We start from the raw sequence: 56373 nt of genomic DNA, 5'->3' as shown, positions 1-56373 counted from the left end.
TGTTCTCCATCGACACCATTCCCATCGAGGTCAGCTCGCTGGTGGTGGTGTGCTTGTTGGCGCTGACGGGAGTGCTGACGCCGGCGCAGGCGTTCGAGGGTTTCAGCAACGACACCGTCATCTTCATCTTCACGCTGCTGGCGATGACGCAGGGGCTCGCCTCCACGGGCGTGGTGCAGCTCGTCGGGCAGCGGCTGGCCTTCTTCGCGCGCTTCGGCCACCAGACCTTCGTCATGGCGATGATGACGGTGGTGGCGGTGTTCTCCTCCATCATCTCCAACACGGTGACGACGGCGGCGTTCCTGCCGGTGGCCATTGGCGCGGCGAACCGGGCCAAGGTGCCCAAGAGCAAGGTGCTGCTGCCGCTGGCGTACGCGTCGATGCTGGGCGGCATGGTGTTCCTCTACGGCACGTCCACCAACCTCGTGATGTCGGCGGCGTTGGAGCGCATGGGGATGCGCGGCATCGGCGTGGCGGAGCTGGCGCCGGTGGGCCTGCCGGTGGCCATCATCGGCATCCTCGTCGTGGTGGTGCTGGGGCCCCTGCTGCTGCCCTCGCGCGAGGGCAAGGCTGGCGAGGAGGAATGGGTGCTGCGCGACTACCTCACGGAGGCGGTGTTGCCGGAGGGCTCGCGCTACATCGACAAGCCGCTGGCGGAAATCACCGAGGGCCTGGGGCTGCGCGTCATCGGCATCGTCCGGGACGGGCGCGCGGCGTCGGCCGAGCCCACGCAGTTGTTGCGCGGCGACGAGCGGCTGCTGGTGGAGGGCAGTCGCGAGGACATCCTCCGGGTGAAGGACCTGCGGGGCATCGAAATCCGCCCGGACCTGCGGCTGGCGGATGAGGACCAGCTCGACAAGGACACCGCGCTGGTGGAGGCCACGGTGCCGCCGGGCAGCGCGCTGGTGGGCCGGAGCTTGAGGGAGTCGCTCTTCGTGGAGCGCTACGGGCTGGTGGCGCTGGCGCTGCACCGTCACCCGAGCATCCAGCGCGTCACCAAGCTCCAACTGCTGGGTCGCATCTTCGGCGAGCGGCGCATGTCGCTGCTGCCCCTGGCGGTGGGGGACGTGCTGCTCCTGCGCGGGCCCCGGCAGAAGGTGTCGGAGCTGGCGGAAGGGGGCCAGTTGGTGGTGCTCGGGGGCCATGACTACCAACCGCCGCGCTATGGCAAGGCGCTGCTCGCGGTGGTGCTCTTCCTGAGCGCGCTGGCCGCGGGCTCGCTGGATATCGTCCCGCTGTCGGTGGCGGGGCTCACCGGCATGCTGGCGATGATTGCCACCCGCTGCGTGGACGCGCGCAACGCCTTCCGCGTGGACTGGCGCGTGGTGTTGCTCATCGGGTCGATGATGGCGCTGGGGCTCGCCATGGAGGTGAGCGGCGCGGGGAAGTACCTGGGGCGGCACGTGGCGGAGCTGGGCGACTTCGGCGGGCCCCGCACGGTGCTGGTGGCGCTGATGCTGCTCACCATCCTCCTGTCCGCGCCCATGTCCAACCAGGCCGCGGCGCTGGTGGTGCTGCCAGTGGCCCTCAACGCGGCCACCCAGCTGGGCGTGGACGTGCGCCCCTTCGCCATGGGCGTGACGCTGGCGGCCAGTTGCTCGTTCATCACCCCGCTGGAGCCCAGCTGCGTGCTCGTCTACGGGCCGGGGCACTACCGCTTCACCGACTTCTTCCGGCTGGGCACGCCGCTCACCGCGCTCTTGCTCTGCGTGCTGACGGTGGCGGTGCCGTGGGTGTGGCCGTTCGAGGGGAAGGCCGCGAAGGCGTCAATGGATGGCGACGCGAAGGCCGACCTCGTCCAATACGCGCGCTTCGTGGCCGAGCATCCACTCCAGTCGCTCGCGCACGGCGGCCTCGTTGCCTCCGTTGGCGGTGACCGCCAGACGGAAGAAGAGCGACTGGTGCCCGTCCTCGGACTGGGCCAGCTCCCCGTAGAAGCGGGCGAGCGCCGGGTCCGTGAGTCCTTCGGCGAGCAGTGACAGCCGCTCGCAGGAGCGCGCCTCGATGACGGCGGCGACGAGCAGCCTGTCCAACCTGCGCTCCAGGGCCGGCGTGCGCACCAGCTTCTGGAGGCCCTGGGCGTAGGGGTCTCCCGAGTCCTTGGTGAGCGTCAGCCCCCGTGCTTCCATCAAATCCAGCACGCGGGCCAGGTGCGCGCTCTCCTCCCGCGCCAGCCGAGCCATCTGCGCCGGCAGGCCCGGCAGGTCCGGGTACGCCTGGAGCATGGAGAGGGCGTTGGCCGCGGCCTTCTTCTCGCAGTGGGCGTGGTCCACCAGCACCGCGTCGAAGTGCTCGAGCGCCAGCGGCAGCCAGCGGGGGTCCGTGGCGCGGTGGAGGATGACGGGGCCCTCTCCAGAGAGGGGACGGCGGGAAGGCGTGGGACGGCTCATGGAGGGCGCGGACCGTACCGCATCCGGAGCTGGGGCCGCGAGCTACTCCACCAGCACCAGGCGCCACGTGCGGCCGGCCAGGTAGCCGACCTTGCGGGCGATGCGCGCGGTGCTCTCGTCGCGCTCGTCGATTCGCATCGTCAGCCGGGGCAGCGAGGACAGCAGGTGCCGGGAAATCTGTCCCAGGCACAGCGTCGCGTGGCCCTTCTTTCGCTCGGCGGGCACGGTGTACAGGCCCTCCAGCTCCGCGCCGTACTGGGAGCGGCTGCCGATGTCGACCTTGAGCACCAGCGCGTTGTTCTCCTCCAGCACATACGTGCGGCGCTGGCGCACGCGCTGCTCGACGCGCGCCTCGTAGCCGCTCGGGTCCTCCGACAGCGGGTCTCTCTCCAGCGCCTCGCGCACGTAGCCCTGCGCGAGGGGGAGCAGGCGGGGCAGGTCCTCTTCGCGGGCCAGTCTCAAGAGGGGATTGGTGAAGGGCCCCAGGTCATCCGCGGACACGGAGAACAACCGCTGGGTGCGAGACAGCCTCGGCTTGCCGGGGGACAGGCTGCGCAACAGCGCGTCCACGGCGGACTTGTCGCCCACGGTGGCCCGCAGGCGCAGCGAGGAGGCCAACGCGTCCGCGATGACGCTGGTGGCGCCCGCGTCGCTGGCGCTGGGGACGACGAGGCCCCCTTCACCCCCCACGAAGACCGCGGCGGTGAGCGCCTGGTTGTCGAAGCGGCCGTAGAAGGCGAAGGGGATGCGGCCCCGCGCGGCGATGCCGAACTCCTCCAGCAACCCCAGCAGGTAGAGGTTGTGGACCGGGTCCTTCGAAAGCAGCGCCCGCAGGGCGTCCGCGTCCTGGGGGCCAAGCTGTTCGACGGAGACGGGCATTGAGGGGCGTGAGGGCCTCGGGACCATACGCAAAACCGGGGCTCACGGGCCAGCCTCCATGGGTACGCGGAATTCGAAGGGATACACCACCGTCGCTTTTCCACCCCGGGAAGGGGTGGGGAACCCGATGTCCAGGAGTGAATCCACGACGCACGCCTGCACCATCGGGTCCGGAATGGTGCTCACCAGCAGCTCGCCCCCCCTCATCTCCCCGGTGCCCCCACCCCGGGCCTCCACGATGAAGCGCAGCTTCACGGCCTGTGGGCCCCGGTTCCGCTGTGCGGAATCCTCGAAACATTGCTGCACGAGCGGAGTGACGGCCTTGATGGCGGCCTCGATGTCCTCCGGGCGGAGGTCACCGTCGACGGACTCGATGACGGGCTCGGTGGTGATGACGCGGCGCAGGTCCGGCTGGTCGGGGCCGGGGAGGACGGGCACGGCGGACTGAGGGGAGGGGAAGGCGGGGGGCGGCACCACCGGGGGCGGCCGGCGCGCGGGCGGAGTGGGCTCCGGGCGGACGGGGGCCTCGACGGGCGGGGGGGGCTCGTCCGGAGGCGGTGCGTCACCGGGCTGGGTGAGCCAGAAGGCCACGGCGGCCAGGAGGACGAGGATGCCCAGGCAGACCAGGGGGAGGACGACCCAGCGGGTGGCGGAACGCTGTTGGGACATACACGCTCTTGGGGTGCGGGAAGGGCGGGGGAGGATATGCCGGGGGTCGACGCCCGTGGGCGCTCAGTCGCAGGAGCGCTGGTCGGGCTTGCCGTCCGTGCATTGGCCCACGGGGGCGAAGCGGGACTCGGCCTCCGCGACGACTTCGTCCACGGGCCGGGCGCACTCGGCCTCCGCGAGCGTGCCGCGAATCTCGAACAGGCGCAGCACCTCCGCGCACCGCTGCTGGAAGGTCTTCACCCCGTCCTTGAAGAGCGGACGCATCACCCGCGGCGAGAAGGCATAGCCGCTCGCCGTCGCCAGCGACGACTCCGGACGGAACATCCACGAGGAGCGCCAGCTCGACGCCACCTGCTCGAAGCGCGCCGGCCCCATCCACATGCTCGTGGCGGCCTGGAGCGAGCGCGGCTCCGTTGGCACGAAGCCCGTGCCCGTGCGACGGCAGTAGGTGGGCACCGCGGTGGGGTCCTCCACGTTCGCCAGCCGCAGCGTGCAGACGTTGTACTCCGCGAAGCGCCGGCCCACGGCGGCCAGCTCCGCCTGCTGCACCTCGCCCACGCGCGGCTGCGCGACGAACAGGTCGATGGTCCGCAGCAGCGTGCTCACCGCGTTCTCCGGCGGAGGCTCGGGCGTCGGCTCCAGGCCGCCCGTCGAGACGACGAGCACCCGCTCCGCGCCGCGCTGCACGGCCTGGAGCAGCGGCAGCCCCGAGCGCACTCCGCCGTCCAGGAACGTGCCCTGGTAGCGCCCCGAGCGCGAGGGAATCCACGGCACCGGCTCCGCGAGCACCGGCTCGACGATGGACGCCACCACCGCGTTGATGAGGCCGTCCACGCGCTGCGCGTCCGTCGCCGTCGGCGGGAAGTCCGCCGGGTCCTGGTCGCTGACGCCGAAGACATCCCCGGTGTTGAAGTCCACCGAGACGGCCACCAGCTCCGTGCCGTTGGTGAGCTGCGCGGGGATGACGGCGGCGCGCAGCTTGTCCTGCACCCCGTCGAAGCGGACCAGCCCCTTCAGGTCCGAGGCAATCTTCCAAATCCAGGTCGAGTTGACGCAGTAGAGGTCCGACTCCACCGAGCACGTGTAGTTGCCGAGGAGCATGTCCCGCGCCTTCTGTTCCTGGCCGGGCGTGTGGAACAGGTCCACCATCGTGCTGATGAGCGCGCCGGTGCTGGTGCCCGCCGCCAGGTCGATGCGCGCGTCACCGCACCCCTCGGGCTCGGGCTTGCCCCGGCACTGCTCCATCACCCCGAGCAGCCGCCACATGATGCCGGCGCTGAAGGCCCCATTGGCTCCGCCGCCGCTGAGCACCACCGCGTTGGATGGACGCCCGAGCTTGCGACTCCAGCGGCGGGCGCTCACGTACTGGGCGGCGGACTCGGCGCCTTCACGCAGGCCCTGCTTGAGCAGGAACGGATTCATCGGGTCCTGGAGCGAGTCGCCCAGCGCGGCCAGCGACGCGGCGATGCCCATCGCGTTGCCGATGAAGCGCTGCGCGTCGACCTCGGCGGCCGTGGGACGGGTCGGGTCCACCGTGCCCGGCATCGCCGGCAGGCCCCACACTCCTCCCGCCACCGTCTTCTTCAAGAAGGTGTCGTAACAGGAGGAGTTGCTGCCTCCCGCATTCGCTCGCAGACACTCCACCTGCTCCGCGATGACCTCGGACGCGCCGCCCAGGGCGGACATCCACTTCGCTGCTTCCGCCGGGTCCGCGTAGGCGTCCACCAGGTGCGAGCGCGTCAGGCGCCCCACGCGCTCCCGGAGGGACACGGGCAGCGGCGGAGTCTTGGGCTCCGAGGGCGCGTTGAGCTCATCGAGGATGTAGCCGGTTCGCAGGAAACAGCCGCTCGACAGGGCGGCCATCGCCGCGAGGCACAGCAGGTACGTGCTACTTCGGTTCACGAGGTCCCCCGTCAAGGAGCGCATGGCGGGGGCCCGGGAAGCGGACGGCGGGGCACCCCTTCGTCACATCGCGAAGGGGACGTTAGCGCATGCGGCCCACGCGAGAGGGGCGACAAACGAAAGGCCCACCCCTGGGGAGAGGTGGGCCCGCTGCTCCTGGACTTCATGGCCCGGGAGGGCGAGGGGCCCTACGGGTACACCTCGCGGCGAGTCGTCGTGGTGCGCGGCGTGGGGGAGATGGCCCCTTCCGCGTGGACACGCTGGCGCTTGCTCACCCCCAGCCCCGCGCCGAGCACCGAGGCGACGAGCCCCAGGAGCAGCGCGCCGAAGACGCCCCAGAAGGCGCGCCCCGTCTTGTCGGCGGCCTGGAGCGCGCCCTGCTGCACCTGCTCACCCACCTGCCCCACCTTCGCCTTGGCGCCGTCAATCTGTATCTGGACGCGGTTGGCGACGTCCTCTGAGTCCTGCCGCGACAGCCGCGTGTTCTCCGCGATGGAGGTGACGAGCAGCTCGCGGTCCACGTTCCCCGTGCGCACCGCGGTGGTGACGATGTCCTTGGTGGCCGCCTCGAGCTGATTGGCGGTGATGGTCGGCTTGCCCTCGGCCTTGAGCCGCTCGTTCACCGGACCGAGCGCGTCGTTGGCATCCAGGCCGAACGCCTGGGCCGCGTTCCCACCCTGGGAGGCCGCGCCCGCCACGGCCGCGCCGGTGGCGCCCACGACTCCCGTGGTGGCCTTGAACGCCGTGCCGACGACGGTGGACACGACCATGCCCATGAGGACGACGCCGGCAATCGTCGTCAGGCCCCACATCACCGCGCCGTGCATCGCGCCGCCGGCCTTGTCCACCACGCCCGCGGTCCGCGCGGCCAGGAAGCCGCCGATGAAGAGGGCGATGAGCGGCGCGATGAGGCCCCAGATGCCGGTGCCGATGCCCGCGGAGCGCGCGCTGTCGGGGTTGCTCGGGTCCACGGAGGACAGGCCGAGCGCGAGGCCCAGCGAGTACAAGAGGATGAGCACGCCGAGCGCGACGACGGTGCCGCCGAGAATGGCGCCCCAGCTCAACTTGAAAGGCGTTCCCGCGCTGGCGCCGATGACGCCAGGTTTCTCGTTCTCCACGATGGTGGTTGCCATGGGCCGGGCCTCCTGCCGCGGTGAGCACCCAAGGGACGGGCGTGCTCGGGTCCGCGGCAAACATGGGCATCGTCGGGCAACGGACGATTCCTCACCCCAAGGACGCCCCCTCGGTGGGAGGGGGACGGCGAAGGCTCACCGCAGGCCGAGTGCCTCGATGAGCACCGCCTCTCGCGCCACCACGGGCGAGCGGGGAAGGGCTTCCAGCGAGAAGGCGCGCACCAGCGCGTCGAGTGTCCTGGGACTCCCATCGCCCAGGCCACTCCATGCGGCGAGCAGGCCGAGCACCCGCTCGGGAGCAAGTCCGCGCTCGCGCAGCTCCGCGAGCGCGAAGGCACCCTCGCGCTTGGCGAGGCGCTTGCCATCCTCTCCATTCACGAGCGGGACGTGGAGGAAGTCGGGCGCCTGCTCACCCAGTGCCGTGTAGAGCTGGAGCTGGCGGGGCGTGGACGACAGCAGGTCATCGCCGCGCAGCACGTGGGTGATGTTGGTGGCGGCATCGTCCACGACGACGGCGAGCTGGTAGCTGGCGACCCCGTCATTGCGGCGCACCACGAAGTCGCCCACCACCGCGTCCACGTCCTGCGAGTAGGGCCCCATGAGCGCGTCGACGAAGCGCACCTCTCCAGGCCGCGCGCGGAAGCGCCATGCCGGGGCTCGCGTCTTCGCGCGCTCGGCCCGCTGGTCGGCGGTGAGGTGGGCGCAGGTGCCCGGGTAGCGGGGGCCTTCCTCGGACAGGCCGTGGGGCGCGCTGGCGGCGCGAGCAATCTCGCCCCGGGTGCAGAAGCACGGATAGACGAGGCCCTCGTTCTCCAGCGTGGCGAGCGCATCGCGATAGATGTCATCGCGCTGACTCTGGACCAGGGGTGTCTCGTCCCAGTCGAGGCCGAGCCAGCGCAGGTCCGCCATCAAGTCCTCGACGTACTGGGGCTTGCAGCGCGCGCGGTCCAGGTCCTCGATGCGCAAGAGGAAGCGGCCCCCGGCGGCGCGAGCCTGGAGCCAGCCGAGCAGCGCGCTGCGGATGTTGCCCAGGTGCATGCGCCCGGTGGGGCTGGGGGCGAAGCGCCCGCGAAAGCCGCTCATGGCCGGACCAGCGGTCTGCGGATGGGGTCCACGGGCTTCCGGGTGGGCGCCGTGGGCTTCACCGGGTTCGACAAGGGGACGGCGTACACGCTCTGTGCGGCGCGAGTGACGCGCGAGGCACCCGGCGTGGGCGACAGGGGCGGTGTTTCGGTGAGCCCTGCCTCCACACCTCGCGAGGCCAGCTGGGCCGCGAGCGCGCGCAGGGGCTCACCAGCGTCGAGCAGCTCCAGGTCCATCGCGAGGCGAGGCAGCCTGCGCGGCGCCGCGTCCCCAGGCGCGAACACGAAGGCATCGAGCGCGAGCCCGGTGTCGGAGCGAGACAGGGTGCCGAACACGACGAGGTCCGCGCTCGCCTCGCGTCCCAGCGTCGATGCGGCCTGGAGCGCGGAGGTGTCGAGCCGATTGCCCGAGAGGGCGAGGGCCAGCGCGGCCGTGGCGCCGGTGCCAGTCGGCTGAATCGTGAAGGTGACTTCGCGCTCGGGGAGTGCCTCCACGACGCCGCCCACGGACTCACCGGAGGGAAGGGTGGCGCGCCACAGGTGCGCACCGGGAGGCACCTGCGTGACACGAACAGGCGTGGTGCCCGCGGAGGACCCATCGAGCGTGACTTCGAGGCCCTGTGGAAACGACTCGAAGCGGAGGACGCCGCGAGGCTGGGTGGCATGGGCCGCGCGGACGCGCTCGACGGTGTGGGCGAAGAGGGGCGAGGTGGCGGCGAGGGGCAGCGGACGACCTGGAGCGATTGCCAGCGCGTGGGTGAGGGCGCTCGCGGCTTCGTCATCGCGACCGATGGCGTAGCGCACGGCGGCGCGCAGGGCATACGTGTCCGCGAGCTCGGCGCCGTCCTGGAGGTGGGTGGCATTCGCGGCGTAGGCGTCCAGGGCGCGTCCGAGGGCACTCTCCGCGCGGGTGAAGTCGCGGGCCGCGCGCGCGGTGGTGGCCTCCTGCACGGCGGCCTGGGCGGCGGCGAGTGCGTCCGTCTTCACGTCGGTGGGAGACGGCACGGGAGGCTCCGCGAGGGCGAGCCCCGCCATGCCGTGGATTTCCGAGGCCAGTCGCGCGGCGAGTCGAGGACCTGCGCGCGCGGGCACGTCTCCGGAGACAGCCTGGAAGGGCAACACGGCCACCTTCGTCCGAGGCGCGCGTCGTGGCGCGGCGATGGAAGAGGCACCCAGGAGGAGGCAGAGCAGGAGCGCGAGTCGCGTCATGGTCGGAGCGGGGAGGAACCGACCGAATTCCTAGCACGGAGCCGCGTGCCGCGCTCCGCCCGGCCGATGTTCGGGCCGGGGGCTTCGTCTTGCCGCGATGATGTCAGGTCCTTCCGCTCATGGTCCTCCTGCCTGTCAGCGTGGTCGTCGTGGTGGTCGTGGTCGCCTCCATGCGACGCCATGGGAAGGTGAGCGCGAGCGCAAGGCCCGCCAGCCCCACGATGCAGTAGATGAGGCGCGAGAGGGCGCTCGCCTGCCCCTGCGTGTCGCCACCGAAGATGGCGTTCACGAGGTTCCAGTTGAAGAAGCCAATCAGGCCCCAGTTGATGGCGCCAATGATGGCGAGCACGGCCATCACCTTGGCGAGCACTGACTTCAGTCGGTCTGCTTCCAGTCGTTCCATGGCCTGTCTCCTCGTGTTGTCGAGAGTGTGAGCCGAAGGTGCTCGGTGCCTCTCATCGAGGGCGGGGACCGTCGGTATCCCTCGGTCTTCAATCTATGGAGCACCTGGAGCGCTCGACGCGATGGCCCGGCCGCCCTCGTGGTTCGCGGCGCTGCGGCCGAGGTGTCCCGTCCATGCTCAACGAGGACGGGAGCGTTCCACCGGAGGCACGAGTTCCCGAGGGGCGTCTCGAAGCCAGGGACTGCTCATCGTTGGGGCGATGAAACAGGATGCGAGGAACAGGAAAGACCCCTCCCGGCATCGCGCCTTGAAGGTCGCGCTCGGCGTCGTGGCCATGGCGTTGGTGCTGGTCGTCGGCGTGTTGGCGCTCAACCCTTCCTGGCTCGCGCAGCGTCTGCGCGGACAGGTCGAGACGGCCGCCACCCGGGCCCTTGGCCACAAGGTGACTCTGGAGAAGCTGGATGCGCAGTGGTTCCCGAAGCCTGGCGCCACGATGACGAATTTCCGGGCCGAGGGTGAAGGCGACGAGCCGCCCTTCCTGGAGGCCTCGCGTGCGACGGCCACCGTGCGGTTGTGGCCGTTCATCCGGAGCCTCGGCAAGGACGTGCGCGTGGGGGCGGTGAAGCTGGAGGAGCCTCGGGTGAACCTGGTCCGGCGCGCTGACGGGACGTGGAACTACGAGTCCGTCGGGAGTGCTCCGGGCAGCTCCAGCGGTGAGTCTGGAACAGGGGCCTCCACGGAGGCCTCCATCGAGAGCCTTCGGATTCAGGATGGCGTCGTGCAGGTGACGGACAGGCAGGCGGCAGGGGGCACGGCCGTGGCCGCGCTCCGGGACCTCGATGTGGACTTGAAGCACGTGGGGCCGGGCCTGCCGCTCGAGGGCTCGATGAAAGCGGCGGTCGCGGCCTCGAAGCAGAACGTGGAGGCGGACTTCAAGGTGGACCCACTTCCCACCGGCAAGCCCGCGCCCGGTCAGCCCTGGCCCACGGTGACGATGAAGCTGCGCGGAAGGGATTTCTCCGTGAGCGAGATTCGCGACTTCCTTCCGCCCTCGGCGACCGCCTACTTCACGGGAGGGCTGGTGGATGTCGACGCGGAGGTGAAGACGGACCAGGGACAGTACGTGCTCACGGGCCATGGAGCGGCGAAGGGGCTGAAGCTGAGAGGGGACCCGGCGAGCGGCTCGTTCGACTTCAACTCACGCATCGACCCCGCCAACGCGAAGGCTGCGAAGGTGAACTTCACGCGCCTCGCGCTCGCGGGTCCAGGTGTCGATTTGGGCGGGACGGCTTCGGTGCAGATGGCGCCTCCGCGCGTGCGGTTCGCGTTGGAGGGGAAGGAACTCGATTTGCAGCACCTGTTGGGGGCGCTTCCCAACGAGCCGAAGAAGCAGGAGGCCTCCAGTACGGCCACCGCGCTTCCCGCCACTGTGCGCGCGAGGCTCGGGAAGGTGGAGGTGGATGGGACGCTCAAGCTCGCGAGCCTTCGTCACGGGACGCTGCAGGCGACGAACGTGGACGCGGAGGCGAAGCTGGATGACGGGGTGCTCCTCATCGAGCGAGGAGGGGCGACAGTCTACGGCGGGCGCGCGGACCTCACGGGGACGAAGGTGGACCTCACGAAGTCGCAGCCCGCGTGGACGCTGAAGGCGAACCTGGACGGGATGAACACCGCGCAGGCCTTCCAGGCGCTGTCCGGACAGTCGTCGCTGCAAGGTCTCGCCAGTGGGGAGCTGCAGCTCAACGGAAGTGGCCTGGACTGGACGCAGGTGCGTGACCGCGTCACGGGGGGAGGGAGCGTGCGTCTTCGCGACGGCGCGCTCACGACGGCGGACCTGGGGGGCGCGTTGGCTCCGGCCCTTTCGCAAGGACTCTCGGCGCTGGGGCAGAAGGGGGCGGCGGGGACCGTGGAGAAGGCGGGGAAGGGTACGCAGTTGAAGGACTTGAACGCACGGTTCAGCGTCAGGAACGGCTGGGTTTCTTTCACAAAGCCCATGGCGTTCCAGACCGACCTGGGAAACGGAACGCTGGATGGCAGGGTGGGGTTGGATCAACGGTTGGCGCTCAAGGGCACGATTGAGGCGTCCAAGGATTTTGTCTCGGGACTCACCCGTGGCGCTGTTCCGGTGAAAGAGCCGGTGTCCATTCCGCTCACCATCACCGGAACGTTGAAGTCGCCCAAGGTGAACGCGGGGAGCCCGACGGATATCGCGAAGGGATTGTTGCCGGCGCTGCCCGTGCCCAAGAGCATCCAGGACCCGGTGAACCAGGCACGCAAGAGCCTGGGCGACCTCCTGAAGCGACCCGGCAAGAAGTAGGGGCCGGGTTACTTCGCGGGAGGCTGGATGGGCTGGGGCTTCAGGCCGTGGCGTTGCTTGAAGTCCGGCCACTCGCGCACGAAGTCCTGGGCGTTCCCGGCTTCGATTTCGGAGAAGCTCTTCTCCGACGAGTAGCTCCAACGGGGACGTGGCGAAGGGTGCTCACCCATTCGTTCGCGCAGCAGGTCGAAGGCGAAGATGGCCCAGTGAGGTGGAGGGTTCTCGGTGACGACCGTCTCGAGGACATTCGCCACCGTCCGGTCGACGTCCTTGCTGGGAAAGCCGCGAAGGAGCTTGAGCAACAGCGCGAAGGTGTTGTCGAAGGAGGGATAGGCGACGACGTCGCGAGCCAGTTCCTCGCGATAGCCTTGGACCCGCGACCTGTCCGGAGGCGCTCGTGGGTCGTAGAATGAATGGACCGCATCGAACTCTTCGGACCCCAGGTCGGACACGCCATCCCAGCGTGTCACGGGATGGATGGCGGCGAGCACCCTCCAGTCCGAGTGCGCCTCCTCGAAGTCGGGTGTCTCCCCAGCGAGTCGTGCCTGAATCCATCGGTCCAGTGCCTGCCGGGCCGCTGTGATCACCCGTCGGTAGGCTGCCACATCCGAGTCGCTGGCTGCGAAGCGCGTCCCACAGAACGGCCACACGGGCACCCATTGGCCATCCTCCTTGTTGAGGAACGCGACGACCGTAAGCCCTACCTGGACATTCGTGTCGCATGGGCTCGCGGACAGGATGAATGTCTCGACGCGCTCTCCGGTGCGTACCGAGCCTTTCCAGGTCTCACGAACCTCCAGGGTCACGCTGGTGACGTATCCCAACCCCACGTAGTCCTCCGGATCATTTGGCCGCTCGCGCACGCTCTCGACTTCTGCCCAGACGATGAGCTGGGCCTCGTGCGCCTGCTCCCAAAGCGTATGCGGCGGAGCGGGGAATGAGGCCCTGGCTTGGGGTGCATGGCTGAGCACCGTGACGAGTGTCAGGGCGAGAAGTTGATGTGTCGCTCTGGCGGCTGTCCACCGAGAAGCAGCGAGTGTGGATGGCGCGGTTCGAAGTGAGAGGGGCGATTGTTCACGCATGAGGGCAGCTCCTGTGGAGCAGGAGCATCCCGTTCCATGCATGGAGGTCGCTCACGCGGACTCCATCGCTGCATCATGCTTTCATCACGAGGCCGCCCTGGTTGCAGCCTCCGCGCACGCGCGACGGCCTCCACCAACGCGGCAAGAATGAGGGTCGGGGCATGCGCGCGCGTCGCGCACGGAGGGTACCGTCCGCCACTAGAAGGGGATGGTCCCCCCTGTTTCGTCGACGAGGGGCGCGGCGAGAAACACGAGCCGTCGGGGCTTCAGTCCATGACGCTTCTTGAAGCTCAGCCAGTCCCGAGCGAGAGCCCTGGCTTGTTCCGCCTTGGCTTCAATGGGGCTTTTCGAAGGCACCCTCTTGTACCAAGGGGTCCGTGGTTCGGGCTTCTCGCCGTGACGCTCGCGCAGCAGGTCGAAGGCCTTGGATATCCAGGGGGGCGCCCCCTGCTCCACGAAGACTGTCTCGAGGACATTCGCGGTGGCCCGGTCGAAATCCTTGTGGGGGAAGCCACGCAGGGTGGTGAGCATCTGCGCCACCGTATGGTCAAACGACGGCTGTGTCGTGAAGCCGTGCGCCAGTTGCTGCCGCTGGGCTCGCGTCAGCGCGGCGGCTCCCTGTGACAGTTCGTAGAGTCCATCCCAGCGCGTCGCCGGATGAAGCGCGGCGCGTACCTGCCAGTCCAGGTGTTCCTGCTCGCTGTTGGCAGTCTCCTTGCGCTGGGGCGGTGCCGAGCGGGCCTGCGCACCCCGGGCGGCCGTCACCCCCCGCCGATACGCATCGACATCGGCGGGGTTCGTCGGATGGCGCGTTCCGTAGGACATGCCCACGGTCCACCATCGACCGTTCCCGTTGGACAGGAACGCGATGACCGAGCGCCCGGGTTCGTAGCGAGGTGGCGCCGGGCACATGATGTCCGATGAGAACAGCACCTCGACGCGCTCCCCGGGACGCACCGAACCCTTCCACGTCTCCCGGATCTTCAGCGTCGCGATTTCGTCGTCGTCCCATGGCATCCCTTGTTCATCGCGTTCTCTTGGTGCGATGCGCACTCGCTCGACGTCCGCCCAGACGATGAGCTCCGCCTCTTGCGTCAAAGGCCACAGCGTCACGGGTGGGATGGGATAGGCCTCGGCGCGCGGGACGTGGATGAGCAGTCCGACCAGGGTCAGTGCCAGCAGTCCGCGTGTTGCCTCGGAGCCGGGCCACCAGACGCCGCGCGTGGGAGTGCCATCGAGAACCGGGGAGGGGGACTGCTCACGCATGGACGCTCCTCCTGAGGAGGAGAAGCATCCCAACCCGCATCGACCCGGAGGCCGACTGGGGTCCATGTCTCCATCATGGTTCCGTCACAAGCCCGCCCCCGGGGCCGCCTGCTCGCACAGAGATGTCGCTTCCCCTCCATCCGCATCCAGGGAGAATGCCGGCACCCGGCCGGCCGTTGCCCGGGCGGGAGATTCGATGCGCTTCATCCACTGCTCCGACGTCCACATCACCGACGACTACTTCGCGCTGCCCCTGCGCCGGCTCGGCTGGCGTCGCTGGGTCGCCCTGGCCGAGCTCACCGTGGGTGGCCGCGCGAAGCGCTACGCCCGCGCCCCCCACGCCCTCTCCGCCATCGCCCGCGAGGTGCAACGCCACACGGCCGACCACTTCATCCTCTCCGGTGACCTCACCGCCTACGCGCTCGACAGCGAGTTCCGAGGCGCGCGCGAAGCGCTGGGCTCCCTGGCGGACGACCCGCGCCGCTGCACCATCATCCCCGGCAACCACGACGTCTACACGCCGGGCAGTCACCAGAAGGGTCGCTTCGCGAGCCACTTCGGTCACCTGCTGGAGAGCGACCTTCCAGAGTATCGCCGCGAAGGTGCCTTCCCCTTCGTGCGCCTCGTGGGCACCGAGGCCGCCGTGGTGGGCCTGCTGTCCGCTCGCGTCCCGCTGACCCCGGGCCTGTCCTACGGCGTCATCGGCGACGCTCAGCTCGAGGGGCTGGCGGCCCTGCTGAAGGACCCTCGGCTGGACGGGCGCGCCGTGTTCGTCGTCGTCCACCACGCGCCCCTCACGCGCAAGGGACAGGCGGACCACTGGCACCACGGCCTGCGAGACGCCCAGGCCCTGCTGCGCCTGCTCCCCGGCCCGCGTTACGCGGTGCTCCACGGCCACATCCACCAGCGCTACCACCACCCCGCCACCGCCGAGCGCCCCCACATCTTCGGCGCGGGCTCCTCCACCGAGGCCGGCCACGAGGGCTACTGGCTCATCGAGGTGGCTGGGGGACAGGTGCTGGGCGGGCAGCCCCAGACGCCGGCCCTGTGACAGCCAGCGTCCATGGCGGTAGAACGCGCTCATGACGCATCCGCCGCACGCACCGCCGTCCACGGATTTGAGTCTGGAAGAGTACAAGGCGCTGCGCGCCCTTCAGCGCGCCGTGGATGACCTGCTGGAAGAGAGCCTCCGGGAACGAGAGAACCTCACCCAGTCCTTCCGCCGCTGCTTCCCGCCCATCCTCGCCCTGACCGGCGCCCGCGCCGTGGCGCTGACGACGCGTGACGAGGACCTGCGAGTGCAGACCTGGTGCGAGGGAGACTGGGGCGAGGACTTCCCCGGGCCCCTGCTGGAAGGCCCCTCCGGCGTCCGACGCCTGGGGGAGGCGACGCTCGTCACCCAGCCGCTCGACGTCGCTGGAGACCGCGTGGGTTCCTTCGGCCTGCTCTTCACCGGGGACCACGCGTCACCGGAGGCCTCGGCGCGAGTCCTCCGCGTGCTGGACACCATCGCCGAGCAGCTCGACACGGTGCTGTGCATGGTCCACACCGCGTCGGAGAAGCACCAGCTCATCATCCAGTGCAACGCGCACCTGGCCAACCCCGTGTTCGAGGTGGGCATGGACCAGGCGGTGCTGACGCTGGCCCAGCGCGTGCGCCTGCCGACCTTCCTGTTGCTCTATCGCGACGCGGTGCGGGCGCAGGTGCTGCACTACCGCATGTACCGCCACGGCCACCTGGAGTTCGAAAGCGGCGAGCAGCCCAGTCCGGACCTGGAGAAGGCCCTGCGTCAGCACGGCCACCGGCTCCTGGCCGCCGAGGTCTCCGCGCTGCGCCAGCTGCTCCCCGGCCGCACCACCGAGGCGGTGCTCATCTCCGGCGCCGCCACCAGCGAGCCATTGGGGAAGATCGCGGTCTCCTGCGACGAGGGCTTCTCCGCCTACGCCATGGACCTCATCCGCGTCCTGGCCTCCACGCTCAGCCAGCGCCTGCTCGACTACAACCGCGAGCGCATCCACCTGTCGCAGTTCTTCCCCAACGCCATCATCGACGCGCTGTTGCAGGACCCCAACTACGCCCAGCACCTGCGCGCGCAGGACCAGGAAGTGGGCATCCTCTTCGCGGACATCAACGGCTTCACCCGCATCTGCGAGCACGGCTTCGACAGTCCGCGCAGCATCGCCCGCTTCGTGGACGAGTGGAGCGCGCGCGCCGTGGACTGCATCTGGGAGCACGGCGGCGTGTTCGACAAGATGGTGGGCGACTGCGTCATCGGCCTCTTCGGCCCGCCCTTCTTCAAGTCCAGCCGCGTGGAGCGCTCGCAGGCCGCGGTGCGCGCAGCGTGTGACATCCAGGCGCTCACCGCCGCGCTGGGCGCTCGCGAGGAAGTGATGGCGCTGTGCGAACGCGTGAAGCTGCCGGGCCTGGGCGTCGCCGTGGGCGTCAACCTGGCGAACGCCAACTGCGGCCTCTTCGGCCCCAACCGGCAGTACACGGCGTTCTCCAGTGGGATGAACCAGGCGGCGCGACTCCAGTCGCTCGCGGGCTTCCGGGAGACGCTGGTGATGGCGAGCGCGCGGGAGGCACTGGTGGGCTCGCGGGAGCCGTTCGTCCAGCGACTGCGGTTCGGCGCGCTCGCGGAGACACCGGTGAAGAACGTGGCGCAGCCCCTGCGCCACTACCGCCTGGAGCCGCTCACGCCGTGAGGTGCGAGGCCGCGTAGCGCCGGGAGAAGTGAATCCACCGGCGCTCGTCCACTTCCACCTGCCACTCGGAGTTGGGTGTCAGCGGCAGCCGCTGCTTGAGGAAGCTCTCCAGATGGTCCGCGGCCTTCACCGGCGTGAGGCCCGGCGCGCGGAACGCGATGTGGAGCGAGACTTCGAGTCCGTCGGAGACGTCGACGGAAGCGCAGATGCGCAGCGCACCCACGCGTCGTTGATAGAGCGTGTTCTGCCCGGGCCACGCGGCGGGGTCTGTCTCCCGACGAATGACCGCGAGCCAGTTGGACGGCTGGAGGATGAAGTCGAGCAGGTCGCTGCTCGCTTCTTCCGTCGTTGCGTGCTCCTGGATGGAAAGCATCGCCCACCTCCCCTGGGAAGCCGATGGAAAGAATGTGCCCACGGCCATGGAGCGTGCAAGAGGCCCCCCGCGGAAACCTCGCGGGTGTCCGCCAACGACACAAGCTTGCGAAATCTGGTGTGGGACCGGGACCGCATTCGCCGGCGGCGCACGTTAACGGGGGCGCCTGACATGCGCGCGCCCAACCCGCCACCTGCTCACGGGCTGGTGGGAAGTGAACGGCGGGAGCGTCGCTCCACGGCGGACTTGAGCTGACCACAACCCGCGTCGATGTCGATGCCCCGGCGTTGACGCACGGTGCTGGGGACACCGTGCGACATCAGCACGTCCTGGAAGGCGCGCACCGATGCGGGCTGACTCGGGTCACCGTCGTAGCCCACCGTGGGGTTGAGGGGGATGACGTTGACGTGCGCGTCCATGCCGCCCAGCAGCGCGCCCAGCGTGTGCGCGTGCTCCGACGTGTCGTTGCGGCCCGCGATGAGCGTCCACTCGAAGAAGATGCGGCGCTTGCGTCGGGCGATGTAGTAGCGGCACGCGTCCATCAGCTCGGCCAGCGGCCAGCGACGTCCCGCGGGCACCAGTGCGGCGCGCTCCGCGTCGGTGGCGCCGTGGAGGCTGACGGCGAGCTGCACCGGACGGTCCTCGTCCGCGAGCCGGCGGATGCCGGGCACCACGCCCACGGTGCTCAGCGTGATGAAGCGCGGCGCCAGCGCCAGGCCCAACGGGTCCACCAGGACATCCACCGCGGCCAGGGTGTTGTCGTAGTTGTGCAGCGGCTCGCCCATGCCCATGAGGACGACGTTGCGCAGCGACTCGCCGGACGCGCGGAGGATGCGCTGCACGTGGAGGATCTGCCCCACGATTTCGCCGGGGGTGAGGTGGCGCGAAAGACCCATCTGTCCCGTGGCACAGAAGACACAGCCCATGGCGCACCCGGCCTGGGTGCTGATGCACACCGTCGCACGTCCCTTGAAACGCATGAGGACGGTTTCAATCGTCTGGCCGTCTTCCAGGCGCAGCAGGAGCTTGTGGGTGAAGCCGTCGGAGCTGAAGGCCTCGTGGTGCGTGGCCAGGTGGCTCAAGCGGGTGCGCTCACGCAGTGTGTCGCGCAAGTCGGAGCGCAGGCCCTCCACTTCGTCGAGCGCTTGCGCCTGCTGACGGTACAGCCCGGACCACAGCACGTCGCGGTGGTGGGGTCGGAAGCCCCAGTCGGACAGCAGCGCGCCCAGCGCGGGCCGCGTCAAATCGTAGAGGTTGGTGGGCGTGTCGGACGGCATGGCCAGGGCCCCAGATAACACACCCGGGCCGGCGTCACCCGGGGCCGCGCGGGCCGCTGGGCACGGGACGCGTGAAGACTCCCACCCGGCACGCCCGGCGGGCGACCCGGCGAGCCCCCGGAGCGTGCTGCCGGTGCGGGCGACCGTGCACATCCTGTCCGGCCATGGGGCTCGCGATTGAGCAGGAGGAATTTCTTCCGGGAGACTACGCGCGGTTCTCGCGGCGGCTCGACGAGAACCTGGAGGCGCTGCGTGTGCTCCTGGCGCGGCCGGGTTTCGGTGAGGGGCCGACGACGATTGGCGCGGAGCTGGAGCTGTTCCTCGTGGACGCCCGGGGCTTTCCGTTGCCGGTGAACCGGCAGGTGCTCGCGCAGACGGTGGACCCGCGCGTGACGCTGGAGATGGACCGCTTCAACCTGGAGGTGAACCTGCGCCCCGGTCCGCTGGCGGGCAGGCCCTTCACCGCGCTGGAGGCGGAGTTCGAGGACTCGCTCGCCGAGGTGCGACGCGCGGCGGCGACGCAGGGGGCGCGGGTGGCGGCCATTGGCATCCTCCCCACGCTGCGCGAGGCGGACCTGGGCCCCAACGCGTTGACCGCCCAGCCGCGCTACCACGCGCTCAACGCGGCCATCCGCCAGCGGCGCGCGGCGCCCTTCCAGGTGGCCATCACCGGTGAAGAGGAGGCGCTGAAGCTCGCGTGGGACGACGTGACGCTGGAGGGAGCGAATACGTCGCTCCAGTTCCACCTGCGCGTGGCGCCGAAGGACTTCGCGCGCCTGTACAACGCCGCGCAGCTGGCCACCGCGCCGGCGCTGGCCGTCTCCGGAAATTCGCCGCTGTTCCTGGGCCGCAAGCTCTGGGACGAGACGCGGGTGGCGCTGTTCCGTCAGTCGGTGGATGACCGGGGCGAGCCGGGAGAGGGCGGGTTCCAACCCCACGCGCGGGTGACATTCGGACACGGGTGGGCTCGCGAGGGCGCGTACGAGCTGTTCGCGGAGGCCGTGGCGTTGCACGCGCCGCTGTTGCCCGTCGTGGGGCACGAGTCTCCGCTGGAGCGCGTGGCGGCGGGGGGCGTGCCCGGCCTGGAGGAGCTGCGGCTGCACCAGGGCACCGTGTGGACCTGGAATCGCGCGGTCTATGACCCGAAGGACGAGGGCCACCTGCGCATCGAGCTGCGCGCGCTGCCCGCGGGCCCGACGGTCGTGGACATGGTGGCGAATGGTGCCTTCCTGCTGGGGCTGACGCTCGGGTTGGCCGAGCGAATGGATGCGCTCCTGCCGGCGCTGCCCTTCGCGCATGCCGCGGGGAACTTCATGCGTGCGTCGCGGCGGGGGCTGGACGCGGAGCTGCTGTGGCCGGGCGAGTCCGCGCCGAGCCCCCGCGTCGTGCTCGTGGTGGACTTGCTGCGCCAGCTCATCCCGGTGGCCCGACGGGGGCTCTTGTCGGCGGGCGTGGAGGTCGACGAGGCGAACCGGATGCTCGACATCATCTCCCAGCGCGTGGACCTGCGGCGCACGGGCGCGCGCTGGCAGCGACAGATGCTGACCCACCTGGAGGCGCAGATGCCACGACAGGATGCGCTGGCCGCGATGCTGGAGCGCTACCTGGAGCACGCCGCCTCGGGGCGCCCCGTGCACGAATGGCCCGTGGGGTGAGCGCGCTCGAAAGGAGCTTCCGCCTGCCTGGCGTCCCGCGTGGCGGCGCGCGTGAGGCTCGAAGCGGCTGACGCCCTTCGGTGCCACACCCCTCGTGTCCTCGCCTCCAGCGCCCGGCGCGTGAGGCCCGAAGCGGCTGACGCCTCGCGGAAGCTCCACTCACCTTGTCTCCAGCGCATAGGGCGGGAGAGCCGAAGCGGCTGACGCCCGGCGGCGCTCCACTCCCCTCGTCTCCAGTGCATGGGGTGCGAGGCCTGAAGCGGCTAACGCCTCGCGAGAGTTCCACACCCTCATGTCCTCGTCTCCAGCGCCCGGCGCGTGAGGCCCGAAGCGACTGACGCCCGGCGGCGCTCCACTCACCTCGTCTCCAGCGCACGGGGCGTGAGACCCGCCGGGCCGTCGTTCGGCGGGTTGTTCATTGCGAGCAGGCCCGGCTCGGGTTGAATATCCGGCTGCCCGCCGCGTCAGCGGCCGAGCACCCCTGCCTCCGCGCTCATGTTCAGACTCCTTCCGCCGCTGTTGCTGCTCGTCGTCCTCGGTAGTGCCTGTGCCACCCTGCGCGGTCGTGCCGATGAGCTGGCGCGCAACGGCCAGTTCGTGGAGGCCGCCGCCATCTACGACGAGCTCGTCACCAAGAACCCCTTCGAGAAGGAACTCGTCTCCGAGCGCGACGGCCTGCGCGGCAAGGCACTGGGACAGCTGCTGGGCAACGCCCGGCGCTATCGCCTGGAGGGCATCGACGAGAAGGCGGAGGACGACCTCCTGCGCTTCCTCGACCGCCGCGCGCAGTGGAACTCCAAGCTCAACGGTGGCCTGGAGAGCTCTCTGCTGGAGGAGATGGAGGGCACGCACAAACACCTGCGGCTCACCATCAGCAGTCCCGCGAAGCTGGGGCTCGCGCTGACGGCGGAGGAGACGCTCGTGCGCAAGCGGCCGTTGCTCTCACACAAGGAGATGGTCGTCATCCAGCGGGAGATGGAGTCCGCCGTGCTCCAGAGTGGCAAGGAGGTGTGCCAGCGGCTGCGCGACGTGTCCTCGGACGACGCGCCCCACTGGCGGGAACTCGTGTCGCGCTACTGCCGTCACTGGCGCGAGTTCGCTCCCGAGCCGCCGCCAGCGCCCGAACTCACCGCGGCGCCGTCATGGACGGGCCAGGTGGGCGGCCTGGACTCCGCGCGCATGGAGCTTTTACGCACCCGCCTCACGCGCGCCTTCGAGTCCTCGCCCTGGTTCTCTCCCGCCGCGAGCCACCATCCCGAGCTGTCGCTGGCCGGCCGCTTCACCACGCTCCGAGACAGCCGCTCCGTCGAGCTGACCGCCCCCTATACCGAGAAGGTCCCCTACACCGACCACGAGGAGCGCACGGAGACGGTGGAGGTGCCCTATGACGTGGAAGAGGAGTACACGGACAAGAACGGCGAGAAGAAGACGCGCAAGGTGACCAAGGTGCACACGTACACCCGCAGCTTCACCGTCGCCGTGACGCGCTACAGAGATGTAGCTCGCACCTTCGAGTTCCACGCACTGCGTCTGTCGGTGGAACACGAGCTCACCTTGTCGTCTTCAGGCGTACTGGATGCCCGGCGTGGGCCCATGTCGGCGGTGCTCCAGGACCACCTGTCCGAGTCCGCGTACGAGCACGACGTCACCTTCGGCCCCGGCGACGTGTCCCCTCGCCGCGCGAACTTCACGCCGCCGGAGTCCTGGCTCGAGGCGCGCGTGGAACAGATGAGCGCGCGCTTCGCCCAGACGCTCCAGGAACACTGGCGCGAGTCCTACTGCACCACGCCCGCACGCACATTGGACGAGGCTGCCCGCTGTGCACGCGCCGGTGCCACGCTTCCTACTCCTGCATACCAGGTTCTCTCTGAGGTCCTCGGTGACGACGCAGCGCGTGTGCCGTCGCTGTTCGTGACGCGGTGACGCGGTGCGAGAGGCGGCGTCAGCTACTCAGCGGGTCAATTGAGACTGGGTGGATTGTTCACGCCTATTGACGTGAAATACCTGTGAGTGCGGGTCAGACTGGTTTGTCACTATTCGTACTCAGCAGCGGAAATTTCACTCAGAGGACCGTATGCATCCGAATGAAGTCCGAAGCCTCGCCCGTCGTGGGACCCTCGTGATGTGGATGGCTTCTTCCCTGGCGCTGACCGCGTGCGGAGACGCGGACCTGGAAGCCGCTTCCACGCAGGACGTTGTCGTGGTGGAGCAGTCCGGCGCCCTGGAAGTGGAAGGACTCGTCGCCGACCGCCGCATCATCGTCTACCTGACCGGCAGCCAGTCGCTGTACGCGGTGCAGGATGGCAAGCCGACGATGATCGCCCAGCGCAGCGGCGCGCCGTCGGTGTCTCCGGATGGCCGTGAAGTGGTCTACGCGAAGCTGCCCGACTCGTGGAAGGCGGGCGATGCGGTGACGCGCACGGAGCTGCACGTCTACAACGTGAAGAACGGCAAGGACGACAAGCTGACGTCGGGCCATGACGACCAGGACCCGTCGTGGACGCCGGACGGCAAGCGCATCCTGTTCCAGTCGAAGAAGCGCTCGGGGCTCTCCTCGTTCTGGAGCGTGAAGGCCAATGGGAAGGACCTGGATCAGCTGACGAACGCGGGCTGCACCCAGACCAATGACCCGGCCTTCGTCCCCACGCCCGCGAGCAGCACCGGCGTGCAGTGGGCGCCGAATGATCGCCGCATCATCGTCTACTTCACGTCGCAGACGAGCGACAGCGAGGTTCGCGTCATGAGCTTCAACCAGAGCCTCGGCGTCGCCTCCGCGTACAGCCTGGGCAAGGGCACTTCTCCGAAGTGGACCGAGCGCGGCACCGTCACCTTCCTGCGCACGGTGAACGGCGGCAGCGTCGAAGTCGAAGTGAGCGTTCAGTAGTCCGGAACGCGGCGTGAGCTGGGCGCGCCGCGAGCAGGGATGACTCCGAAGTGGGAGTCATGCAGTGAGCTTCGACGAGGTTGAATGGCCGCGCGCGGAGACGAGGGGCTACGGAGGCCCTCTCTCGCCGCGGCAAACCTCGCGAAGGACTTCAGCCTTCGTCCTCGGCGCCTCGGCGCAATCCCAGCATCCGCCGCAGCTCCCGCGCGGATTGACGGCTGATCTCCACCGCGTGTCCCCGTGCCGTTCGTGCCAGGTAGCCTCCCGTCTCCAGGGGCTCCAGTCGCGCGACGTGACGCAGGTTGAGCAGCGCCCTGCGGTGGACGCGGTGGAAGAGCTCCTCCGGCAGCTTCTCCGCCAGCTCGTTGAGGGTGAAGTCGGTGAGGAACTCGCCCTGCGTGGTGAACACCGTCACCAGCTCGTCATCGAGCGACGCGTGGGAAATCGTCTCCGGGTCCACCAGGACGATGCCCTGGCGCGTGGGGATGGGCAGCCGCGCCAGCGCTCGGGGCGCGGACTTCTCCGGAGCCGGGGTGTCACGCGGGCGGGCGTCGGCCTCGATTCGCGCCCGCGTGCGCTCCAGCGCCTTCTGCAGTCGCGCGGGCTCCACGGGCTTGAGCACGTAGTCCGCGGCGCCGTGCTCGAAGGCCTCCACGGCGTGCTCGGCGTGCGCGGTGCAGAGGATGACGCGCGGGCGTCCCTCGGGGAGCAGGGCCAGCGCGTCCAGGCCACTGAGGCCGGGCATGTGGATGTCCAGCAGCACCACGTCCACGCCGCCCGCGCGCACCGCGGCGAGCACGGCCTCCCCATCCGCGGCCTCGCCGCACACCTCCACGTCGGGCAGGGCGCCCAGCAGGCGCGACAGCCGCTTGCGGGCGAGCAGCTCGTCATCGGCGATGAGGACTCGCAGCGGTCGGCTCACGTGACGACTCCATGCAAGGGGCCCGAGCGGGGCAGGGTGACGGTGACGCGGGTGCGGCCCGCTTCGCTACTCAGGGCCAGGTGCGCCCGGTCGCCATAGGCCAGCGCGAGGCGCCGCTCCACGGTGGGCAATCCCGCGCTGCCTTCTCGCGGGCCCTTGGACGCTCCGGGGTTCTCTATCGCGACCTCGACTTCACGCTCGCGCACGCGCACGCCCAGCGACAGGCGCCCCCGGTGTCCAGCGGCCGGGCCGTGTTTCACCGCGTTCTCCGCCAGGGGCAGCAGCACGAGCGGTGGCACGGGCACGTCCTCCGCGCCCGGCGCGACGTCCAACGCGAGCTGGAACAGCTCCGGGTCTCTCAACAGGTGCAGGTCGAAGAGGGTGCGCATCAGCGCCAGCTCCTCCGACAGCGGCCAGGTGGCCTTGCGCACGCCGGCGAGCACCGAGCGCAGCATGGTGGACAGCCGCAGCACGGCGGCCTCCGCCACGGCGCCGTCCTCGCGGCACCACTCCGCGATGGCGTTGAGCGTGTTGAAGAGGAAGTGCGGGTCCAGGTGGCTGCGCAGCGCGAGCAGTTGCGCCTGCTCCGCTTCCAGCGCGAAGCGGGCCGCGCGGGCGCGCTCCTTCGCCAGCGTCTCCTCGAAGCCGATGTCCCGCCCCAGGCCCCAGCCGCCCACGAGGAACAGCGCGTTGCACACGATGAGGTTGGTGGGCTGCGTCAGGAACGTGGGCCCCATGCCCAGCAGCTTCGGCAACACGAAGCCGGAGGTGAGCACCACGCCACTTCCCACCGTGCCGTACATCAACACGCGCACGCCGCCGTGGCTCAAGTCGAGCCCTCCGGGAAAGAGGACGCGGTAGGAGACGGGGGCCACGGCCACGAAGAGCAGGCACATCAGCACGCCCAGGTGGGGCGCGAGCGCTTCGTGGCTGAAGCGCGTCTGCGCGGCGACCAGGGGCGCGGACACCAGGAGGATGGGCACGAGCCTGCGGGGCTCCGCGAGGGCCCGCAGCGTGGCGCGGACGATGGACCCTTCTGGCTTCTCCGACATGCTCCGGCGGGAGCCTACACCCTCGGAGTCATCACCGCGCGGGCTGCTCCTCCACCTCCAGCTCGAAGGCGTCGACGAGGATGCTGCCGACGAGGACGACGGGGAAGAGGAGGATGGCCGCGAAGACGAGGAGGGGGGTGGGCAAGGTGAGCATTGCGGGCTCCTGAGTCTTGGCAGCATGCACGCCCAGTCTGACGTGGCGCCCGCTTCGCGATGACGGCCCCGGGCTGGACGGTCGCCCCCCGGGGCCGAACGGTCATCCCCGGGGGCTCGCCGCGAGCAACGCGTCCGCGAGCTGGAGCCCGTTGCGGATGCAGTCGTTGAGCCCCACGCCCTTGTAGGCGTTGCCCGCCAGGTGGAGCCCGGGCCAGCGGCCAAGCCCCTGGTCCACGGCGGCCATCCGCTCCAGGTGTCCCACCGTGTACTGGGGGATGCCCCGAGGCCAGCGGTAGACCTGCGTGAGCGACGGCGTCGCGGTGACACCCGCGAGCGCCTTCAGCTCCTCGCGCGCCAGGGCCACCAGCGCGGGCTCGTCCAGCCCCACCAGGTCCGGCCGCTTCGCGCCGCCCACCATGCAGGTGTACAGCACGCGGCCCGCCTCCACGCGGAAGGGGAACACGGTGGAGGCGTGGATGGAGCCCAGCAAGCGGCGTCCCTCGGTGGGAGGGACGAGGAAGCCGAAGCCGTCCGGTGCGGGCGTCGTCCCCGCGTCGAAGCCCAGGTGCACCACGGCGATGGGCGCGTACTCGATGCCGCCCACGCGCGCCGCCAGCTCCGCGTCCAGGGGATGCAGCAGCCCCTGCGTCACGTATGCGGGCGCCGCCAGCACGACTTCGCTCGCGTCCAGCTCCGCGCGCCGTCCCTGCTCGCTCACCGCCAGTCGCCAGCCGCCGTCCACGCGCGTCAGGCCCTCCACCGTGGCGCCCACGCGCACAGCGTCTCCCAGCGAGGTGCCCAGCGTGTCGATGAGTGTCCCCAACCCGCCCTCGAAGGTGCTCAGCGCGCCGCTCAATTTCGGCGCCGGAGTCCCGCCCGCGGGCAGGGCCTTGCGCTGGGCGCGCTGTGCTCGGATGGCGCCCAGGATGAGACTGCGGTGCTCACGCTCCAGCTTCACGAGCTGCGGAAACGTGGCGCCCACGCTCAGCCGCTCCACGTCTCCAGCGAAGATGCCCGTCTGCACCGCGTCCAGCAGCACCCGCGTCGCGGTGCGCCCCAGGTGCCGCCTGCCGAAGTCCGCCAGCGATTCATCGACGCCCGCCGCCACCCGTCCACTGAACAGCTCCCCCATGACGCGCAGCTTCGCGCCCAGCGGGAGGATGTCCGAGCCGAGGAATGCGGGCGGAGACGCGGGCACCGAGCGCAGCCGGCCTCGGGTGTAGACATACCGTCGCTTCGCCGCCGGGTCCGCCGCGCGAATCCTGTCTTCCAGTTTCAGCGCGGATGCCAGCTCTCGCGTGGCGGGCTCGCGGTCCAGGAAGCTGTTGGGGCCTGTTTCGAGGAGGAAGCCCTGGTGCTGTCGGGTACCCACTGCCCCGCCGAGCCGGGAGGATGTCTCCAGGACAACGGCAGCCCTACCGCGTGAGCGCAATCGCCAGGCGACGACCAGACCTGAAATCCCACCTCCTACGACGGCGACAGTCATCGGTTGTCCCTCCTGAATCAAATTTTCCGGTGACCAGCGTGCACTCGGTGCTCAACAACATCGCGTGTTTTGCCAAGGACAACCATTCGGCGCGTTAATGAAGGGTATGCGCTACGTCATCACCGGAGCGAGCAGGGGCATTGGTTTCGAGTTTGTCCACCAGCTCCTCGAGCGCGGCGACATCGTCGACGCCGGGGTGCGCACCGAGGAGGGACTTCAGCGACTGGAGCCCTTGAAACGGGGCAGTGCGGGGCGCCTGCGTCTTCATCCGCTCGACGTGGCCGAGGAGCGCAGCGTCAGGACTTTCGCCTCGGCGGTGTGCGCCGAGCCGGTGGATGTGCTCATCAACAACGCGGGAGTCCCGGGGCTGTGGTGCGCCTTGACGGACGTGGACTACGCGGACGTGGTGCGCACGTTCGCCGTCAACGCGCTGGGGCCCTTGCGTGTCACCAGCGCGTTGTTGCCCGCACTGCTGCGTGGTGTCGCGCGCAAGGTGGCGCACGTCACGTCTCGCATGGGCTCGCTCGCGGGGAACAGCGAGGGCGGCGCGTATGCCTATCGGATGTCCAAGGTCGCGCTGAACATGGGCGTGCGCAACCTGTCCAATGACTTGCGTGGCCAGGGCATCGTCTCCGTGTTGCTGCATCCCGGCTGGGTAAAGACGGACATGGGCGGCCCGGACGCGCCGCTGCCACCGGGCGACTCGGTGCGCGGCATGCTGAACATCATCGACGGGCTGCGCGCCGAGCACAGCGGCCGCTTCTTCGACTACCAGGGCGAAGAGGTGCCCTGGTAACCGACGCGGGACGCCGGACGCGTCACGGATAGAGCATCTGCGCGTGCCAGCCATCCGGCTCGCGCAGGTAGACGTGTCGGTCGTGCAGGCGACTTTGGCGCGAGTGCCAGAACTCGATGCGGTCCGGCACCACGCGGAAGCCGGACCAGTGCGGAGGCCGGGGCACCTCGGCTCCGGCGTAGCGCTTCTCCACGTCCTCCACGCGCGTCTCCAACTCGTCGCGCGAGCCAAGCCGCTGGCTCTGGAGGCTGGCCCACGCGCCCACCTGGCTGCCGCGCGCGCGGCTCTTGAAGTACGCATCCGCCTCCTCGTCGGAGACAATCTCCACGCGGCCCTCCACGCGGACCTGCTCCTCCAGCGGCTGCCAGTAGAAGCACAGCGCGGCGAAGGGATGGGCGAGCAGCTCGCGACCCTTGCGGCTCTCGTGGTTGGTGAAGAACACGAAGCCGCGCGAGTCGAAGTCCTTGAGCAACACCACGCGCGCGCTGGGGCGACCGTCGGCGCCCACGGTGGCCACCACCACCGCGTTGGGGTCCACCGGAATGGCCTGTTTGGCGCGCTCGAACAGGTCCGAGAATCGCTGGATGGGGTCGGGAGGTATCAGCACGGGCGCAACATAAGGGACGGGGAAAGGGCGCGCACGTTCGCGGTTGACTCATCCCGTGCAACCGTCATGGTTGCCACATGAAGATTCTCTTCATCTCCTCGGAGGTGGCGCCCTTCTCCAAGACGGGAGGGCTGGGGGACGTGGCCGGCGCGCTGCCCGTCGCGCTCGCGTCGCTGGGCCATGACGTCAAGGTCGTCACCCCGCGCTACCGGGATTTGCGGGACGCTGGGCGCCTGTCTCCCACGGGCCAGTCGCTCCAGCTTCGCTTCCCCTTCGGAGAGCAGGGCGGCCCCATCCTCTCCGCGCGGATGTCGGAGCGACTGGAGGTCCTCTTCCTGGAGAACGAGTTCTTCTTCGGCAACCGCCACGGCCTGTACGGCGATGCGTTGGGCGAGTTCGGCGACAACGCCCGGCGCTTCGCCTACCTGTCCGTGGGCGCGCTCCAGGCCGCCCAGCGGTTGGGTTTCGTGCCGGACATCATCCACGCCAACGACTGGCAGACGGGGCTCGTCCCGGTGGCGCTGCGGCGCGGCTTCCAGTCCACCGCGCTGGCCTCCGCCAGGAGCGTGTTCACCATCCACAACCTCGCGTACCAGGGCCAGTTCCCCAAGGGCGTGATGGCGGACCTCGGGTTGCCGTGGGACCTGTTCACCTCCGAGGGGGGGCTTGAGTTCTACGACACCGTCAACCTGCTCAAGGGCGGCCTCGTCTTCGCCGACGCGCTCACCACGGTGTCCCCCACGTACGCGCGTGAAATCCAGACGCCCGAGCAGGGCTACGGGCTGGACGGCCTGCTTCGCCGCCGCTCCCATCGGTTGCACGGCATCCTCAACGGGGTGGACACGCACGAGTGGAACCCGGCCACGGACCCGTTCCTCCCGGAGCGCTTCGGCCCCCGGGAGCTCGCGGGCAAGGCGGCGTGCAAGCGCGAACTGCTCAGGCGCTTCGGGTTGCCGGAGGGGGATGCGCCGGTGTTCGCCATCGTCAGCCGGCTGGCGTGGCAGAAGGGCATGGACCTGCTCTTGGACGCGCTGCCCACCGCGCTCCAGGCGGACATCCGCTTCGTGGGCGTGGGCAGTGGCGAGGGTCCCCTGGAAGAGGGGATGCACGCGTTGCAAGAGCGTTACCCGAAGCAGGTGTCCGTGCACCTGGGCTTCGACCCGGCGCTGTCACATCTGGTGGAGGCCGGGGCGGACTTCTTCCTGATGCCCAGCCGGTATGAGCCGTGCGGCCTGAATCAGATGTACTCCCTGCGCTACGGGACGGTGCCCATCGTCCGGGCCACCGGAGGGCTGGTGGACACCGTGGAGGGGGGGCTGGACGGCAACGGAATCCTCTTCGAGGCCTTCCACCGGGCCGCCCTCCTGGCCGCCTTCCGCAGGGCCCTCTCCCTCTACGCGGACCCGCTCCGGCTCGGGGATTTCCGGCGTCGAGGCATGGAGAAGGACTTTTCCTGGGATGCGTCCGCCACCCGGTACGAGGCGCTGTATTCAGCCCTCGTTGCTGAATAATGGGTGCGGACGGAAAATCGCAGTAGGCTTGTGCCGTGGCGGAAGCTCCGGACCTGGGTGGTTATGAGGTAGTCGGCCGGTTGGCTGTCGGCGGCATGGCGGAGGTGTACCAGGCGAAAGCCCGGTCCACGACGCAGCGCTCGCCGGGCGAGCCGGACGAAGTCGTCATCAAGCGACTGCATCCGTCGTTTCGCAACGACACGGCCTATGTGAAGGCCTTCGTCGACGAGGCGAAGCTGACGGTGCGCTTACGGCACGCGCACATCGTCCGGACGTTCCGCCTGTTCAAGGCGGGGCCGGACTACCTCATGGTGCAGGAGCTCGTGAGTGGCCGGACGCTCGGCTACATGCAGGAGCTGTTGCTCAAGGCCGGCGCGGCGATGCCGCCCGAGTCCGCCTGCTACATCGCCTGGTGCATGCTCAAGGCGCTCGACTACATCCACCGGGCGAAGGTGGGGGAGAACGGCGCCACCATCGTCCATCGCGACGTGAATCCGGCCAACGTGCTGTTGGGCATCAACGGCGACGTGAAGGTGACGGACTTCGGCGTGGCGGAGGTCGAGGGGATGATGCGCGGTGATTCCGGAGCGCTGCGCGGCACGCTGCCGTACATGAGTCCCGAGCAGGTGCTGGGGCAGGTGGTGGATGCGCGCACGGACCTGTATGCGGTGGGCGTCATCCTGTGGGAGCTGTTCGCCAGCCGGCGGCTGCACTCCGGGGAGAACGAGTCGGACCTGATGCACCAGGTGCGCGACGCGCGGGTGCCGCTCTTGTCGTCGGTGACGTCGGACCTGCCGGACTACGCGGTGCAGGTGGTGCGCAAGGCGCTCTTCGCGGACCGGGTGCGGCGCTTCCAGTCGGCGGCGGAGTTCATCAAGGCGCTGGAGGCGCTGTCCCGCCGCGCGGGCTGGCCCCTCACGGTGGAGGCGCTCCAGCCCCTGCTGGGCGGCTGATGCGAGAGCGTCGCGAGCTGCTGGCGCTGCTGGCGGGCGCCCTCCTGTCTTCGGGGTGCCTGGGCTCGGTGCCCTTCCAGCCGCGCGCGTATGACGACGCGGTGCGGGTCGAGTCGCTGAGCGTGGACTTCCATGCGGACGGCTCGGGGGTGCTCGACGTGGGGCTCCAGGTGAAGAACCCCTCTTCGGACGCGGCCACCCTCACGTCGGTGGACTTCGAGCTGTGGGTGGACGGACGGCGGGTGGCCTCGGGGCAGCAGCACGTGGACGCGGCGCTGCCTCCCGATGGGGAGGCTCCGCTGCGCGTGCTCTTCCCGCTGGCCGCTGAGCGCGTCATCGCCGTCACGGGAGAAGCGCCGGTGCCGGTGCGCGTGCGCGGTGGTGTGGTGCTGCGCTTCGGGCGCACGGAGAGGCGCGCGCCCTTCCGGGTGCAGGGCTCGCAGAAGCTGACGCATGTGCCGCCGCTCGAGGGCGCGAGCGACTGAGCCGCTCAGGACTTGGCGGCCGGAGCCTCCGCGCGAGTCTCCTTGGCGCGGGGCTCCTTGCCGGGCGTGCTGCTCTTGAGCCGGGACATGCGCACGCGGTCGATGCGGGCGCCTTCCTTGTTGGCGACGACGAACTGCCAGCCGTTGTAGGTGAAGCGCTCGCCCACGTCGGGCAGATGTCCGGCCAGTGACGACAGGTAGCCGCCCAGCGTGTCGAAGTCGCCCTCGGGCAGGGGGAAGCCGAACGCCTGCGTGAAGCGGTCCACCTCCATCGCGGCGTCCACCATGAAGCTGCCGTCCGCCATCTTCTCGACCAGCTTCTCCTCCACCTCGAACTCGTCGCCGATGTCGCCGACGATTTCGCGCAGGATGTCCTCCAGCGTCACGATGCCCATGAAGCCGCCGTACTCGTCGACGACGATGGCCATGTGAATCTTGCGCTTCTGCATGTCCCGCAGCAGGTCTCCGATGGGCTTCATCCACGGCACGAAGTGCGCGGGGCGGATGATGTCCTGCAGGACGATGAGCTCCGGGTGCTGGAGCAGCGGGATGATGTCGCGCGCATGCAGCACGCCGATGATGTGGTCCACGTCGTCCCGGTACACGGGGATGCGCGAGTGGTTCTCCTCGGCGAGCAGCCGCAGCAGGTCCTCGGAGGAGATGGTGCTGTCCACCGTGACGACTTCCGTGCGCGGCACCATGACGTCGCGGCAGCGCTTGTCGGACAGCTCGAAGATGGAGCGGATGAGCTGCGGGGCGCTCTTGTCGACCTCGTTCTTCGCCGCCTGCGCGGCCAGGAGCTTCTCCAGCTCCTCCAGCGGCGGGGGCGGGGGCTCGAAGCGCAACGTGCGGCCGAACGTGCGGGCCACCAGGTTGAGCACCCCCAAGACGAAGCGCATCGGCGGATACAGCACCGCCACCAGCAGCGACACGACGCCGGACAGCCGCAGCGCCCAACGCTCCGGGTTGGCATTGGCGAGCCCGCGCATGGTGACTTCCATGAGGCTTGCCAGCACACCGACGAAGAGCGCGCCCGCGGCGACCGTGGCCACCGGCAACCAGGCGGCCTCGCCGTAACGCGTCAAGTCCAGCATGCGCGGTGGGACGAAGGCGCCGATGGCGGCGGCGAGGAAGCCGCTCAGCAACGTGCCCAGTCGCAGCGCGGTGGCGGTGGCCTCGCGCTCCGTCTTGTGGCGGAGGACGCGTCGGCTCGACGCGCCTTTGTGCTGTTCCGCCAACTCCTGGGCGCGCAGGTCGGAGGTTCCGTAAAGCGCGGACTCCGCCGCGGCGACCAAAGACCTGACGAAGCACAGCGCCAGGCAGGCGACCCAGAGGGCCCAGGTAGGCATAGAGGCCCGTTCTTATCCCGTGCTAAGGGTCCGTTCCACCCCGCCGGAGCCCTCATGCCCGCTCGCATGTATTTCCTTGGCGCACTCCTGGCCCTTCTCGTCCCCGCCGTGGCTGGCGCGTGGCCGGTGGACATGGTCCTACCCCTGGAGGCGGGCAAGGAGCGCTTCCAGAAGCTGGCGGCCGTGGACTGGGTGGAGGTGGAGGACGCCTCCGTCGCCACCGCGGAGGTGCTTCCGGGCACCAACGAACTGTTGCTCACCGGTCAGAAGGAAGGGCGCACGCTCCTCCTGCTGTTCGCGGAGGGGCGCTTCGCGGTGTGGCGCCTCACGGTGGGAAATCCGCCTCCGGAGGACGTCTCGTCCAAGCTGGCCTCCGCGCGCAAGGCCTGTCCGGACCTGAAGGCCACGCAGGGCGCGGAGCGCTCGCTCACTGCCACGGTGAAGGACGCCGCGTGCCGCGCGGCGCTGTTGGAGGTGCTGCGCACGGACGCGTATGTGGCGCGCGAGCTGGAGCTGACCTTCGAGGTGCCGGCGCTCCAGGAGCAGCTGTCCTCGGTGGTCGCCGCGCTCCAGCCGCTGGGCCTGACGGCGAACTACAGCGGCGCGGGCCTGGTAGTGACGGGCACCGCGAGCCGCGAGGACTGGCACCGGGCGCTGTGGGAGCTGTTCCGCCGCTCGGTGGGCCGCGTGCCACTGGAAGACCGGGTGGAGCTGAAGGCGCCGGAGCCGGCCGCGGCGGTGCCGGACGCTGGCCCCGCTGTCCAGGTGGAGCCGCCAGTGGAGGTGGAGATTCTCTCTCCGCCTCCGAAGAAGCCGCCGCGCAAGAAGCGCGGAGGCTAGGGCGCTGTCTCTCGCAGGATGATGAGCCCGCGCGACGAGTCCACCGTGTAGATGTAGCCGTCGCCCGGCACGCGGATGCCGAGGGCGCCGTCGTAGAAGCTCTCGCCCCGCCCCGCGTCGTCCGGCCGGAAGGTGCGGTAGTGGGCCACCTCGCGCGGAGCCTCCGGAGTGGACACATCCAGCACGCGCACGCCCTCGTGGTACCAGGCGACGTAGAGCTTCGTGCCGGACAGCACCATGTTGTGGATGGAGATGTGCTCCCGCATCCGGTGCTCGCCGAGGAGCTTCACGGAGGCCGGGTCCGTGACGTCGAGCACGCGCAGATGCGCGCCCCAGTCCTCGCCGCCCTCGAAGGCGATGATGCGCTCGCCGTATCGCGCGACGGCGCTCGCGTGGCTGGTGGAGTGCGCGTAGCGGTAGGAGCCGAGCTGCCGGGGCGTCCCGCTCTGCTCCAGCGCGCCGATGACATAGCCAGCGCGCCAGAAGTTGACGTAGAGCCTCCCCTCGAAGGCGAACATGTCGTGCGGCCCGTAGGAACTCGCGGCGTCGAAGCCCGCGGCCTGGAAGGCGCCCGTCAGCCGTGGAGACAGGGGGGTGGTGACGTCGTAGACAAGCACCTCTCCGGTGGGCGCGGGCGAGGCGGCGAGCAGCGTGTTCTCGTACACGAACACGGTGTGCACGTTGGTGCGCGTTCCGCCCGTCGCGAACGCCTCCACGGGATGGGCGGGGTCGGTCAGGTCGAAGACGATGACCCCGCGCACGCCGCTGGCGACATAGAGCGCATCGCCGTGGGACCAGACGCCGTTCCAGTACGTGTCATTGGTGCGCTGGATGTGCTCGGTCAGCACGGGGTGAGCCGGGTCCCTCACGTCGTAGACGAAGAGGCCTCCGCCGAGCGAGACGACGTAGGCGTGCCCGTGAGTGACGTACACGTCGACGGGCAGTCCCGGTGTCACGGGCGTCTCGGACACCCGTTCCAGACCGGAGGACTCCGGTTCGTCCGTGGGGACGGTGACCTTCTTCGCGTCGAAGGTCCCCTCGCCCTCCACTCGTCCGTTGAGGCATTCCACGAAGCAACCCTGCAGCCGTCCGGGCTCTGGAGACTGGCAGCCCAGGAACGAGCGGCGACGGACACCGTTCGTGCCTTCCGTGCGCGAGGCGGAGAGGAAGATGTTGCCGCCAGCCACACCCACCAGTCGCGTGTCCAGGTTCAGTCCACCGGCGGACTGGGGGCCGGTGGGGGCCAGCCTCATGGACAGGGGCGCGAAGCTGTAGGTGTTTCCGTAGCGAGGATTCCTCGCGCGGACGTGAAGGGTATAGACGCCGTCCAGCTCCAGCGTCGCGAGCCCTCCAGGAGTGCAGCCGCTCGCATCGAAGCTGCCCTGGCTTCCGCAGGCATTGGAGGCCGTGTCCACCTTGCATGCGGCGAAGGCGCCCATGTCCTTCCAGTCGCCCTCGTCCGAGCCGCCCGACGGGGGGCCGGGCATCGGTGTCTGCTTGTCGTTGCTGCAGGCCGTCAGGGCCAGGGTCACCGCGGCCAGCGTCAACAGGGCACGCATGGAGCTCATCCTGATGGGGGTGGGGTGTGTCCGCGTCGGAGGGACGCGGAGGTGTTCATATCGCGACGGCCGGCGCTTCGCCTGTCGCGTCCGCATGCGGCAGGTATCCGCGTGGGAAGGGTCGACGCTGGGGACGTTTCAGGGTGTGCCGTGAGAAGGCCGGCATGAGGTATGACGGCGCGTGTTTCCGGCCCGGGCGTGGCGGGTTCGTGCGTCACGGCGCCGGGGTCTTCTGGAGGAGCCGATGCGATTCAAGATGCGGTCGACTTCACTGGTGCTGAGCCTGACGCTGCTCGCGCCGCTGGGGGCGAGTGCCCAGTTCGATGATGGCGAGGTGGTGCTCACCGCGCCCACCGAGCCGGAGCGGGGCTGTCCGAAGCGCCCGGACCTGGTGCCCTTCACGCCGCGCGCGCAGGTGGGCATGGAGGGTTCGGGTTGGCTGGTGCACCAGGCCATCATCCCTGAATCGAAGGACACCTTCTTCAAGGGCCGCGAGCGGGAGCGCTCGGGGGTGAAGCGAGTGCCGGAGGAGGAGGTGCGGCGGCTCGGCGCGCCGGACCCGACCATCCCGCTGTGGGTGTTCGGCAAGGCGGACACGGCGGCCTGTCGCGCGGTGCCCGTCAGTTGGTGGGCGGCGCGGATGGGGGCGACGGACGTGGACCGCAAGACGTTCCTCATGGCGGAGATTGAAGTGGACTGCGACGTGCTGCCACCCGGGCGTCTGTCCGGCACGCCGGTGGCGTTGCGGCAGAAGGATGAGCCCACGGGGTGCAAGCTGCGAAGGCCCACCGAGCGCGAGACGGGCAAGGATGGGGAAGGCCTGCCGCCGGATGTGTTGGAGTTCATCCCCGTGCGCGACTGTGAGTCGCCGGAGTGCATGCGACTGTGGGAACGCATCGGCGCGAGCTGGGATGACAGCACCACGGTGGGCGACTTCACGGTGTCGTGGATGGAGCGCAAGGGGAAGAAGGACCCGTGCGACTGGCCCACCGAGGACCTCTCGCTGCTGCTCTACCGTCCTCCAGGGGCACTCACCCCGGCGCTGTTGCGCAACGGGGGCACGCAGTTCTTCGGTGGCCTGCACGACAGCGCGGGGCTGAGGTTCGTGCTCAGTCGAGACCTGGGCTCGCTCTATATGCACGAGGCCGCCAAGCCGAAGGCCGCGCCGAAAGCCGTGCGTTATGGGAGTCCGACGGAAGAGGACCTCATCCTCACCAAGCGCACCCTGTCTCCGTGCAAGGTGAAGCGCTGACCTCGATTTTCGCGGAACCTGTCAGGCCGTGATGGCGCCGCCTTCGGTCAGCGCCATCATGGACTCTCGCTTCCAGGTCATCACTCCGGCCAACGCCTCGCGGTTGAAGCAGGTGGGGCAACTCGGCCCCGGGCTTCCGTCCTACTCCTCGGGCCAGAAGCTCGCTTTCGAGCCGAACGGCACCGCGCTCCTCGCGTTGAGCAACAGGGGAGCACTGCTTCGGTGGTGGGACGTGAGGGCGCCGTCGGAGGGGCCGCTGCATGCCCACGAGCAGCGGCTCGAAGGGAACGCGGCGATGTTTCTCGACGCCGAGCGCGTCCTGGCCGTCGCTCCCGCGAACCGCTCGCCCTCGGGGCTTTGGCGCCCGAGGTTGGTGCTCCTCTCCACGAAGGATGGGTCGCTGATGCGTGAGCACCATTTGGCTCATGCGGTGACCCTGTTCGCCATGTCTCCGGGCGGGGAGCGGGCGCTGTTGATTCCGTTGGATGGCGATGCGCCCCTGATTTGGGACGTGAAGTCCTGGCGTCCCCACTGCGAACTCGCACCGCTGGACACGGGCGTGTCCCTGACGGCGTGCGCGCTGTCTCCGGATGGGCGCTTCGCGGCGGCGACCGTCACTCCGGATGACGAGCGGAAGGAGAACCTCTGGCTCTGGGACATCGCCGACGGGGCGCGCCCGGTGGCACTGTCCATCGAGGCGCCGACGACGTGGAGCCTCGCTTTCCATCCGACGGAGTCCCTTCTCGTCGTGGGTGGCAACACGGAAGATGTTGCCGTGGTGCACGTGGGCGAGCGTCGACTGGTGAGGACGCTTCATGGCTTCAGCGGCTATGCGTGCAACCTCAACTTCAATCCCCAGGGTGACCTGCTTGCGGCCTCACGTGATGGACAAGGTTTCGGTGTCCATCACTTCGATACGGGGGAAGAGTTGTTCAGCATCAGCGACCAGGATTCCCTGCAGACGAGCGATGCGCTCTTCTCGCCCGATGGCCGGCTCGTCGCCTGGGGGCGGGGTGATGGCACCGTGGACCTTTGGGCGGTGACCGACTGAGGTCACTGCTTGGGGGCTTCGGTCCATTTCCCCTGCCGCGTCGGCTCGCGCAGGGCCTTGTGGAGCGCGGCGAGGAAGCGCTTTCGCGGCCATGACTCCGCGCCAAATCTCGCCAGGTGCTCGGTCTCCACCTGGCAGTCCACGAGCTGGAAGCCCCATTCCTTGAAGCGCTCCACCGACGATACGAACGCGACCTTCGACGCATCCGGCGCCAGCGCGAACATGCTCTCACCGAAGAACGCCGCGCCCAGCGACACGCCGTACAGCCCGCCCTTCAATTCGCCGTTCTGCCACGCCTCCACCGAGTGCGCGAAGCCCCGCTCGTGCAGTTCGACATACGCCCCCAGCATCTCGTCCGTAATCCACGTCCCGTTCTGCCCGGGACGCGTCACGCGGCCACACTCGGTGATGACGCGCGCGAAGGCCGTGTCGTAGCGCACCTCGTACTCACCCCGAGCCATCGTCTTGCGCAGGCTGCGGCCCACGTGCAGCGTGTCCGGCGTCAACACGAAGCGCGGGTCCGGCGAGTGCCAGAGGATGGGGTCCCCTTCACTGAACCAAGGGAAGATGCCGCGCGAGTACGCGGCCAGGAGCCGCTCCGGGCTCAGGTCCCCGCCCACGGCGAGCACTCCGCTCTTGTCAGCGCGCTCCGGAGGCGGGAACAGCTCCGGGTGCTCGTCACTCAACAGATAGATGGGCACGCACCGCCCACTCTACCGGGACACGTTCAGCTTCACCTCGCCCGAGAGTGAATACGGCACCCGCATCAGTGGACCGGTCAGCTCCCCCGTCACCCCATAGGGCAAGACGCCCCGGGAGATGAGGGCCTTCACCTCCGGCCCCCACGAGTCCTTCGTCACCGCCACCTCCACCGGATACACCCCCGTGGCGGACGCATCCACGCTGTCCGACTGGGCCAGCGTTCCACTGTCCAGCGCCTTGCCCGCCACAGCCATCTGCCACGTCAGCCCGCTGAGCTTCAGCGGGAAGGGATTGGGGTTCTGGATACCCAGCCGGAGGTTGAGCTGCACCTCCTCGGCGGAATAGCGCGCCCCATCCAGCTCCTCCACGACGATGGTGGGCAGTCGGGGCACGCGCACCGCGCGACTCGCGGCGAAGGGCACCTGCTGCTCGGAGTCACCCGAGCGCACCACCAGCACGCCCCTGAGTGCCAGGAGCACCGTGCCACCCTGGGCGCTCAGCCGCGCCAGGTCTTCCGCGCTCTGCACGTAGGCCGCGCGCTCCTCGAAGGACACGTCGCCCGGAGCGCCTGGTGCAAGCCGTGTCTCCAGCTTCACCGTTCCCTTCTTCAGCACCTTCCCCTCGGAGACCAGCTCGTAGTCGGCGCGCTCCACCACGCCGGGCGCGGCGCTGGACACATGGGCGCTGTAGCGCAGGGTGGCCTCTGTCAGTCCCTGCGACACGACGGACGTGTCCTGTGCGGTGAGGGTGGCGGAACCAGCCGGCCGGGTGGAGGACGAGGCACACCCCAGACCCACCAGGAGCAGTGCGGCAAGCTGGACGACGGGCGAAGTCGAGCGCATCACGTTAGACATTGTGTGCACCCCGGAAGCCGCCCCCAAGGGCTTTTCCGCTAGACTGTCCACCACTCGTGGTCCGACGCCGCCCCAACTTCAACAAGACGGTTCGCTCCCTCATCAGGGACATCGCGACGAAGCTGCCGGAGTTCGCCCACGTGAAGGCGGGCCGCATCCTGGTGGTGGCCGGTGAGGCGCGCCGCGCTTCCCGTGGCACCGTGAAGCCCCTGTGCTTCCGGGGCGGCAAGTCCACGGACCGCACGGGTCGGCGCAAGCCCGTCATCCGCATTCGCGGCCGGCGGATGCTCTACTGCATCACCCTGCGGCCCCTCTTCTTCAGGGGCTCCACCGCCCAGGCCCGCCTGGAGACGGTGCTGCACGAGCTCTTCCACCTGTCGCGCCGCTTCGACGGCACCCTGCACTCGGGCCGGCGCCACGCCGTGCTCGGCAAGGACTTCTCCCGGAAGCTGCGCCCGCTCGTGCGCCGCTACCTCAAGCTGTGCCCTCCGGAGCTGCTGTCCGCCCTGGCCCTCACCGGCGAGGTGCGCGTGCTCCAGTGGCTGGAGCGCCCAGGTCCCGCCTACGTCCCGGGGACGCACCGACGTGTGCGCAAGGTCTACACCGAGGACCAGCTGTATTACGGCATCGCGCGCATGGTGACGCCCAAGCCCCGCGTCCCCCGCGAAGCCGCCGTCCGCCTCAAAGTCCACTGACAGTCCGCTTCCTGGCCGCCCCTGTACACCCCAGGACACTGCCCGTCTGAATGGTTTGACTTTGATAATGAGTATCAATATCGTCCGTTGCGTTTCAGACAGCGGAGCGGTGATGAGCGACGGGTGCCAGCAGGGCGGTGGAGCGGACGAGCTGCGGTGCCTGTGCGGGAGTCTGCTGGCGAGGTTGGTGCCGGAGGGTGTGGAGCTGAAGTGCCGTCGCTGCCACCGCACGCGAGTGGTGCCGCTGGAGCGACCGCCGGGTGGTGGGAGCGCGCCGAACACGGGCGGCTGAGCAGGTGGGAGTGCCCGGGCGTGACCAGGCCCGGCGTGTATCGAGAGTTGACTGAGGCCAGAGGCCCTTGAGCCCAGCGCCCCGCGGGGATTCCATCTGGAAGTGGAGTCCCACCGGCCATGAGCCGGAGGACGTTGAATGCGTGGGAGTTGGTGTCTCCTCGTGCTGGCCTGCGCCGCCCCCCAGGTGGCGTGGGGCCGCGCGTCGCCCGAACTGGCGCAGGCCGCGGCCCCGGGTGAAGCGGTGTCCGCCGAGGCGGAGCAGCCTTCTCCCGCGTCGAATCCGTCCCTGAATGAGCAAGCGCCTGTCGCGGCCGAGCCTGTCTCCGCCGAGTCGAGCGCTTCCGAGGATGCGGCAAAAGTGTCGAAGCAGGCCGAGGTCGTCGCGGGTCCAGGGGCCTCGACGACCTCGGCATCTTCGACACCCGCCGAGGCCTCGCAAGACGAGGTGCCGGTGGCGCGCACCGTGGTGACGGCGTCGCGCACCCAGGAGCGCCTGGGCGAGACGCCCGTGGCCACCGAGGTCATCACTCGCGCGGACATCGTCGCGAGCGGCGCGCGGGACGCGTCGGAGTTGCTCGCCGCGCATCCGGGCCTGGAGGTGGTGCAGACCTTCGCCGGAGCGTCGCTGCAGGTGCAGGGCCTGGGGCCCGAGTACGTGCTGGTGCTGGTGGATGGAGAGCGCGTCGCGGGCCGTGTCGCCGGCAGCGTGGACCTGTCCCGGCTGTCGCTCGAGGACGTGGAGCAGGTGGAGATCGTCAAGGGGCCGTCGTCGGTCCTCTACGGCAGTGACGCCGTGGGTGGCGTGGTGAACTTCATCACGCGACGGGCTCGCAAGCCGCTCGGCGGTGAGCTGCGCGTGGCCTATGGCGCGCTGGAGCGGCTGGACCTGGATGCGACGGGCGAGGCGCGGGGCGAGGGCTGGGGCCTGCGGCTCAGCGGTGGCTTGCAGCGCCGTGCGTCCTACGATTTGGAGCCCGCGGACGTCGGCACCACGGGCAGCAGCCTGGAGGGCTTCGACGTCTCCGCCAGCGGAGACCTGAAGGGCGAAGGTCCCCTGTCACTGGAAGGGTCCGCAGGCTTCTCCCGACGCACCCAGCGCGGCGTCGACCTGGGCGTCGCGGGCGCGGTGTTCGACAGGGCGAGCCGCGACACGTCCATCAACTCGCGGCTGGCGCCGTCCTGGAAGTTGAACAGCGGCGCGACGCTCCGGGTGGAGGGTTCGTATTCCCACTTCCAGCGTCGCTACCTGAGAGACCAGCGCCGCGCCTCCGCGCTGGACACGGTGGAGGACACGCGCGAACAGCAGGGCCGACTGGGCACGCAGCTCGACGCGCGCGTGGGCGAAGGTCACGCGTTCGTCGTCGGCGCGGAGTTCCTGGGTGAGTGGCTGGTGGCGGACCGACTGGAGACGGGCGAGGGCGACCGGGGCCGCGCGTCGCTCTACGCGCAGGACAGCTGGACGCTGGCGACGGGCCCCAAGCTGGTGGTCGTCCCGGGCGCGCGCGTGGACGTGGACACTCAGTTCGGTACGGCCGTCACGCCTCGACTCGCGGCGAAGGTGGACCCGCTGTCCTGGCTCACCGTGCGAGGCAGCTATGGCTGGGGCTACCGGGCGCCGGGCTTCCAGGAGCTGCTCCTCGACTTCGAGAACCCCAGCGTCGGCTACTCGGTGCGCGGCAATCCGGACCTGAAGCCGGAGCGCTCGCGCAGCTTCAGTGTGTCCACGGAGGTTCGGCCGTCGGATGCCTCGCTGATCTGGGTGAGCGCGTATCAGCACGCGTTGCGCGACATGATTGGCACCACGCTCCAGCAGGGCGGAGAGCAGCAGCTCTTCACCTACGTCAACGTGGCGCGTGCGCGCGTGCGTGGCGGTGAGCTGGGCTTGCGCCAGCGCTTCCCGTGGCGTCTGTCCGGCGAGGTGGCCTACACGCTGACCGACGGACACGACGAGGAGCTGGACCGGGCGCTGGAAGGTCAGGCGCTCCACCGGCTCACCGCGCAGGCCACGTGGCGTCACCGCGAGTGGGGCCTGGAGACGTGGGTCCGCGCTGCGCTCGTGGGCAAGCGTCCCTTCTATCCGGACACGGATGGTGACGGCGTCGCCAATCCCTACAAGTCGGAGGCCTACGTCACGGTGGACGCCCGCATCGCCTGGAGGGCGCGCGAGTCGCTCCAGTTCTTCGTGCTCGGCTCCAACCTCGCCGACGCGGGCAATCCCACGGACCTGCCCATTCCGCCACGCACCTTCCAGGCCGGCCTCTCGTTCCGGCTGTGAGTCACCCCGAACCTTCAAGGAGCCTGAATGTCCCGCCCCACCTTCTTCTCCGTGTCCCGTTTCGGCCGCGCCGCCGCGGTCCTGTGCCTGTCTGGCCTGCTGTCCGCCTGCGGTGACGACCTGGTCCCCACGCCCGGGGACGACGATGACAACACGCCGGAGCAGCCGGGCGTCGAGGTGCCGGCGAACGGCACGCACGTGCGCCACGTGGGCAACACGGACGGCTCCATCACCACCGTCGTCGACGCCACGAGCAAGACGGATTGGGTGGGCCTGGACCTGGACACCGGCCTGCAGGTGAGCGCGAGCGCGGACGCGACGTGGGACCTGTCGTTCCAGCGCTTTGGCATCCGCTCGCGCGGCGGCGTGAATGGCACGGGTGGCGTGGAGGTGGCGGTGCTGCCCTCGCAGGACTTCGCCCAGCTCACCCAGGCGCCCGCGGGCGGCTACTCGGTCGACGCGGATGACGGCGACGACGAGGGCGTGGACCCGGACACCGTCTTCCAGGCCAACGGCGCCTGGTACGCCTACGACGTGTCGACGCACAAGCTGTCCCCGCGCGCGCAGGTGTACGTCGTGCGCTCCGACTCGAAGGCGTACTTCAAGGTGGAGATGTTGTCCTACTACGACGACGCCGGCACGCCCGCGATGCTCAAGCTGCGCTGGACGAAGGTGACGGCGCCCGTCTCGGCTGGCGCGCTCGAGGATGGCGTCTCTCCCAGCGGTCTCCCTGTCGAAGCGTCTCACTGAAGTCGAAGTCTTCCTTTCCCCTGGTGTCTGCCATGATTTCCCAACCTGTTTCGCCGGCGTCTTCTCTCGAGCCCACCGCCCTCCGTCAGCGCTGGCAGTCGCTGCGCGAGGAACAGCCGCGCACCCGTATTCGTGACGCGGCGGAGCAACTTGGCGTGAGCGAGGCGCAGTTGCTCGCCACCGGTGTGGGTGAAGACGTCGTCCGGTTGGACCTGCGCCTCGACACGTTGTTGCCGCGCCTGGAGTCGCTGGGCAAGGTGATGACGCTCACGCGCAACGAGAGCGCCGTGCACGAGAAGCGCGGCCTTTACCGCAACGTCGAGGTGAACGGCGCCGTCGCGCTGGTGCTGGACGAGAACATCGACCTGCGGCTGTTCCTCACGCGCTGGCGCTTCGGCTTCGCGTTCCGAGAGGTCCGTCCGGAGGGCACGCGGCGCAGCCTGCACTTCTTCGACGGCACGGGCATGGCCGTTCACAAGGTCTACCTGGAGGACGAGTCCGGCGTCAGCGCGTTCGAGCGACTGGTGGAGGACTACACCCACGCGGAGCAGTCGCGCGGGGTGCCGGTGGAGGCGGCCACCGCGGCGGAGGCTCCCCGGCCCGATGGCGACATCGACGTGGAGGGCCTGGTGTCCGGCTGGCGCGCGCTCCAGGACACGCACGACTTCTTCCCGCTGCTGCGCCGCTTCAAGGTCGCGCGGACCCAGGCGCTCCGGCTGGTGGGGAACGAGCTGACCACGCCCGTGGCGACCTCCTCGCTGACGTGGGTGCTGGAGAAGGTGGCGGCCTCGGGCCTGCCCATCATGGTGTTCGTCGGCAACCCGGGCGCCATCCAGATTCACACCGGCCCCGTGCACACCGTGCGCGCCATGGGCCCGTGGATGAACGTGTTGGACCCGAGCTTCAACCTGCACCTGCGCACGGACCACGTCCACACGGCCTGGATTGTCCGCAAGCCCACGCGTGACGGCGTCGTCACCTCGCTGGAGCTGTTCGACGCGGCCGGTGAGAACATCGCGCTGCTCTTCGGCAAGCGGAAGCCCGGCATCCCCGAGCAGCCTGAATGGCGGGCGCTGATGGAGGAGCTGATCGCCGCGCTGCCCGCGACCGGGGTGGCGTCATGAATCGCGTGACAGTGCTCCTGGCCGCGCTGCTGCTGTCGCGGTCCGCGCTGGCTGCTGCTCCGGCCGCACCCTCCGCCGCGAAGGCGGCACCTGCTCCCGCTGTGGCGAAGACGGCCCCGGCTCCCGCCGCACCGAAGCTGGTGACAGTGGGGCCCGCTGTCACCGAGACAGTGTTCGCGCTCGGCGCGGGAGCGCAGGTGGTGGGCGTGGACGACACCAGCCTGGCGTTGCCCGTGGCCCGGAGCCGGCCGAAGGTGGGCTACCAGCGCGCGCTGGCCGCGGAGCCCCTGCTCGCGCTCGGCGCGGCGTGGCTGCTGGCGTCGGAGGAGGCGGGACCTCCTGGTGTCCTCGAGCAGCTTCGCACGGCGGGAATGGAAGTCGTGGTGCTGTCCAACCTGCCCACGCTGGATGCGGCACGGCAGCGCATCCGGACGCTCGCGACGAAGCTGGGCCGGGTGTCCGAGGGTGAGGCGCTTGTCGCGGAGCTGGAGGCGGACCTGAAGCGCGCCGCTGCTCGTGCCGCGTCGGCGAAGCAGGCGAAGCCCAAGCGCATCCTCGCGCTGTATGCCCGGGGCGCCAACGCCCTCATGGTCGCGGGCAAGGACACGGCCACCGATGAACTCATCCGGCTGGCGGGGGGGGTGAATGCCGTGACGGGCTACACCGGTCACCGGCCGCTGACGGCCGAGGCCGTGGTTGGCGCGGCGCCCGACATCATCCTGCTTCCCGGCAGCTCGCTGGAGGCCGTTGGAGGTGAGGCGGGACTTCGGCTGGTCCCTGGCCTGTCCCAGGTGCAGGGCTGGAAGCTGACCACCATCGAAGACGTCCACTTCATGAGCCTGGGGCCCAAGCTGGGCAAGGCCGTGCAGCGCTTGCAGGACGGCATGGGACTTCTGGCGCAGGACGGGACATGAGCGCTTCGGACGTGGCTCCCGCTCCCGCGACGTATCCGGCGCGGGAGCAGGTGAGGGTGCCTGGTGGCCGTCCTCGCCCGTGGTTCGTGCTGGGCGCCGCGCTCGTGGTCGTCACGCTCACGTCGCTCTCGGTGGGCTCGTACCGGGTGCCACTGTTGGGGCTGTTCGGCAGTGCGCTGGAGGCGTTGGGGCTGGAGACGGGATATCGGCTGGAGCCGATGCAGCAGGCGGTGCTGCTGTCCATCCGTCTGCCTCGAGTGGTGCTCGGGGTGATGGTGGGCGCGGTGCTGGCCACCAGCGGCGCCGCGCTCCAGGCGTTGTTCCGCAACCCGCTCGTGGAGCCGGGCCTCCTGGGGACCTCCAGCGGCGCGGCCCTGGGCGCGGTGGCCGCCATCGTCATGGACGTGGCCCTCAGCTCGCGGCTGGGGCCGTTCCGGTTGCTCGTGGTTCCGGGCGCGGCGTTCCTGGGCGCGCTGAGCGCCACGTTGCTCGCGCAGCGGCTGGGCGGGGGTGGTGGGCGCACGGAGACGGCGCGCATCCTCCTGGCGGGCGTGGCGGTGAGCGCGGGCGCGGGCGCGGGGATTGGCCTGCTCACGCAAATGGCCACCGACGCGCAGCTTCGCACCATCACCTTCTGGACCTGGGGCAGCCTGGCCGGCGCCTCCTGGAGCGTGGTGGTGGCGTCCACGGTGCCGCTGCTCATCGCGCTGGTGTTGCTGCTGAGGGATTCACGCTCGCTCAACCTGCTGCTCCTGGGAGAGCGCGAGGCATGGCACCTGGGCGTGGACGTGGAGAAGCTGAAGCGACGGCTCATCCTCGCGGCGGCGCTGGGCGTCGGCGCGGCGGTGTCCGTCACGGGCATCATCGGCTTCGTGGGGTTGCTCGTTCCGGCGCTGCTGCGGCTCGCGCTCGGGCCGGACCACCGGCGGTTGATGGGGGCTTCGGCGCTCCTGGGCTCGGCGTTGCTCGTCGCCGCGGATGTGCTGGCGCGCACGGCGGCGGTGCCCCAGGAGCTTCCCGTCGGTGCGCTGACGTCCATGCTGGGCGTTCCTGTCTTCATCTCGATGCTGGCGCGCGGCAGGGGGATGTCATGAGCCTGGAGGCACGGGGAGTCGAGGTGTGGCGAGGCCGGGGTCGCGCGCTGGGACCGGTGTCGCTGAACCTGGTGCCTGGCGAGGTCCTCGCAGTGGTGGGGCCGAACGGCGCGGGCAAGTCCACGCTGCTCTCGGCCTTCTCCGGGGAGTTGCCCTGCACCGTGGGCGAGGTGCTGCTGGATGGGCGCCCGCTGTTGAAGTGGCCTCCCCGGGAGCGCGCGCTGCGGCTGGGCGTGCTTCCCCAGGAGTCGTCACTCGGGTTCGGCTTCACCGTGCTGGAGGTGGCGCTGCTGGGACGCAGCCCTCACGCCACGCGGGGCGAAGGAAGCGCGGACATGGATGCGGCGCAGGCCGCGCTGGAGGTGATGGACATCCGGCACCTGTCGTCGCGGCCGTACACCTCCCTCTCAGGGGGAGAGCGTCAGCGGGTGCAGCTCGCGCGCGTGCTCGCGCAACTCTGGGAGGCACCCGAGCACGGTCATCGTTATCTGTTGCTCGACGAGCCGACGTCGAGCCTGGACCTCTCGCATCAGCATCTCGTCCTGGAGGAAGCGACGCACTTCGCGAGGGACGGAGGTGCGGTGCTCGCGGTGCTCCACGATTTGAATCTGGCCGCGCGTTATGCGCATCGAATCGCTGTCCTGGCCGACGGCAAGCTGGTGGAGCTGGGGTCTCCCGCCCAGGTTCTCCGTCCGGAGCTCATCGCCAGCACCTTCGGTCTGCAGGTCCGTGTCGTCGAGTATCCAGACTCACCCGCGCCTTTCATCATTCCCTCGGGCCGGGCCCCGCATCATCCATGAGCGGGTGTCTTCAAGTTTCGTGAGTTGCTTCTCGCGGGGGTGTGCGGCGAACCCGGCCTCCCTCCATGTCGCACCGCCGGGCGCCCGCCCCCGCGAGGAGTGTTTGTCGATGGGCCTGCCTGGCCCTGAGCAGGCGAGCAGGCTGAAACACGGTCTGTCGTGTCGGATGTCTGACATTGCGACGCGGCGAATGCGGGCAAGCAGGGGACCCCCGCGTCTCCTGCTCATGCTGTTCTTCGAGGGCACCATGTTGTCCTGCCGCGCACCCGTCACCAGTGTGGCGGACGTGGAGGTGGTACGGCGTTGGGCTTCGAGTCGGCTGTTCGCGCGAGTGGGTGGGCGCTCGTGTACTGGGCGCTGGGCGTGGGGTTGCTGGCGTGTGGCGCGGGCTCGGGAGCCGTTCCGTGTGATGCCGCGTGCGAGGCTTCCGACGAAGCCTGCCGGATGAGCGCGTGCTCCACCGGGCCCGAGGAATCGGTGAGGGCCCAGGTCGACTGCGGCGCGCTTCCTGTCGGAGGACGGTGTCTGGGGCCTCGCGTGGTGGAGCGCTGTCACGACGGACAGCTCGCGCGCGAGGACTGCGCGGTGAGCGAGGCCTGCGTCGAATCGCAATCCTCCGATGGCGCGCACTGCGAGCCAGGCGCGGCCTGTGTGGAGAGCGCCACGCGCTGCTCGGACATGGGCGCGCTGGAGCGGTGCTCGGCGGGGCGCTGGCTCGAACAGCGATGTGAGGCGGGCTGTGTCGCGGAAGGGAACCGGGGCTGGTGCGGTGCGCCCGGGCGCACCCTGAGCGGTGTCGCGCGTTACGAGCGCCGCTTGCCCGACGCGGCCTTCCACGACTGGACGCCGGAGACGGAGTGGGTGCCGGCCCGCGGCTTCCTCGTCGCGTCCTTCCAGGCGGGCACGCTCATCGACCTGGGGGTGACGGACGCGGTGGGACGCTTCACCGTGCGCCTGCCGACGGAGGTGGGCCCGGAGGACCTCGTCGTGGTGTACGCGGCGGGGCAGGGGAAGCCCGGCACGGTGGACTACGCGGTGGCGGACCCGGGCCTGTCTGGGCCACAGACGCTGCCCGTGACGCCGGGAGCTTCCGCGCGGCTGTGGAGCTGGGCGCGCCCCACGCGAGAGTTGATGGATGCGCCCGTGGTCGCCATCGAGGAGTCGGAGGGCTCGGGCGCGGCGGCGGTCTTCGAGGCGCTGAGCGCGGCGTGGAATGGCACGCGGGAGCGGTTTGGCCGGACGGGGTTGCCCGTGGTGGCGTGGTTGGGTTTCGGCACGACGTGGTCGTGTGGGGCGTGCTTCGCGCCGTGGCAGGTGACGGCGGCGGGGCGGCGCTGGGGCGCGCAGCTCTGGCTGCCGGGAGACTCCGACGCGGCGTGGTGGTCCGAGGCGATGGTGCTCCACGAACTGGGTCACTGGGCGATGGCCAGCCACGGGACGAGCCCCTCCGAGGGCGGACCGCACTATGTCGGGGTGCCCACCTTCCCGGGCCAGGCGTGGAGTGAGGGCTGGGCCACGTGGTTCAGCTCCGACACGCGCGGCAATCCCCGCTACTACGACAGGCAGGGCGGGACGATGTTCTGGCTGGACCTGGAGACGCGTTCACCGGAGCTGGTCGCGTGGTCTCGGCCGAAGCCCGAGGACGGATTGCTCCAGCCCATCGAGGAGAACGAGGTGGCCGCCATGCTCTATCGGCTGGGCACCGGTACGCCGTCGCGGCAGGTTTTGTACGAGGCGCTCGCGGCTCCGGCGATGAACCTGGCGCCGTGGGCGCGGGGGTATCGCAAGCACACGTGGAGGATGGTGGCGGGAAGGCAGGTGGACGTGGTGGAGACGACGGAGGCCGCGCCGTGTCTCGCGGACTTCCTGGACACACTGATGTGCAAGGGCTACCCGCGGGCATTGATGGACGCGGCCACCGAGCCGACCCTGGCGTATCCGTATCCCAGCCATGAGCCCTTGTGCTGGTGAGGCTGTGATGCGCAAGTTGGAGCGGCAGGGGCCAGTTCTGGAGTCCGCGGTGTCGATGATGGAACGTGTCCGGCGGGATGGCCGGGAGGCCCTCGCTCGCCCTGATGTTGTGTCGGTGGTCGACGTGGTGGGGCTCGTTGCCCGAGCACGCGTGGGGCGTGCCATTCAGGGTGCGTGCCCATGACGTCGCGACGACGCATCGCAGGCGCAGTGTTGGCCCTGGCGCTGATTGGAGCACTTGCGGCGGGAGTGGCTTCGGGGGTGGAGCGAGCCCGAGGCCGACTGCGCAAGCCTCCCGAGCCTCGACCTCCCTTCTCCCAGAGAGACGATGTTCCGTTGAGTGGTCCCACGCACGGGGACGAGGCTTCGCGCCTCGCGACGCGGACTCGAGTTGCTCCGGTGTCCGCATCGAGGTCTGTGTCGGCGGTACGGATGTCGACCGCGTCACCGTCGAAGGGGAAGTCTGGAGGCGCCGGTCTGGTGCGCGATGCGGTCTACCGCGTGCGTCCGCGAGGCGTGGCGGTTGGCGACGAGCATACGGAGGAGTCCTCTGACGACAGCGCGGCCACCGCGTTGAGCGGAGGTTCATTGGCGGGGCTCACCACGCGAGTGCCCGCTCCGATGCGCGTGAACTGGCGCGTGGTGGACGCCGAAGGCGGAGGACTCCGGCTCGTGGCTGAAGTCGAGCGAAGGGCGGGGTTCAACGTCCCCATCGCGGTGAGCATCGTGCTGCCTCCGGAGGCACGGCTCATCGAAGGGACGACGGACTTCGTGCTGCCGGAAGGTGAGGGTGAGGATGTGCGCGCGGTGCCGTGCGTGGTGAGCGTGACGCCGGGGGTGGTGCCGCGGACGGACCTCGTGCTGGTGGCTCATGCGGAAGGCTCGGCCTTCGGAGCTCATGCGGAGGCGCGTTACACCTTCGGTCGACAGCACCTCGTCGAGCGGCGTCCTTCGCCCACGGGGCCTGTCCTGCCAGCGCGCTTCCTCTCGGGCGACGTGTCGGGGGACTCCGAGGACTCCGGTGAGGATGACGCTCCCTGAGTGAGCAGCGATGTGGCGCGCGAAGCCCGGCGTACTTCCGCCAGGCCCACCCTGCTCAAGTCCTTGCGGGAGATGCGAAGCCTCTTCGTGGGGTACTCGTCGCCCCGAGAGTGGAGCGAGTGGCTTGCGTGTCCTCGCCGCGCGCGAAGCACCGCTCCCCGAGAAGGCACGGCTTCTTCGAGTGGACTGATGCTCCGCGCTCCTGTTCTCGCGGAAGGAGCGGTGCGCCTCTCTCCCGAGCAGTGGGCTCCTCACGCCACGCGGTGAGTCGCCTGCCGAGCCTTCCCTGTCTGCTCGCTTGTCCGCGGCCGACGCACCGACGGTTCTGGCGAACTCCGACGAGGACTGTGCTCCCCTCGCATGACGAGGAGTGTGCCTCTCCTCTCATGAGGACTGCGAGGCGCACGGCGACGCGCTAGATACGAGCCTTCGCCGCTGTCCAGGAGCCTCGTCCGTTGCAGACCGTCGCGTTGGGGTTGGTGTTGGTGTCCGCGTTCCTTCACGCGTCCTGGAACGCGATGCTCAAGAAGCATCCGAATCCCGAGGCAGGCGTGGTGGGCGTCATCACCGTGGCGGTGGTGGGCGGTGGTCTGTGGGCGCTCGGCATGAAAGGGGAAGCGTTCCCCTCCACGGCGGGGCTCGCATGGGCGCTCGGGGCAGGCGCCTGTGAGAGCGTCTATCTGGCGGCGCTGTCCCGTGCCCTGCACCGCGCACCGTTGGGCCTCGCGTACACGGTGTCGCGAGGTGGCGCGATGCTCCTGGTCTGGCCGGTGTCCGTGCTGGCACTGGGTGAGCCCATCTCCGCGTGGACCGTCACGGGCGCGGTGGTGCTGGGCGGTGGGCTCGCGGTGATGCATCTGTCGCGTCCCACGGGGCCCGCTGCGTCCGGAGTCGCGTGGGCCGCGCTGTCGGCGGTGGCCATCGCCGGCTATCACCTGAGCTACAAGATGGCGCTCTCGGACGGCGCGCAGCCACCCGCCCTCTTCACCACGGGCCTGCTCGTCGCGCTGCCCGTGCTGGTGCTGGAGCGGAGCCGGCAGATGGGGTGGGCCACCCTCCAGCGAGAGGCGTGGAGCCGTCCCGGTCTGGTCGTCTTCGCGGGGGCCATCTGCATGCTGTCCTTCGCGCTGCTGCTCTCGGCGCTGAACGACAGTGGGGCAGGGGCGGTGCTCACGCTGCGCAACACGTCCATCGCCTTCGCGCTGGCCCTGGCCGCGCTTCAGGGAGAGCGGCTGGGACGCCGCCAACTCGTGGGCGCGGCGTTCGTCTCCGTGGGCGCGGTGTTGCTCGGCATGCCCGCGTAGCAGTCGCCCAGCCTCGTCCGTCTGGGCCGAGGCTCCGCGCCAGACGGGGCGGAGCCGTCGCGCCTACTCCGCCTTGGCCGATGCACCCAGCCGCTTCAAGGACAGCTGCGCGTCCTCGTGGTTGGGCTGGAGCTTCAGCGCCGTCTCGTACTCCAGCTTCGCCTCATCCAGCCGCTTCGACGCTTCCAGCAACTGCCCCAGCGCGTTGTGCGGCTCGGCGAAGGTCGGGTCCACCTGAGAGGAACCCCGGAAGGACTTCTCCGCGTCCTTCGCGTTGCCCTGCTGGTACAGCGCGTGGCCCAGGTACAGCAGCGCCAGCGCGTTGCGAGGCTCCACCGCCAGCGCGTCCGTCAGCACCTTGCGCGCCTTCGCGCCGTCGCCGCCGCGCAGGTACAGGAAGCCCAGCTCGGCCCGCGCTTCAATCTGCGCCGGGTCCTTCGCCACCACTTCCTCCAGCTCCGTCACCGCCAGGTCCGGACGCCCGCGTCGCGAGTGGACGATGCCCAGCCGCGCCAGCGCCGCCGTGTCCGCCTCCTCGCCTTCCTTGGGCCGCAGGTACGTCTCCGCACCGGCGTAGTCCCCCATGGCCATCAGGAGGTCCGCCAGCGCCAGCTTCGCCACGCGGTGGTTCGGGTCCTCCTTGAGGACCGCCAGGTAGAGCGGCTGTGCCTTCGCCGACACGCGCTTCTTCGCGTAGGTGTCCGCCAGCGCCAACCGGTTCTCCACCGTGGGCGACAGCGCGACACATTCCTCGTACTGGGCAATCGCGCCGTCGAAGTCACCCTTGGCCTTCAGCGCCTCGCCGTAGCCCGCCCTCGCGGCCGCGTCCTTGGGGAACGCCTCCACCGCCGTCTTCAGCGTGGCCACGGCCTCCTCGGCCTTGCCCAGCGACAGGTACGCACGCGCGAGGCCCTGGTACGCCTCCGTCGTCTTCTTCCCGTCGTCGGTGCTCTTCTCGATGGCCTTCTTGAAGGCCTCCACCGCCTGCTTCTTCTTGCCCTGCTCCAGGTACAGGTGGCCCAGCTGCGTGTACGGCCCGCTGGCCCGGCGCGGCTCCAGCACCAGCGCCTTCTCGAAGGACTTGGTGGCGCGCACGTTGTCGCCCAACTGGTAGTAGGCGAGCCCCAGATTGAAGTGGGCCTCCGCGTACTTCGAGTCGGCGGCGATGGCCTTGAGGAACGCCTCGGTGGCCTTGCGCGGGTCGCCCTTCTCGTTGAGCGCCACGCCCAGGTTGTTCTGCGCGCGCGCGTGCTTCGGGTCCGCGGCGATGGCGCGCTGGTACTCGGCGATGGCGCCGTCGAAGTCGTTCTCGCGCAGCAGCAGGACGCCCAGGTTGTAGTGCGCCTCCGCGTCGCCCAGCTTCTCGCGAGTGGCCTCGCGCAGCGTCTCCTTGGCCTCGCCGTTGAGCCCCTTCTCCGCCAGGGCCTTGCCCAGGTTGACGCGGGCGACGTTCAGCTTGGAGTCCAGCTTCAGCGCCTCACGGTACGCCTCGATGGCGTCGTCCGTGCGGTTGGCGCGCTGCAGGGCCTCGCCCAGGTTGAAGCGCAGCTCCGCGTCCTTCGGCGCCAGCTCCACCGCCATCGAGTACTGGCTGATGGCCACGTCCGTCTCGTCCAGCACGCGGGCCAGCAGGCCCCGCTCCGAGCGCAGCGACGCATCCTCGGGAAACGCGGCGATGGCCTGGTCCAGCAGCGTGCGCGCGGCCTCCGCGTCGCCCGCGAGCCTCAGCGCCCGACCCAGTGCCAGGCGGGGCGGAATCAGGTCCGGCTCCACCTCCACCAGCTTCTTCAGCGGCTCCACCGCCTTCTTCGGCTTGTTCAGCGCGAGGAAGGCCGTGCCCAGGCGATAGAGCGCATCGGCGTCGTCCGGAGACGCGCGCAGCCGGGCACTCTCCACCGCCGCGGTGCGCTCGAGCGCGGCCGCGTCGGGTGGAGGCGTCTGGGCGGTGAGCAGCTGGAGGACTAGGACGCCGGCTTTCGTCATCACAGGTTCTCCACGTAGGGACTGGCACGCGCGTCGAACGTCTTCTTGGCGAGGGCCGTCTTCTTCGCCTCCCAAGCCTCCCGCGCCGTCTTCTCTTCCTTCTGGTCCTCGGAGAGGTCGGCGAGCTCTTCCTTCACCTCCGCGTCGCACTCGGCCACCTGCTCCTCGAACTCCTTCGGGTCCAGCTCCTCGCTGCCCTCCACCTTCGCCTTGCGGGCCGCCGTCAGCTTGGCCAGCTCGAACTTGGCGAAGGCGCAGTTGCGCGCCAGCTCCGACACGTCACGCAACCCCACCGACAGCCGCTGCTTCGCGCGCAGGTACTCCACGCGAGCCTCGGACTCCTCGATGGCCAGCTTCGCGACCTCGCGGGAGACTTCGTCCGTCGCGCGGTCCACCTCGTCCTCCGCCGCCTCCTGGCGGGAGCGGGCGCGGCGGATGTTGTCGCGGGCGCGGTCAATCTCGTTGTTGTTCTCGTCCACCTTGTCGACGGCGAGCGCCAGCTCGTTCTCCGCCTCCAGCAGCTCGATGCGGACTTCAAACGGGAGCTTCTTCACCAGCGAGCCAGGCACCTTCATGCCGTAGCTGGGGCCGCACGCGGCCAGGAAGAGCGGGAGGGTGAGCAGGACGATGTGCTTCATGGAACGGTCGCCTCGAAGCTGCCGAAGATGGTGCGGCCGGAATAGATGTCGATGCCGTTGACGAAGGTGACGTGGAAGTCACCGGTGACACGCTGGCCCTGCGCCGTGGGGAGGTTGTCCACGACGAGCGAGCCTCGCTCCAACTGCGGAAAGACGCGCGCCGGCTCGTCCAGCACGCTGCGGCCGATGACGCCGCGCTGCGCGCCGCCCTCCAGGGACTCGGCCAGGTTGATGGTGAGCCCGCCGGTGTAGCCCTCGGGAATCATGTCCCCCACGCGCGCGCTGACCTTCAGCACGGTGTTCACCCCGGAGCCCTGGGGCGAGACGAAGTTGATGGACAGCTCTCCTTCGGCCAGCACCGCCTCCGCGCGCTTGTACTTCAGGTCCAACAACGGCGACACGCTGCCTTCCAGCGCGCCGCCCTCGTCGCCGCACGCGCACAGCCCGGCCACCAGCGCCACCAGCGCCAGGGTCCGGAAGCCGTGCGAGTGCGTCGGGTGGAGACGCGGGCTCACTTGCACGCCTTCCAGCCCGCGGTGTCCACGTCGGCGCCGTTGAGCGAGCCCACGTCCTTGAGGACGGCCAGGTCTCGCCGCGCCCCGTCCACGTCGCCGAAGCGGCAGCGCAGCGCGGCCAGGTTGAGGCGCGCCTTGTCGTAGGTGGGGTCGGAGTCCATCGCCTTGGCGTACGCGGCGCGCGCGCCCATGGCGTCACCCATGTTGAGCAGTGCCCAGCCCAGCGCCGAGTGCGCCGAGGCCTTGGTGTCCTGGAGCTCCGTGACGCGGCCAAACGTCAGCTGCGCCACGCCGAACTGGCGCGCCTCCAGGTACGCCATGCCCAGCGCTTCCAGCGACTCCACGCTGAGCGTGCGCTCGGCCTTCTTGCGCAGGTCATCCAGCGCGGCCAACTGCGTGGGCGCACCCGGCTGGGGCACCGGCAGCGCGGCCTGTTCGGCGCGCGAGCGGCAACCCACCACCGCCGCGCTGAAGACCTCCAGCGACTCCGCGCGGGACAGACACGCCTTGAATGCCTCCTCCGAGCGCGTCTTCAGCGGGCCGACCTGCTCCTTCACCGCCGCCTGGAACTGCTGCGACTCCGCAGCGGAGAGGCCGCCCGGCACCGGCGTGGACTCGACGACGTCCGCGATGTGCCCGTACGCCAGCGCCAGCCGCCACAGCGAGGCCACCGCCCACTCGGGGTAACCCAGCGACGCGGCCTGCGTGTAGATGCCCTCCAGGCTCTGGAGCGCGGCGACCTTCTCCTCCACCTTGTCCGCCGGCAGGTCCTTGTAGCCGCGGTAGAGAATCTCGCCCAGGAACCACAGGCCCCTGGCCGCCTCTTCCGTCTGGCCGTTGGGGCCCTGCACCGCCGTGGTGAGCGTGGCCACCAGCGCGTCCGCGGACGCCGTGGGCGCCGTGACTGCCTGCACCTCCGCCAGCACCGCCGCCGCGCCCGCGCTCCTCGGGTCCAGCTTCAGCGCCGAGTCGGCCGCGAGCTTCGCGCGCGAGTAGTCCTTCGCCTTCAGCCGCGCCTCGGCCAGCAGCACCAGCACCTCGGACTTGCGCGCGCCCGACACTTCCGCCGCCGTCTCGAGGTTCCGGGCCGCTTCCTTGTACTCACCCAGCGCCATGCGCAACCGCGCGCCAGCAAGCCACCCATCCACGCCGGCGATGTCCGCGCCCAGCTTCTGGCCCACCTGCTCGAACCACGTGGCCGCCTCGCCGAACGCCGCCGCTTCCGCCGCGTGCCGGCCGAGCGTCAGGAGCACGTCCGACAGGTACTGGCTCTTGGGGTAGTCCTGCACCAGCTTGGCGCCCAGGTCGCGCTCGGCCTGCAGGTCGCGCTTCTCGCGCGCCGCCGTGAAGGCGCCGTACAGGGCCTTCTCGCCGATGTCGCTGTTCTTGTTCTCGTCGGCCACCTTCACGAGGCCCTGGATGACGTCGCCCGTCTCCTGGGCGCTCTGCAGCGCCAGCTCGTCCAGCGCCTCGGCGCGGCTCTGGGTGAGAATCTTCTGCACCTCCGCGCGGAAGTTGCCGGGCAGGGGCGAGGTGAGGAACTTCTTGCCCGTCTCGTCCAGGCCCTTGAAGTCGTTGACCTGCCGCAAGCTGTCCAGCGCCAGGTTGCCGGCGACGGTGGCTTCCTTGTGCTGCGGATGGGTGAGGGCGAAGGCGGTGAACAGCTCCGCCGCCTTGGGGTAGTCGCCGTCCTCGTAGAAGGCGCGGGCGATGTTGAACTTCACGTCCAGGACGTTGGGGCTCTTGGGGTAGCGCGACACGTACTCCGCGCCCAGCAGCTTCATCGCCTGACGCGCGTCCGCGACTTCATACGCGTTGCGCTTGAGCGCCTCCTCCGGCTTGAGCGTGGAGAAGTGCGCGAGCAGCGCGGCGTAGAGGGCCTCTTCCTCGCCCTTGGCGTCCTTCGCCTTCGACTCGTAGCGGGCCAGCTCCTCGAACTGACGCGCGGCGCGCGTGTAGTCCTTGGCGGAGAAGAGCGCCTCCGCGCGGTTCTTCATCATCGGCCGCACGTACTGGTCGGGACGGAAGAGGCTCAGGTACGCCTCGTACGCCTCGGCGGTGCTCAGGTAGAGCTCCTTCTCCTCCTTCTTCTGCGCCGCGAGATGGAGCAGGGTGGCCAGGTCGCGCCCCATCTCCTCCAGCTCCACGAGCTGCTTCTTGCGGTCGACCTCCGA

49 protein-coding genes and 1 pseudogene (2 of these 50 running past the window's edge) are annotated in these 56373 nt (G+C 69.8%); 25 read left to right on the top strand and 25 right to left on the bottom strand.

Annotated features, from left to right (window positions below; translation table 11 throughout):
• A pseudogene (locus HUA76_RS32255) lies at positions 1–1766 on the top strand (SLC13 family permease); its annotated part reaches 46 nt to the left of the window's first position; the annotation flags it as partial.
• On the opposite strand, the gene HUA76_RS45740 reads toward HUA76_RS32255, so the two are convergent.
• The 8 genes from HUA76_RS45740 to HUA76_RS32220 all read right to left on the bottom strand — a co-directional run bounded on the left by HUA76_RS45740 (position 1767) and on the right by HUA76_RS32220 (position 9667).
• A complete protein-coding gene (locus HUA76_RS45740) occupies positions 1767–2390 on the bottom strand; it encodes a tRNA-(ms[2]io[6]A)-hydroxylase (RefSeq protein ID WP_254614619.1) in 624 nt (207 codons plus the stop codon).
• Between the two features lie 42 nt (positions 2391–2432).
• Complete coding sequence (locus HUA76_RS32250) at positions 2433–3269, bottom strand: GNAT family N-acetyltransferase (protein WP_174454700.1); 837 nt, start codon at positions 3267–3269, stop codon at positions 2433–2435.
• A gap of 42 nt (positions 3270–3311) precedes the next feature.
• Positions 3312–3938, bottom strand: a complete 627-nt coding sequence (locus HUA76_RS32245; protein ID WP_174454701.1) for an AgmX/PglI C-terminal domain-containing protein — start codon at positions 3936–3938, stop codon at positions 3312–3314.
• 63 nt (positions 3939–4001) lie between these two features.
• A complete protein-coding gene (locus HUA76_RS32240; RefSeq protein WP_174462979.1) occupies positions 4002–5840 on the bottom strand; it encodes a patatin-like phospholipase family protein in 1839 nt (612 codons plus the stop codon).
• Positions 5841–6028: 188 nt separating this feature from the next.
• Entirely contained in the window at positions 6029–6973 is a 945-nt protein-coding gene (locus HUA76_RS32235; protein WP_141649077.1) for a hypothetical protein, read from the bottom strand.
• A gap of 135 nt (positions 6974–7108) precedes the next feature.
• Complete coding sequence (gene gluQRS / locus HUA76_RS32230) at positions 7109–8056, bottom strand: tRNA glutamyl-Q(34) synthetase GluQRS (RefSeq protein WP_174462978.1); 948 nt, start codon at positions 8054–8056, stop codon at positions 7109–7111.
• Positions 8053–9264 (bottom strand): PEGA domain-containing protein, encoded by a 1212-nt coding sequence (locus HUA76_RS32225; protein ID WP_217440467.1) that lies wholly within the window; start codon positions 9262–9264, stop codon positions 8053–8055. Before HUA76_RS32225 ends, gluQRS begins: the two co-directional genes overlap by 4 nt.
• Positions 9265–9367: 103 nt before the next feature.
• A complete protein-coding gene (locus tag HUA76_RS32220) occupies positions 9368–9667 on the bottom strand; it encodes a DUF378 domain-containing protein (protein ID WP_174454705.1) in 300 nt (99 codons plus the stop codon).
• A 307-nt stretch (positions 9668–9974) separates the two neighbouring features.
• Between HUA76_RS32220 and HUA76_RS32215 the strand changes: the two genes are divergently transcribed.
• Positions 9975–11984 (top strand): AsmA family protein, encoded by a 2010-nt coding sequence (locus HUA76_RS32215; RefSeq protein ID WP_254614618.1) that lies wholly within the window; start codon positions 9975–9977, stop codon positions 11982–11984.
• An 8-nt stretch (positions 11985–11992) separates the two neighbouring features.
• On the opposite strand, the gene HUA76_RS32210 is transcribed toward HUA76_RS32215, so the two are convergent.
• Together HUA76_RS32210 and HUA76_RS32205 are read right to left on the bottom strand one after the other, a co-directional pair.
• Positions 11993–12847 (bottom strand): hypothetical protein, encoded by an 855-nt coding sequence (locus tag HUA76_RS32210; RefSeq protein WP_174462976.1) that lies wholly within the window; start codon positions 12845–12847, stop codon positions 11993–11995.
• A gap of 417 nt (positions 12848–13264) precedes the next feature.
• Positions 13265–14332 (bottom strand): hypothetical protein, encoded by a 1068-nt coding sequence (locus HUA76_RS32205; protein ID WP_174462975.1) that lies wholly within the window; start codon positions 14330–14332, stop codon positions 13265–13267.
• A 196-nt stretch (positions 14333–14528) separates the two neighbouring features.
• On the opposite strand from HUA76_RS32205, the gene HUA76_RS32200 reads away from it, so the two are divergent.
• Complete coding sequence (locus HUA76_RS32200) at positions 14529–15383, top strand: metallophosphoesterase (protein ID WP_141641952.1); 855 nt, start codon at positions 14529–14531, stop codon at positions 15381–15383.
• A 31-nt stretch (positions 15384–15414) separates the two neighbouring features.
• Positions 15415–17037, top strand: a complete 1623-nt coding sequence (locus HUA76_RS32195; RefSeq protein ID WP_174462974.1) for an adenylate/guanylate cyclase domain-containing protein — start codon at positions 15415–15417, stop codon at positions 17035–17037.
• Here HUA76_RS32195 and HUA76_RS32190 read toward each other — a convergent pair.
• Together HUA76_RS32190 and rlmN are read right to left on the bottom strand one after the other, a co-directional pair.
• Positions 17027–17410 carry a hypothetical protein gene (locus tag HUA76_RS32190; protein WP_141641950.1) on the bottom strand — a complete coding sequence of 128 codons (384 nt, stop codon included), beginning with the start codon at positions 17408–17410 and terminating at the stop codon, positions 17027–17029. The genes HUA76_RS32195 and HUA76_RS32190 overlap by 11 nt on opposite strands.
• A gap of 197 nt (positions 17411–17607) precedes the next feature.
• Positions 17608–18687: a 23S rRNA (adenine(2503)-C(2))-methyltransferase RlmN gene (gene rlmN / locus HUA76_RS32185; RefSeq protein ID WP_174462973.1), complete on the bottom strand. Its 1080-nt coding sequence runs from the start codon at positions 18685–18687 to the stop codon at positions 17608–17610.
• A 164-nt stretch (positions 18688–18851) separates the two neighbouring features.
• On the opposite strand from rlmN, the gene HUA76_RS32180 reads away from it, so the two are divergent.
• The 3 genes from HUA76_RS32180 to HUA76_RS32170 all read left to right on the top strand — a co-directional run bounded on the left by HUA76_RS32180 (position 18852) and on the right by HUA76_RS32170 (position 23226).
• Positions 18852–20342 carry a glutamate--cysteine ligase gene (locus HUA76_RS32180; protein ID WP_174462972.1) on the top strand — a complete coding sequence of 497 codons (1491 nt, stop codon included), beginning with the start codon at positions 18852–18854 and terminating at the stop codon, positions 20340–20342.
• Between the two features lie 495 nt (positions 20343–20837).
• Positions 20838–22265, top strand: a complete 1428-nt coding sequence (locus HUA76_RS32175) for a hypothetical protein (protein WP_174462971.1) — start codon at positions 20838–20840, stop codon at positions 22263–22265.
• A 205-nt stretch (positions 22266–22470) separates the two neighbouring features.
• A complete protein-coding gene (locus HUA76_RS32170; protein ID WP_254614617.1) occupies positions 22471–23226 on the top strand; it encodes a hypothetical protein in 756 nt (251 codons plus the stop codon).
• Positions 23227–23377: 151 nt separating this feature from the next.
• On the opposite strand, the gene HUA76_RS32165 is transcribed toward HUA76_RS32170, so the two are convergent.
• From HUA76_RS32165 to hemG, 4 genes are all read right to left on the bottom strand, one after another.
• Complete coding sequence (locus tag HUA76_RS32165) at positions 23378–24148, bottom strand: response regulator (protein WP_174454713.1); 771 nt, start codon at positions 24146–24148, stop codon at positions 23378–23380.
• Positions 24145–25200: a sensor histidine kinase gene (locus HUA76_RS32160; protein ID WP_174462969.1), complete on the bottom strand. Its 1056-nt coding sequence runs from the start codon at positions 25198–25200 to the stop codon at positions 24145–24147. Before HUA76_RS32160 ends, HUA76_RS32165 begins: the two co-directional genes overlap by 4 nt.
• Before the next feature lie 31 nt (positions 25201–25231).
• Positions 25232–25354, bottom strand: a complete 123-nt coding sequence (locus HUA76_RS46140) for a hypothetical protein (protein ID WP_256433504.1) — start codon at positions 25352–25354, stop codon at positions 25232–25234.
• Between the two features lie 102 nt (positions 25355–25456).
• A complete protein-coding gene (gene hemG, locus HUA76_RS32155; protein ID WP_174462968.1) occupies positions 25457–26842 on the bottom strand; it encodes a protoporphyrinogen oxidase in 1386 nt (461 codons plus the stop codon).
• 97 nt (positions 26843–26939) lie between these two features.
• Here hemG and HUA76_RS32150 point away from each other — a divergent pair, with 97 nt between their 5' ends.
• Positions 26940–27638, top strand: coding sequence for an SDR family oxidoreductase (locus HUA76_RS32150; RefSeq protein ID WP_254614616.1), 699 nt, complete (start codon positions 26940–26942; stop codon positions 27636–27638).
• A 22-nt stretch (positions 27639–27660) separates the two neighbouring features.
• On the opposite strand, the gene pdxH is transcribed toward HUA76_RS32150, so the two are convergent.
• Positions 27661–28245, bottom strand: coding sequence for a pyridoxamine 5'-phosphate oxidase (gene pdxH / locus HUA76_RS32145; protein WP_174462967.1), 585 nt, complete (start codon positions 28243–28245; stop codon positions 27661–27663).
• A gap of 77 nt (positions 28246–28322) precedes the next feature.
• Between pdxH and glgA the strand changes: the two genes are divergently transcribed.
• From glgA to HUA76_RS32130, 3 genes are read left to right on the top strand one after another with little or no spacing between them, the layout of a single operon-like run.
• Entirely contained in the window at positions 28323–29756 is a 1434-nt protein-coding gene (gene glgA / locus HUA76_RS32140; RefSeq protein ID WP_174462966.1) for a glycogen synthase GlgA, read from the top strand.
• 35 nt (positions 29757–29791) lie between these two features.
• The gene (locus tag HUA76_RS32135; protein WP_174462965.1) at positions 29792–30709 is read left to right on the top strand and encodes a serine/threonine-protein kinase; all 918 of its coding nucleotides are present in this window, start codon (positions 29792–29794) and stop codon (positions 30707–30709) included.
• Positions 30709–31194 (top strand): LEA type 2 family protein, encoded by a 486-nt coding sequence (locus HUA76_RS32130; protein WP_141641939.1) that lies wholly within the window; start codon positions 30709–30711, stop codon positions 31192–31194. Before HUA76_RS32135 ends, HUA76_RS32130 begins: the two co-directional genes overlap by 1 nt.
• Before the next feature lie 5 nt (positions 31195–31199).
• On the opposite strand, the gene HUA76_RS32125 is transcribed toward HUA76_RS32130, so the two are convergent.
• A complete protein-coding gene (locus HUA76_RS32125) occupies positions 31200–32543 on the bottom strand; it encodes a hemolysin family protein (protein WP_174462964.1) in 1344 nt (447 codons plus the stop codon).
• A 54-nt stretch (positions 32544–32597) separates the two neighbouring features.
• Between HUA76_RS32125 and HUA76_RS32120 the strand changes: the two genes are divergently transcribed.
• Entirely contained in the window at positions 32598–33383 is a 786-nt protein-coding gene (locus HUA76_RS32120) for a pilus assembly protein N-terminal domain-containing protein (RefSeq protein WP_174462963.1), read from the top strand.
• On the opposite strand, the gene HUA76_RS32115 is transcribed toward HUA76_RS32120, so the two are convergent.
• A complete protein-coding gene (locus HUA76_RS32115) occupies positions 33380–34942 on the bottom strand; it encodes an LVIVD repeat-containing protein (protein ID WP_254614615.1) in 1563 nt (520 codons plus the stop codon). The genes HUA76_RS32120 and HUA76_RS32115 overlap by 4 nt on opposite strands.
• Before the next feature lie 244 nt (positions 34943–35186).
• On the opposite strand from HUA76_RS32115, the gene HUA76_RS32110 reads away from it, so the two are divergent.
• Complete coding sequence (locus tag HUA76_RS32110; protein WP_174454719.1) at positions 35187–36194, top strand: hypothetical protein; 1008 nt, start codon at positions 35187–35189, stop codon at positions 36192–36194.
• A gap of 58 nt (positions 36195–36252) precedes the next feature.
• The gene (locus HUA76_RS32105) at positions 36253–37245 is read left to right on the top strand and encodes a WD40 repeat domain-containing protein (RefSeq protein ID WP_174462961.1); all 993 of its coding nucleotides are present in this window, start codon (positions 36253–36255) and stop codon (positions 37243–37245) included.
• Between the two features lie 2 nt (positions 37246–37247).
• On the opposite strand, the gene aat is transcribed toward HUA76_RS32105, so the two are convergent.
• Together aat and HUA76_RS32095 are read right to left on the bottom strand one after the other, a co-directional pair.
• Complete coding sequence (gene aat, locus HUA76_RS32100) at positions 37248–37946, bottom strand: leucyl/phenylalanyl-tRNA--protein transferase (protein WP_174462960.1); 699 nt, start codon at positions 37944–37946, stop codon at positions 37248–37250.
• Between the two features lie 12 nt (positions 37947–37958).
• On the bottom strand, positions 37959–38801 hold the full coding sequence (locus HUA76_RS32095) for an LEA type 2 family protein (protein WP_174462959.1): 843 nt from the start codon (positions 38799–38801) through the stop codon (positions 37959–37961).
• A gap of 56 nt (positions 38802–38857) precedes the next feature.
• Here HUA76_RS32095 and HUA76_RS32090 point away from each other — a divergent pair, with 56 nt between their 5' ends.
• The 11 genes from HUA76_RS32090 to HUA76_RS32040 all read left to right on the top strand — a co-directional run bounded on the left by HUA76_RS32090 (position 38858) and on the right by HUA76_RS32040 (position 51063).
• Positions 38858–39496 (top strand): hypothetical protein, encoded by a 639-nt coding sequence (locus HUA76_RS32090; RefSeq protein ID WP_141641931.1) that lies wholly within the window; start codon positions 38858–38860, stop codon positions 39494–39496.
• 112 nt (positions 39497–39608) lie between these two features.
• Positions 39609–39788, top strand: coding sequence for a hypothetical protein (locus tag HUA76_RS32085; protein WP_174454862.1), 180 nt, complete (start codon positions 39609–39611; stop codon positions 39786–39788).
• A gap of 138 nt (positions 39789–39926) precedes the next feature.
• Positions 39927–42065: a TonB-dependent siderophore receptor gene (locus tag HUA76_RS32080; protein WP_254614614.1), complete on the top strand. Its 2139-nt coding sequence runs from the start codon at positions 39927–39929 to the stop codon at positions 42063–42065.
• A 27-nt stretch (positions 42066–42092) separates the two neighbouring features.
• Positions 42093–42815, top strand: coding sequence for an HmuY family protein (locus HUA76_RS32075; RefSeq protein WP_174454723.1), 723 nt, complete (start codon positions 42093–42095; stop codon positions 42813–42815).
• Positions 42816–42847: 32 nt separating this feature from the next.
• A complete protein-coding gene (locus tag HUA76_RS32070) occupies positions 42848–43939 on the top strand; it encodes a hemin-degrading factor (RefSeq protein WP_174462958.1) in 1092 nt (363 codons plus the stop codon).
• Positions 43936–44853 (top strand): hemin ABC transporter substrate-binding protein, encoded by a 918-nt coding sequence (locus tag HUA76_RS32065; protein ID WP_174462957.1) that lies wholly within the window; start codon positions 43936–43938, stop codon positions 44851–44853. The genes HUA76_RS32070 and HUA76_RS32065 overlap by 4 nt, the downstream gene beginning before the upstream one ends.
• The gene (locus HUA76_RS32060; protein WP_174454726.1) at positions 44850–45947 is read left to right on the top strand and encodes an iron ABC transporter permease; all 1098 of its coding nucleotides are present in this window, start codon (positions 44850–44852) and stop codon (positions 45945–45947) included. The genes HUA76_RS32065 and HUA76_RS32060 overlap by 4 nt, the downstream gene beginning before the upstream one ends.
• On the top strand, positions 45944–46747 hold the full coding sequence (locus HUA76_RS32055; protein WP_174454727.1) for a heme ABC transporter ATP-binding protein: 804 nt from the start codon (positions 45944–45946) through the stop codon (positions 46745–46747). The genes HUA76_RS32060 and HUA76_RS32055 overlap by 4 nt, the downstream gene beginning before the upstream one ends.
• A 303-nt stretch (positions 46748–47050) precedes the next feature.
• Positions 47051–48718: a hypothetical protein gene (locus HUA76_RS32050; RefSeq protein ID WP_254614613.1), complete on the top strand. Its 1668-nt coding sequence runs from the start codon at positions 47051–47053 to the stop codon at positions 48716–48718.
• A gap of 480 nt (positions 48719–49198) precedes the next feature.
• Positions 49199–49759 (top strand): hypothetical protein, encoded by a 561-nt coding sequence (locus tag HUA76_RS32045; RefSeq protein ID WP_174462956.1) that lies wholly within the window; start codon positions 49199–49201, stop codon positions 49757–49759.
• Positions 49760–50214: 455 nt separating this feature from the next.
• Positions 50215–51063: an EamA family transporter gene (locus HUA76_RS32040; RefSeq protein WP_254614612.1), complete on the top strand. Its 849-nt coding sequence runs from the start codon at positions 50215–50217 to the stop codon at positions 51061–51063.
• 63 nt (positions 51064–51126) lie between these two features.
• Here HUA76_RS32040 and HUA76_RS32035 read toward each other — a convergent pair whose 3' ends face one another.
• The 4 genes in view from HUA76_RS32035 to HUA76_RS32020 are tightly spaced (each overlapping or abutting the next) and all read right to left on the bottom strand, a layout consistent with a single transcriptional unit that may run on beyond the window.
• Positions 51127–53046, bottom strand: coding sequence for a tetratricopeptide repeat protein (locus HUA76_RS32035; protein ID WP_174462955.1), 1920 nt, complete (start codon positions 53044–53046; stop codon positions 51127–51129).
• On the bottom strand, positions 53046–53684 hold the full coding sequence (locus tag HUA76_RS32030; RefSeq protein WP_141641922.1) for a hypothetical protein: 639 nt from the start codon (positions 53682–53684) through the stop codon (positions 53046–53048). Before HUA76_RS32030 ends, HUA76_RS32035 begins: the two co-directional genes overlap by 1 nt.
• Positions 53681–54199, bottom strand: a complete 519-nt coding sequence (locus HUA76_RS32025) for a hypothetical protein (protein WP_174462954.1) — start codon at positions 54197–54199, stop codon at positions 53681–53683. Before HUA76_RS32025 ends, HUA76_RS32030 begins: the two co-directional genes overlap by 4 nt.
• Positions 54196–56373, bottom strand: partial view of a tetratricopeptide repeat protein gene (locus HUA76_RS32020; protein WP_174454731.1) — the 3' portion only. 1098 nt of this gene lie beyond the right edge of the window; 2178 of the gene's 3276 nt are visible here — the last part of the coding sequence; its start codon lies off the right edge, out of view — the gene reads right to left on this strand; it ends in the stop codon at positions 54196–54198. Before HUA76_RS32020 ends, HUA76_RS32025 begins: the two co-directional genes overlap by 4 nt.

It is taken from the genome of Myxococcus sp. CA056 (assembly GCF_013336715.1).
In the GTDB taxonomy this organism is placed as follows: domain Bacteria; phylum Myxococcota; class Myxococcia; order Myxococcales; family Myxococcaceae; genus Myxococcus; species Myxococcus llanfairpwllgwyngyllgogerychwyrndrobwllllantysiliogogogochensis.
Note: the sequence above shows the minus strand (reverse complement) of the source record. Positions and strands in the feature narration are given on the sequence as shown.

What these genes read in the sequence shown, in the direction of transcription:
- HUA76_RS32220 (WP_174454705.1), bottom strand. Translation starts at nt 9,667, where the DNA reads ATGGAACGACTGGAAGCAGACCGACTGAAGTCAGTGCTCGCCAAGGTG.
- HUA76_RS32130 (WP_141641939.1), top strand. Translation starts at nt 30,709, where the DNA reads ATGCGAGAGCGTCGCGAGCTGCTGGCGCTGCTGGCGGGCGCCCTCCTG.
- glgA (WP_174462966.1), top strand. Translation starts at nt 28,323, where the DNA reads ATGAAGATTCTCTTCATCTCCTCGGAGGTGGCGCCCTTCTCCAAGACG.
- HUA76_RS32170 (WP_254614617.1), top strand. Translation starts at nt 22,471, where the DNA reads ATGGCTTCTTCCCTGGCGCTGACCGCGTGCGGAGACGCGGACCTGGAA.
- HUA76_RS32175 (WP_174462971.1), top strand. Translation starts at nt 20,838, where the DNA reads ATGTTCAGACTCCTTCCGCCGCTGTTGCTGCTCGTCGTCCTCGGTAGT.
- HUA76_RS32125 (WP_174462964.1), bottom strand. Translation starts at nt 32,543, where the DNA reads ATGCCTACCTGGGCCCTCTGGGTCGCCTGCCTGGCGCTGTGCTTCGTC.
- HUA76_RS32200 (WP_141641952.1), top strand. Translation starts at nt 14,529, where the DNA reads ATGCGCTTCATCCACTGCTCCGACGTCCACATCACCGACGACTACTTC.
- HUA76_RS32205 (WP_174462975.1), bottom strand. Translation starts at nt 14,332, where the DNA reads ATGCGTGAGCAGTCCCCCTCCCCGGTTCTCGATGGCACTCCCACGCGC.
- HUA76_RS32065 (WP_174462957.1), top strand. Translation starts at nt 43,936, where the DNA reads ATGAATCGCGTGACAGTGCTCCTGGCCGCGCTGCTGCTGTCGCGGTCC.
- HUA76_RS32085 (WP_174454862.1), top strand. Translation starts at nt 39,609, where the DNA reads ATGAGCGACGGGTGCCAGCAGGGCGGTGGAGCGGACGAGCTGCGGTGC.
- HUA76_RS32030 (WP_141641922.1), bottom strand. Translation starts at nt 53,684, where the DNA reads ATGAAGCACATCGTCCTGCTCACCCTCCCGCTCTTCCTGGCCGCGTGC.
- rlmN (WP_174462973.1), bottom strand. Translation starts at nt 18,687, where the DNA reads ATGCCGTCCGACACGCCCACCAACCTCTACGATTTGACGCGGCCCGCG.
- HUA76_RS32245 (WP_174454701.1), bottom strand. Translation starts at nt 3,938, where the DNA reads ATGTCCCAACAGCGTTCCGCCACCCGCTGGGTCGTCCTCCCCCTGGTC.
- gluQRS (WP_174462978.1), bottom strand. Translation starts at nt 8,056, where the DNA reads ATGAGCGGCTTTCGCGGGCGCTTCGCCCCCAGCCCCACCGGGCGCATG.
- HUA76_RS32190 (WP_141641950.1), bottom strand. Translation starts at nt 17,410, where the DNA reads ATGCTTTCCATCCAGGAGCACGCAACGACGGAAGAAGCGAGCAGCGAC.
- HUA76_RS32115 (WP_254614615.1), bottom strand. Translation starts at nt 34,942, where the DNA reads ATGCGTGCCCTGTTGACGCTGGCCGCGGTGACCCTGGCCCTGACGGCC.
- HUA76_RS32195 (WP_174462974.1), top strand. Translation starts at nt 15,415, where the DNA reads ATGACGCATCCGCCGCACGCACCGCCGTCCACGGATTTGAGTCTGGAA.
- HUA76_RS32160 (WP_174462969.1), bottom strand. Translation starts at nt 25,200, where the DNA reads ATGTCGGAGAAGCCAGAAGGGTCCATCGTCCGCGCCACGCTGCGGGCC.
- HUA76_RS32055 (WP_174454727.1), top strand. Translation starts at nt 45,944, where the DNA reads ATGAGCCTGGAGGCACGGGGAGTCGAGGTGTGGCGAGGCCGGGGTCGC.
- HUA76_RS32235 (WP_141649077.1), bottom strand. Translation starts at nt 6,973, where the DNA reads ATGGCAACCACCATCGTGGAGAACGAGAAACCTGGCGTCATCGGCGCC.
- HUA76_RS32070 (WP_174462958.1), top strand. Translation starts at nt 42,848, where the DNA reads ATGATTTCCCAACCTGTTTCGCCGGCGTCTTCTCTCGAGCCCACCGCC.
- HUA76_RS46140 (WP_256433504.1), bottom strand. Translation starts at nt 25,354, where the DNA reads ATGCTCACCTTGCCCACCCCCCTCCTCGTCTTCGCGGCCATCCTCCTC.
- HUA76_RS32060 (WP_174454726.1), top strand. Translation starts at nt 44,850, where the DNA reads ATGAGCGCTTCGGACGTGGCTCCCGCTCCCGCGACGTATCCGGCGCGG.
- HUA76_RS32035 (WP_174462955.1), bottom strand. Translation starts at nt 53,046, where the DNA reads ATGACGAAAGCCGGCGTCCTAGTCCTCCAGCTGCTCACCGCCCAGACG.
- HUA76_RS45740 (WP_254614619.1), bottom strand. Translation starts at nt 2,390, where the DNA reads ATGAGCCGTCCCACGCCTTCCCGCCGTCCCCTCTCTGGAGAGGGCCCC.
- HUA76_RS32075 (WP_174454723.1), top strand. Translation starts at nt 42,093, where the DNA reads ATGTCCCGCCCCACCTTCTTCTCCGTGTCCCGTTTCGGCCGCGCCGCC.
- HUA76_RS32105 (WP_174462961.1), top strand. Translation starts at nt 36,253, where the DNA reads ATGGACTCTCGCTTCCAGGTCATCACTCCGGCCAACGCCTCGCGGTTG.
- HUA76_RS32180 (WP_174462972.1), top strand. Translation starts at nt 18,852, where the DNA reads ATGGGGCTCGCGATTGAGCAGGAGGAATTTCTTCCGGGAGACTACGCG.
- HUA76_RS32110 (WP_174454719.1), top strand. Translation starts at nt 35,187, where the DNA reads ATGCGATTCAAGATGCGGTCGACTTCACTGGTGCTGAGCCTGACGCTG.
- HUA76_RS32120 (WP_174462963.1), top strand. Translation starts at nt 32,598, where the DNA reads ATGCCCGCTCGCATGTATTTCCTTGGCGCACTCCTGGCCCTTCTCGTC.
- hemG (WP_174462968.1), bottom strand. Translation starts at nt 26,842, where the DNA reads ATGACTGTCGCCGTCGTAGGAGGTGGGATTTCAGGTCTGGTCGTCGCC.
- HUA76_RS32095 (WP_174462959.1), bottom strand. Translation starts at nt 38,801, where the DNA reads ATGTCTAACGTGATGCGCTCGACTTCGCCCGTCGTCCAGCTTGCCGCA.
- HUA76_RS32250 (WP_174454700.1), bottom strand. Translation starts at nt 3,269, where the DNA reads ATGCCCGTCTCCGTCGAACAGCTTGGCCCCCAGGACGCGGACGCCCTG.
- HUA76_RS32080 (WP_254614614.1), top strand. Translation starts at nt 39,927, where the DNA reads ATGCGTGGGAGTTGGTGTCTCCTCGTGCTGGCCTGCGCCGCCCCCCAG.
- HUA76_RS32225 (WP_217440467.1), bottom strand. Translation starts at nt 9,264, where the DNA reads ATGACGCGACTCGCGCTCCTGCTCTGCCTCCTCCTGGGTGCCTCTTCC.
- HUA76_RS32150 (WP_254614616.1), top strand. Translation starts at nt 26,940, where the DNA reads ATGAAGGGTATGCGCTACGTCATCACCGGAGCGAGCAGGGGCATTGGT.